Source organism: Streptosporangium pseudovulgare (assembly GCF_014648055.1).
GTDB lineage: Bacteria > Actinomycetota > Actinomycetes > Streptosporangiales > Streptosporangiaceae > Streptosporangium > Streptosporangium pseudovulgare.
Map to the genome: position 1 here is coordinate 235,746 of NZ_BMQJ01000008.1, position 57,213 is coordinate 292,958.

The window sequence follows — 57,213 nt, forward strand, 5'->3', positions numbered from 1 at the left end:
TCTCGCTTTCTGGCCGCCCACGGTCCCCGCCGTAGCCGCCCTTCTTTGATGGGTCGGCTGCGGGAGCCCCGCATGGGCTTGGGGCATCCTCGCAGGGCCCGCATGCATGACGCGCCGCCGTACAACCTGGTTCCCGCCGATGGCGGGTCGGCGGTTGTGGATCGCGGTGATCGCCGGTGAACGGCCTCGACACGGCCCCTGACGTCCATCCGCCGAGCCGTACGACCCGCTCGTGCCGGTGTCCTGCCGCTGCCGAAGGAGCCTCGGAGCGGTTGTGGATCTTTGGGGCCGCTGGGAGGCTGGAGTCGGCCTCCCGAACCGAAAGTAGGTCCCCTTGAGATCTCCGTACCCCCGCACCTCCCCGGCCGGCGATGCCCCGCTACGTCTCTCGTCCGTTCGCGGCGTGCTCGCGGCCCTCGTCGTCGGCACCACGGCGACCCTCCTGCCCGCCGCTCCCGCCGCCGCGGCGGCGCTGCCCGCCTGCCCTCTGATCTTCGGCCACGGCGGCTATCCCAGCGGGGCGAACGGCTCCGACACGTGGAACCGGGACCAGGTCCGCCAGCCCAACCACCCGACCGGCATCCAGCAGCAGAAGAACTGGGGTGCCGCCGGGGTGGAGGCCGACCTGCAGCTCACCAGGGACGGCACCAAGGCGGTCATGTGGCACAACGACTCGACCTGGGGCCTGACCGGGGTGAAGAAACCCGTCAACCAGATTTGGTGGGCCACCGGCGATGACAAACTCCAGGGGCGGCGCATCAACCGGGGTGTGTACGTCGGGGAGACCGTCTACACGTTCCGGGAGTGGCTGAGCGCCATGCGTTCCAGGAACATGATCGCGCTCGTCGAGATCAAGCCGGCGGCCAAGCAGTCCCTGTTCAACGGGGATGCGGCGATCAAGTCCCGGGCCTGGTCGGAGATCCTCGGTCCGATCAAGGAGAACTACGGCGCCCAGGAGATCATGGTCTACTCGCACGACTCCGCGATCTGGGCCGAGCTTCAGAGCCGCGTCAACGCCCAGGGCCTCTCGAACGTTCTCCGTAACAGGCCGGTGTGGACGGACAGCGTCGAATGGGAGGAGCCGCCGCCCGCCTGGACCGGGAACACCGCCAAGTGGCAGAGCGTCCTCGACCAGGGACCGAAGCGCGTGGCCACCACCTTCACCGACGCCTACCGCAAGTGGCTCAAGGGCAAGTGCGCCTGATCAACTCTCACTCCGAGTTCTCTGCGCGCCTCTGATCCCGCATGCTCTTCGCTCCTCCCCGCTCGATCCCGTGAGGTCGCCGCATGCGTGGGCGGATCTCGGCGCCGGTCAGGCGGCGCGGGCGCCCGAGACCGCCGACAGCAGGCGCGCGCCGGCGTTGCGGGCGGCGATGCCGTACCTGGTGGCCGGGATGAGCAGCCGGGAGGCAGGGGAGGCGAAGCGCTGCTTGGGGTTGGTCAACAGGCGGTGCCGGGCCTCGTAGGCACGGAACGCCGCCGCGTGGTCGTCCCGGTGCGTGGCCAGCGCATCGGCCAGGGTCGCGGCACCGGCGATGGCCAGGGTGGATCCGTCGCCGAACAGCGAGACGCAGGAGGCCGCGTCGCCGAGCAGCGCGATCCGCCCGGTTGACCAGCTGTCAAGACGTACCCGGCTGACGGAGTCGAAGAAGAGGTCGTCCGCTTGCCGTACCTGGTCGAGCAGCTCGGGGATGCGCCAGGAACCCCGGGCGAAGGCACCGGCGAGCAGCCGCTTGTGCTGGGTGGTGTCCCGGTGGTCGAAACCGGGCACGGCGGGACTACGGAAGAAGAACCCGACCCCGCCCTGACCACTGCCGGGGTGCAGGGAGACGGCCCGGCCGGGGGTGTTGTGCATGAGCACCTCATGTGGGTCGAGGGCGAGGCCGGGCAGGGGCAGGGTGGCCACGTAGATGCCCAGATGGTCGATGAACCGCTGCTCCGGGCCGAACGCCAGGCGGCGGACCGCCGAGTGCAGTCCGTCGGCGCCGATGACCAGGTCGAAGCGGCGGGGTGCGGCGTTCTCGAAGGTGACGTTCACGCCGCCGGGGTCCTGGTGCAGAGCGGTGACGGTGTCGTCGTAGAGGTAGTCGGCGGCCACTGTTGAGGAGAGGATGCGGGCCAGGTCGGCGCGGGGCAATTCGATGCCGCCGGAGGGCATGGATACGCCGCCGACCCGCTTGCCGTGGTCATCGACGAAGCTCAGCCGGGTCACGCGTGTCGCTGCGGCACGCAGTTTGGGCAGAACCCCCATGCGTTCGACGACCTCACGGGCGGGACCGCGCACATCGACGGGGTTGCCGCTGGAACGCTGTCCTCGGGCGCGTTCCACGATGGCGGGCTCGAACCCGTGGCGGGTGAGCCAGTAGGCGAGAGTGTTCCCGGCTATGCCGGCTCCCGAGATCAACACGCTTCTCATATTTGGACCATAACTGCACTCGATGCAAATTCGCAATGAGTGTCGATAGGCATTCTGTGCGGTATCGTCTGCGGCATGGCTGAGCTCACCCTGCGTGAACGGAAACGGCAGCGCACCCGCCGAGCGATCGTCGATGCCGCCGTGGAGTTGTTCGAGGAGCGCGGCTACGAGGGCACGACTGTCGCCGACATCGCCGAGGCGGCCGAGATCGGCACACGCACCTTCTTCAGCTACTTCGCCAGCAAGGAGGAGGTGCTCTTCCCCGAGAGCGACTCGCGGGTCGCGGCCGCCATCGAGGCCATCGCCGCGCGCGGGCCCGAGGACCGGCCGGCCGACGTGCTGCTGCGCGCGCTGCGCAACGTGAACCATGACAGCGACGAGATGGTGAGCAGGGTGGCCGCGCTCCGGTTGCGGTTCTTCCGGAGCGAACCCGCGGTACGGGGGCGCGGCCTGCAACTCCAGTTCGACGCGCAGCGGGAGATCGCGCGTCACCTGTGCGCGGCCTATGCCGAGGAGCTGGACGAAACCGGGGCGGCGGCTCTAGTGGGGGCGTTCATCGGGGCGGTCACCGGGGCTCTGCAGGTGTTGCTGGAGACGGCGGGCGACGATCCCGCCGTCATGAGCCGCCGCTTGGAGGAGGCGACGGACGCCGCACTGCGGCCCTGGCTCCGCGAACAGGGCAGGCTGCACACATAGGACAGGCCGTATCGCCGAACCGGGGACCTGTCGGGGCGGCACCGACTGACCGTCCTCGGCCCGGCTCACCGGCACGCCGGGAGCCCGGCCTTACCCGCGGCGTGGGGCCCGCAGCCCGCCGTATCATCCCGCGCGACCGAGGCGGGTGGCACTGTCGTACGTCTCGCGGCCATCGAGCAGTTCGCTCCAAAGAGCCTGCGGGCCCAAGGAAGTGGCTACAGAGCCCGCGAGTCCCAGGAGAATGACTACGGCGGGGACTCTGGGCGGCCCGAAAGGGAGAAGCTACGGCGCCCGGCCCTGCGCTCTCCCCCGCCAGTGTGGCCGCAAGGCTACGGCGCTCCTCCCTGAACCGGGCGGAAGGGAGGCTTCAGCGGCGGTGCGGACCGTGGGCCGGCGGAAAGAGAGCAGCTACGGCGAGCACGCCGTACGAACGAAGCAGGCATGGCGCGGAGGTGGGTGGGTGTTCCGGCCGGCTTCAAAACGCCGGAAACCGTCGCGCCCGAGGCCAGGCCGGAGGCCGGAGACCACCGGAGCCCAGCCACAACGCCGGCCGGAACACCCACCCACCGCAGCGCGAACCGCCGACCAGCCCGGCAATCACCGACCAGCCCGGCAACCACCGGCCCGCCCCAACCCAGGCAAACACCCCCAAACGCGAAAAGACTCAGCCTGAACACGCGGAACCCGCCCAAGCCACCCGCAGCGCGAAAGCCCCAGCCTGCGAAAAGGGACCCGCTCCGGGAAAGCCCTACGGTTTCAGGGCCAGGAGGCGGTCGTCGCCTCGGCGGGGAGAGCCGCGGCCGTCCTTGTTGCTGGTGCCGAACCACAGCGACCCGTCCCGTGCCGTGGCGACCGCCCGGAGCCTGCCGTACCGGTTCTCGAAGAGCGGGACGGGCTTGCCGGCGGTGCCGTCCGGGTTCAGGGGGACCCGCCAGAGCCGCTGGCCGCGCAGGGCTCCCACCCAGAGGGACCCGTCGGCGTAGGCCAGGCCGGAGGGGGACGCCTCGGAGGTGGGCCAGGTGACGATCGGGTCCGTGAACCGGGGGCCGCCGCCGGTGCCCTCGACCTCGGGCCAGCCGTAGTTGGCGCCCTTCTTGATGAGGTTGATCTCGTCGAACGAGCTGGACCCGAACTCGCTGGCGTACATCCGCCCGGACCGGTCCCACGCCAGGCCCTCGACGTTGCGGTGGCCGTAGCTCCAGATCACGTTCTGGAACGGGTTGCCGGGCGCGGGCCTGCCGTCCTCGGTCATGCGCAGGATCTTGCCGCCCATGGAGCCGAGGGCCTGCGCCAGCGACTGGTTCCCGGTCTCGCCGGTACTGGCGTACAGGTACCCGTCGGGGCCGAAGGCCAGGCGGCCGCCGTTGTGGATGGCGCCCCGGGGGATGCCGTCGAGGATCACCGTGGGGTCGGCGAGTTCGCGGTCGTAGCGGTAGCGCACGATCCGGTTGTCGCGGGCTGAGGAGAAGTAGACGAAGATCCGGTGGTCGTCGGCGAAGGTCGGGGAGACCGCGACGCCCAGCAGGCCGCCCTCGCCGGAGGGGCTGACGCCGTCGATCCGGCCGACCTCGGTGACCTTGCCCCCCGGGGTGACGCGCAGCAGCCGGGCGGTGTCGCGCTCGGTCACCAGGGCGTCGCCGCCGGGCAGGAACGCGATGCCCCAGGGGACGGCGAGGTTCTCGGCGAGGGTGCGCGGCTCGCCCGCCGGGGCGCCGGTGGCGGGCGGTTCCGGGGAGCCCTGGGCGTCCCGGGTGCTCGGGGAGCCCTGGCCGCCCGGGGTGCTCGGGGCGCTCTGCGAGCCCGGGGCGGACGGGCCGGAGGAGCGTTCGGCCGGGGCCGCCGAGCAGCCGACCGCCAGGGCGGTCCCCGAGGTGACGGCCACGACGAGGGCCGAGCGTGCGAAGCGGATCATGTTTACCTCCTCCGTCAATACCGCTGCATACCCGAAGAGGTTCCGGAGTGATCCCTTGGATAATGCGGGACATGAAGATCTGGGTCCCCTCCCGAGCCGCCGCCGATGTCCTGTGTGATCTGCCCGAGGTGGAGTGCGTCGTCTACGACGGCACCGGTCCCCACCCGGCCGGGGCGGAGGAGGTGGAGGTCTGGATCCCCCCGCTGATGCCGGTGCCGGACGTCGCCGGGCTGCTGGGCCGGATGTCGGGGCTGCGCCTGCTGCAGACCGTCACGGCCGGGGTGGAGGGGTACCGGCCGCACCTGCCCGAGGGCGCGGTGCTGTGCAACGCCCGAGGGGTGCACGACGCCGGGACGGCCGAGTGGGCGGTGGGCGCGATGATCGCGGTGCTGCGGGACTTCCCGGAGTTCGCCGCCGCCCAGCGGCGCGGGGAGTGGGCCTACCGTCACACGGGTGTGCTCGCCGACTCCACGGTGCTGATCGTCGGCTACGGATCGATCGGCGAGGCGCTGGAGCGCAGGCTCGACGGGTTCGAGGTGGACGTGGTCCGGGTGGCGAGGACCGCGAGGGACGGCGTGCACGGTCAGGACGAGCTGCCGGAGCTGCTGCCCCAGGCCGACGTGGTGGTGCTGCTGGTGCCGTCCACGCCCGAGACGGCGGGCCTGGTGGACGCGGCGTTCCTGGCGGCGATGAAGGACGGCGCCGTGCTGGTGAACGCGGCCAGGGGCGGGGTGGTGGACACCGGCGCGCTCGTCGCCGAGCTGCGCCGGGGCCGGATCCGGGCCGCGCTCGACGTCACCGATCCCGAGCCGCTGCCCCCGGGGCACCCGCTGTGGACGGCTCCCGGGGTGTTCGTCACGCCGCACGTCGCGGGCAGCACTCCGGCCTCCGGGCGGCGCACGCTGCGGCTGCTCCGTTCGCAGCTGCTGCGGTATCTGGCGGGGGAGCCGCTGAAGAACGTGATCACCGGCTCGTACTGACCGGGAAAGGAATCCGGCCGTGGCTGCCTCGTGACCTCCGCCGCCTACCGTGGATGGCGCGATCTCGATCGTTACATGGTTATCAGATCGGTGACGACTACGGCGTTGTCACCATCCGCGCCGACCGGGGAGCACAGACTGGTCGTGTGCCGCCCGGTTCGGGCGGAGGACGAAGGATGACGTGGTGACAGCGGCGACGCTGGAGCGGCGGCCAAGGGAACGCCGCGGAGGCAGGACGAGACGACACCGATGGGCAGACGACATTGATCCGCTGGCGTGACCCCCGGGTGCCGCCGGCCGCGGTCGCCGGGCTCGGCGCGGCGGGGCTGGCCGCCGCGCTCGCCGACGGCGCCTCGGCCGCGGTCGCCGGGGCGGTGGCGGGTGTCGCCGCGGCGGCGGTCGCCGTCGTGTCACTGATCATGGCGGTGCTCCGGATCGCCGACCGGCGCGAGGCGCGTGCCTGGCGCTGGCTGGCGGGGGGCGCGGCCACCTGGCTGGCCGGGGCGGGCGTGCGGCCGATCGCGGACGGCACGCCGTTCGCGGTGAGCTTCGCCGACCTGATGGTCCTGGCCGGTACGGCGATGCTCGCCATCGGCACGGGGCTGTGCGCCGTCCGGCCGGCGTACGGGCGGGCGTCGTTGCGTGACGCCTCCGACGCCTACGTGAGCGCCGCCTCGATATTCCTGGTCGGCTGGGTCACCCTGCTCGGACCGGCCTACCACGACTCGGGGGGGCCGGGCGTCTTCGCGGTGAGCCTGGCCTCGCCGGTGCTCTGCCTGGCCTTCACCTGCGCGGTGGGGCCCGCGGTGCTGCCCGCCCGCCGGTCGGCGGGGCCGGTCGGCCTGGCGGCGCTGGGGCTGCTGGCCGCCCTCACCGCCACGGAGACGGCGGGCGCGCTGACCCGGATGACGGGCGACGATCCGTCGCCGTTCGGGCTGTGGCTCGCGCCGGTGGCCTTCCTGCTGTTCGCCGCCGTCCCCTGGTGCCGCCGTACGGCGCGCGCGCCCGACGCCCCGGACCCGGGTGACGACACGGGTGCGGATGCGGACGCGGACGCGGGCGTGGAGGTAGGCGCGGGCGCGCAGGCCGCCTCCTCGCTGATCGCGGCGGTGCCGTTGATCCTGGTGCTCGTGGCGACCGTGGCCCTGGTCCTGCGGCTGCTGGGTGGGGGCGTGGCGGGACCGCCCGCCGTACCGGCGCTGGTGGCGACGTCGGTCGTCGCGGTCCTGGTGGTGCGGCTGTTCGTGATGCTGGCCGACGCCGGCCGGATGCGGCGTCTGATGGATCTCGGCGAGCGGCAGCTGCAGGATCTCGCGGAGAGCACCGGTGACGTGGTTCTTCTGTGCGACCACGCGGGCGTGGTGCGGGAGATCGGGGAGGGGGTGGAGGTCACCTACGGCTACCGCCCCGAGGACATGATCGGCGGTTCGATCTTCGACTACATCCACCCCGAGGACGTCCCGGGCATCCAGATGGCGCTGCGCGCGATGAGCCTCGCGGACGAGCAGGCCGAGGGCGGCGGCACCTGCATGATCGGATGCCGGGTGCGGGCGGCCGACGGCACCTGGCGGCCCACCGAGTCGGTGGCCACCCGGCACTCCCGGGGTGAGAACCTCCTGCTGGTCACGACCCGCGACGTCAGCGGCCAGGAGGCGCTGCGCAACCAGGTGGCGCACCTGACGTTCCACGACGGCGTCACCGGCCTGCCCAACCGCGCCTATTTCGAGGAGCGCACCCGGGAGGTGCTGGCCCGTCCCGGGGTGAACAGCGTCGCCGTGGTGTTCCTGGACCTGGACGGGTTCACCGCGGTCAACGACTCGGTGGGCCACGCCAGCGGCGACTACCTCCTGGGGCAGGCGGCCCGCAGGCTGCGCGCGGCCGTACGGGCCGACGACACCCTGGCGCGCTGGGGCGGCGACGAGTTCGCGGTGCTGCTGGAGGTGGCGGGTGACGCCCAGACGGCGGTGGACCTCGCCGAACGGCTGGTCCGGGCGGTCTCCGCCGAGCCGTTCCGGGTGGCCGACCGCGACATCGCGATGACCGCGAGCGTCGGGGTGGCCTTCGCCGACGAGGAGGTTTCCTCGGCCGACCTGATCCGCAACGCGGACGTGGCGATGGCGCGGGCCAAGGACATCGGCGGGCCGCGGGTGGAGGTGTTCGCCGCGCACATGCACGCCGACGTGGTGCGCCGCCTGGAGCTGGCGGCCGACCTGCAGCGGGCGCTGCTGGAGGACCAGTTCGCGATCGAGTACCAGCCGATGGTGGACCTGGCGACCTCGCGCGTCACCGCGGTGGAGGCGCTGGTGCGCTGGTGGCGGGACGGCGCGTTCGTGCCGCCGGAGCGGTTCCTCGGCCCGGCCGAGGACACCGGGCTGATCGTCCCGCTGGGCGAGTGGATCCTGCGCCGGGCCTGCCGGGAGGTGGCGGCGTGGCGGGCGTCCTCCTGGGACATCGGGCTGTCGCTCAACCTGTCGGCGCGGCAGATCATGGCCCCGCGGTTCGTCGAGACCGTCGAGTCGGCGCTCGCCGAGAGCGGCCTGCCGCCCAGCGCGCTGACGCTGGAGGTCATCGAGGAGATGCTGGTCGAGGACGCCGAGGAGACCCTCACCCGGCTGTCGGAGCTGCGCGAGCTGGGGGTGCGGCTGGCCATCGACGACTTCGGGACGGGCTACGCCTCGCTGGCGCTGCTGCGGCAGCTCCCGGTGGACATGATCAAGGTCGATCCGTCGTTCGTGTCCGGGCTGGGCGCCGACGAGACGCTGACCCTGCTGACCCGCACGATCGTACGGCTCGGCCATGATCTGGGGCTGATCGTGGTGGCGGAGGGCATCGAGCGGCCCGAGCAGCTCGACCTGCTGCGTGAGATGGGCTGCACCCGGGGGCAGGGTTTCCTGGTGGCGCGGCCGATGGACGCCCGGGGGATCGACGAGCTCATGCCCGCGGGTCTGCACAGCGCCGTCTGACGGCCGCGCCGTACGGGGAGGTGTCCCGTACGGCGCGGCCGTCCCATGGGCCTCTCCTGCCCGGAATTTCATCTCGGAGTGTGAGACACCCGTCCCACCAATTTGACTCAGGGCCGCAATGTCGGCCATGGTGGGAGCCATGCATCACCGTGGGATTCTCGTAGTACTTCGCCGGCGCGCGGGCCGATAAGCGAAGCACTTCGTCCTGCGCGCCGCCCCAGACCCGCCGGCAAGGTGGGATGGGGCCTTTTTTATGCCATAACATCCCGCTCAGCCACATGAGGAACGAGCCGATGACCGAGCAGATGACAGGAGCCCAGGCGCTGGTGAGGGCGCTGGAGCACGTCGGGGTCGACACCGTGTTCGGCATCCCGGGCGGCGCGATCCTTCCCGCCTACGATCCCCTTTACGACTCCGCCAAGGTCCGTCACGTGCTCGTACGGCATGAGCAGGGCGCCGGGCACGCCGCCCAGGGGTACGCGCAGGCCACCGGCAAGGTGGGGGTCTGCATGGCCACCAGCGGTCCGGGCGCGACCAACCTGGTCACCCCGATCGCCGACGCCTACATGGACTCGGTCCCGATCGTCGCGATCACCGGTCAGGTGGCCAGCGGCTCCATCGGCACCGACGCGTTCCAGGAAGCCGACATCTCCGGCATCACCATGCCGATCACGAAGCACAACTTCCTGGTCACCGACCCGGCCGACATCGCGCGGACGATCGCCGAGGCGTTCCACATCGCCTCGACCGGCCGCCCCGGACCGGTCCTGGTGGACATCTCCAAGGACGCCCTCACGGCGACGACGGAGTTCCAGTGGCCGCCGGTGATGCAGCTTCCCGGCTACCGCCCGGTGACGCGGCCGCACTCCAAGCAGATCCGCGAGGCGGCGAAGCTGATCGTGGAGGCCAGGCGGCCGGTGCTGTACGTCGGCGGCGGCGTCCACAAGGCCGGCGCGGCGCCGGAGCTGCGGGAGTTCGCCGAGATGACCGGCATCCCGGTGGTCACCACGCTGATGGCGCGCGGCACCTTCCCCGACAGCCACCGCCAGCACCTGGGCATGCCGGGCATGCACGGTTCGGTGCCGGCCGTCGGGGCGCTGCAGCGCTCCGACCTGATCATCGGACTGGGCGTCCGCTTCGACGACCGTGTCACCGGCGAGCTGTCCACCTTCGCGCCGCACGCCAGGGTCGTCCACGCCGACATCGACCCGGCGGAGATCTCCAAGAACCGGCACGCGGACGTCCCGATCGTGGGCGACTGCAAGGAGGTCATCGCCGAGCTGATCGCCGCGGTGGGCAAGGAGGACCGCAGGGGCGACTACGCCGAGTGGTGGACCCAGCTTGACGCCTACCGGACGACGTACCCGCTGGGTTACGAGACGTTCGAGGACGGCTCCCTGGCCCCGCAGTACGTCATGGAGCGGCTGGGCGCGCTCGTCGGCCCGGACGCGATCTACACCGCGGGCGTCGGCCAGCACCAGATGTGGGCGGCGCAGTTCATCGGCTACGAGAACCCCGGCACCTTCATCAACTCCGGCGGCGCCGGCACGATGGGCTTCTCGGTCCCGGCGGCGATGGGCGCCAAGATGGGCCGTCCGGACGCGGTCGTCTGGGCGATCGACGGCGACGGCTGCTTCCAGATGACCAACCAGGAGCTGGCGACCTGCACGATCGAGGGCGTGCCGATCAAGGTGGCGGTCATCAACAACGGCAACCTCGGCATGGTCCGGCAGTGGCAGACGCTCTTCTACAACGAGCGCTACTCCAACACCAACCTGCAGACGGTCCGCCGGATCCCCGACTTCGTGAAGCTCGCCGAGGCCTACGGCTGCGTCGGCCTGCGGTGCGAGCGTCCCGAGGACGTGGACGAGGTCATCGGGAAGGCGATGGAGATCAACGACGTCCCGGTCGTGATCGACTTCGTGGTCCACCAGGACGCCATGGTCTGGCCCATGGTCGCCGCCGGGACCAGCAACGACGACATCAGGTTCGCCCGCGACATGGCGCCCGTCTGGGACGGCGAGGACCAGGTGTGAGCGGCGGGCTGACGGACAGGCACGGCGGCTCGGCGAGACGCCCGGCGAGGAGGAAGGCATGAGCAGGCACACGCTCTCGGTGCTGGTGGAGAACAAGCCCGGCGTTCTGGCGCGCGTCGCCGCGCTGTTCAGCCGCCGCGGGTTCAACATCGACTCGCTGGCGGTCGGCCCGACCGAGCATGAGGACATCTCCCGGATGACCATCGTGGTCAACGTCGAGGAGCTGCCGCTGGAGCAGGTGACCAAGCAGCTCAACAAGCTGGTCAACGTGCTGAAGATCGTGGAGCTCGACCCGGCGCAGGCCGTGCAGCGCGAGCTCACGCTGATCAAGGTGCGGGCCGACGCCGAGACCCGCTCCAGCGTGCTGGAACTGGTCAACCTCTTCCGGGCGCGCTGCGTGGACGTCGCCCCGGACGCGGTGACAATCGAGGTCACCGGCACCCCGGACAAGCTGCAGGCGTTCGTCAGGCTCCTTGAGCCGTTCGGCGTCAAGGAGCTCGTCCAGTCGGGCATGGTGGCCATCGGCCGCGGTGCCCGCTCCATCACCGACCGCTCTCTGCGGGCCCTGGACCGGACCGCGTAAGCCGTACGAGAAACCCGAAAGGTTAAGCAAGTGACTGAGATCTTCTACGACGACCAGGCCGACCTGTCGATCATCCAGGGCCGGCACGTGGCCGTCCTGGGGTACGGCAGCCAGGGTCACGCGCACGCGCTGTCCCTGCGCGACTCCGGCGTCGACGTCCGCGTCGGCCTGCCGGAGGGGTCCAAGAGCCGGGAGCGGGCCGAGGCCGACGGCCTGCGCGTGCTCACGCCCGCCGAGGCCGTCGAGGAAGCCGATCTGATCATGATCCTGGCGCCGGACCACATCCAGCGCCACCTGTACGCCGAGCACGTGGCCCCGAACCTCGTCGAGGGCGACGCGCTCTTCTTCGGCCACGGCTTCAACATCCGCTACGGCCTCATCGAGGCGCCCGAGGGCGTGGACGTCGCGATGGTCGCTCCCAAGGGCCCCGGCCACCTCGTCCGCCGCCAGTACAGCGCCGGCCGCGGCGTGCCGTGCCTCGTCGCGGTGGAGAAGGACGCCAGCGGCAACGCCTGGGACCTCGCGCTGTCCTACGCCAAGGCCATCGGCGGCACCCGCGCCGGCGCGCTGAAGACGACCTTCACCGAGGAGACCGAGACCGACCTCTTCGGCGAGCAGGCGGTCCTCTGCGGCGGCGTCTCCGAGCTGATCAAGGCCGGGTTCGAGACCCTCATCGAGGCCGGCTACCAGCCCGAGGTCGCCTACTTCGAGTGCCTGCACGAGATGAAGCTGATCGTCGACCTGATGTACGAGGGCGGCATCCACAAGATGTACTGGTCGGTCTCCGACACCGCCGAGTACGGCGGCTACTCCCGCGGCCCGCGCGTCGTGACGGAGGAGACCAAGAAGGAGATGAAGCGCATCCTCGACGAGATCCGGTCCGGCGAGTTCGCCCGCGAGCTGGTCGACGAGTTCGACAGCGGCCAGAAGAAGTTCACCGCCTACCGTGAGGACCTGGCCCAGCACCCGATCGAGACCACCGGCGCCAAGCTCCGCCCGATGATGAGCTGGCTGAAGTAGTGGCACGCCCCTCCCGGACCCGCTGTCCGGGAGGGGCGCCCTGTACGGCGACGCCCCCGCGGACGATTCCGCGGGGGCGTCGCCGTCTCCTCCGCTTTCCGGGCCGTCCGCGGGGAGGAACGGAAACCGGCCCGGCCCAGGTGGGAGGAGAGGGGGAAGGGATCCCCGCGGTCTGGGCCGCGGGGACCGGGCCGCCGGGACGGCCCGGTGGGGCCACCCCGGCGGTCACCGGGGTCGTCCGGGCCGGCCCCCGCCGTGAGGGGGAGCGGGCCGGACGCGTCTTTCAGTGTTTTCAGTGTTTTTTGGTGTCTTTTAGTGTCTTTTGGGGTCTTTCAGTGCCGGTCGGCGCCTCGCGGCGCCTTCGGCGTCCCGCGGTGTCTCAGCGGGCGGCGAAGTCCTGGGTCCAGTAGATCTGGCCCTTGGAGTTCTTGGCCGCGCCGACGCCGATGAGGGTGTACTTGCAGTTCATGATGTTGGCCCGGTGACCGGAGCTGTTCATCCAGGAGGTGACCACGGCGGCCGGGGTCGGCTGGCCCATGGCGATGTTCTCCGCCCAGCCTGTTCCGCCGGTGAAGCCCGCCGCGCGGATGCGGTCCATGAAGCTGCGGCCGTCCTGGGAGGTGTGGCTGAAGTAGCCCTTGGCGGCCATGTCGGCGGAGTGGCCGTAGGCGGCGGCGCGGAGCTGCGGGTCGTGCTTGAGCGGCTGGCAGCCGCCCTTCGCGCGCTCCACGTTGGTCAGGCGCAGCACCTCGTTCTCGTCGGCCGTGCCGACCGTGCCCGCGGTGGAGGTGGGGGTGGGCTTGGCGGTGGCCGTCGCGGTCGGGGCGGGGGTCAGGGTCGGCAGCGGCGTGGCCGGCGTGGTGGGCTTCGCCGTCGCGGTGGGGGCGGCGGTCGCCGTCGGGGCCGCCGTCGGAGCCGTCGTCGGAGCCGCGGTGGGCTTGGCGGTGGCGGTGGGGGCGGCCGTCGCGGTGGGGGGCGTGGTCGGCTTGGCCGTCGCGGTGGGGGGTGTCGTGGGGGCGGCCGTGCCCGTGGGCGAGGGGGCGGCGGTCGGCGTCGCGGCGGGGTCGCACGAGAGCCTGGCCGCCTCGGACGTGGCGGTGTGGCCGCGGCTGTCACGGACGACGGTGTAGTAGACGCCCGGCGCGCACCGCAGGGTCATGAGGGCCCGGCCGTTGCGGCCCTTGTAGGCGCCGCTCTTGACGACCGGGTCGGCGCCGGCGACCGCCCGCTTGATCTGGATCCGCACCAGGGCGGTGTCGCGGCAGCCGAGCCGCGTGGCGGACGCGTGGATCTTCCCGGTGGCGGTGACGAGGGGCCGGTCCGCGTGGACATCGCACGCGGACGGCGAGGCCGCCGCGTTCGCGGCGACGGGAGCGCTCAGTGCCGCCAGAGTTCCAAGGCACGCGAGTGCCCCCAGCGGTCTGCGCATGTTGAGTCCTCCAGAGGGTTGAGGCCGGATCGAACCCGTATTCTGGCGGCGGCACAACGCCCCTGTCACGAAATTTCGGACAAAATCTTGAGTTGTCGGTAAACCAAAGTGATCGCTGGTGCGTCTGGGACCGTTCCCGTCTGTCCGAAAATCTGTCCCCTGAGCTGGTCTGCCGCCGCCGTGCGGACACGGCGGCGGCAGAGGCCCGGCGGGCGGAAAAATCTTGCCCGGTTGATCGGCGCCGGACGGGCCGATCGGTCACATCGGGTGGACCGTCAGGTCACACCGGGTGAGATCTCAGGTCGCACCGGGTGGGATCGAGGACCGGTTCCGGGTGGGACCGGGGGGTCAGCACTGGGCGGGCTTCAGCCACGAGCACTCCAGCTCCGAGGCATCCTCGGCCTGCGGCGTCTGCTTGAGCTGTACGACCGCGTCCACCGGCGCGTCACGGCGGAACTGCGCGAGACGGACGGCGATCCTGTCCTCGATGTCCCGGGGAGCGGCGGACAGGTACTGGTTGAGCATGACGGAGAAGACCAGCGGCTCGTTGTCGGCGCTGGTCACGTAGCCCGACAGTGAGGTGACGCCGGTCAGCGAGCCGGTCTTGGCGTGGACGTTCCCGGCGGCGGGCGTGCCGCGCATCCGGCTGCGCAGCGTCCCGCCGACCATGCGGTCGGCCTGACCCGCGATCGGCAGCGCGCCGTACCAGGCGTCGAACCACGGCTTGGCGCGCAGCGCGGCGAGGTAGCGCGTCAGGCCGCCGGGGGTCAGGCCGTCCATCCGCGACAGGCCGGAGCCGTCCCGCAGGTTCAGCGTCGTCATGCCGTTCGCCTTGGCGAAGGAGGTGATCGCGGCGAGCCCGGCGCTCCACGTCCCGGCACCCGAGACCTTGCGCCCGATCGCCTTGGTGAGGATCTCGGCGTGCATGTTGTTGCTGAGCTTCATGAACGGCACCAGCAGCTCGCGGAGCGGCATCGACTCGTGCGAGGCCACGGTGGCGGCGCCCTCCGGGGCCGCCGCCCGGGCCGCGCCGCCCAGCACCCGCACCCCGTGCCGGGCCAGCGACGCGCGGAACAGCGAGGTGGCGTAGGCCGTGGGGTCGTCGACGGTGACCCACTCCTGCTGCTCGTCCGCGACGGTTCCGGTGATCACCACGGTGTTCGTGCCGTGCCGGCGCTCGATGGTGACGTCCGTCTCGGCACCGGTCACCGCGCGGTTCTCGATCTTCAGGTGGTCCGTCTCGGGCGTGGTGGTGACCTTGGGCCGTTTGCCCGAGGCGTCCCCGGGGGCCACCGAGACGATGACGGTGCCGGCGTCGTAGTCGGTGTTGGGGGAGGCGGTCAGCGCCGAGATCTGCGCCGCGTAGTAGTAGGGCTCGTCGTCCCAGGCCCAGTCGGTGCCGAGCCGTACGTCGTCGAACCAGGTGTCGTCGGCGACGAGCCTGCCGGTGACCACCTTGATCCCCGAGGCGGCGACCTTGGCGGCCAGCGCGTCGTAGTCGGCGGCGAGCATGGTCGGGTCGCCGGTCCCCCTGAGGTAGAGGTCCCCGGCCAGGGCCGAGCCCGCCCGGCGGCCGGTGGACAGCACGCTCGTGGTGAAGCGGAAGTCCAGGCCGAGGTTCTCCACAGCGGCGGCGGAGGTCAGCAGCTTGGTGTTGGAGGCGGGGGTGAGGATCTTGCCGGAGTCCAGGGCGTAGAGCTCCTCGCCGGAGGCGGCGCTGCGGACCACCACCCCCGCCCGCGCCGGAGTGAGCCGGGCGTCGCCGAGGATCTGGTCGATGTCCTTGACCAGGTCCGCCACGCCGGGGGCCGGTCCGAGGGCGCCGGCCGGGGCGGCCGAGCCGGTCGTGGCCCAGGTGAGGCCGGTGAGCAGGAGGGCCGAAAGAGAGAGGGTGGTACGTCGCGAGGGCCGCACGGTGTCTCCAGGTGCTAGGCGTCTGCGGAGATCATCGGCACCGGCGGCCTGGCCGACAATACGGAAATATTCGTATCTTTCACCCCTATCGGGCCATCGACCGGTGGGGTTGAATGTGGCAATGGTCACACCGGCCCCCACCCCCCGCCCCGCCGGAGCCGCCGTCGCCGTCACCGTGCCGCGCGGGGTGCGCGTCGGCTACGGGGTCGGATCGGTCTGCACCGCGACGTTCTCCACGGTCCCGGGCCTGCTGCTGCTGTTCTACATGACCAACGTGCTGGCCGTACCCGCCTGGATCGCCGGCGCCGTGGCCTTCCTGCCCAAGCTCTGGGACATGGTCATCAACCCCTGGGTGGGCCAGCGCTCCGACCGCACGGTCTCCCGGCTCGGCCCGCGCCGCCCCTGGATGCTGCTGGGCGCGGTCACCCTGCCGGTGACCTTCGCGCTGACGTTCGCCGGGCCGCCCCTGACCGGCCTGCCCGCCGCGCTGTACGTCACCGTCTGCTACTTCCTCACCGCCACGGCCTACGCCTTCTACGAGGTGCCCTACAAGGCGATGGCCACCGAGATGACCGACGACTACCACGAGCGGTCGTCGCTGCTGCAGTGGAAGATGGTCTTCCTGGGCCTGGCGATCCTGCTGTCCGGGGCCGGCGCGCCGGCCCTCGCCGGGACCGAGGTGACCGGCTACCGGCTCATGGGCCTGGTCATCGGCGCGGTGCTGCTGGCGTCCATGCTCGCCTCCGTCGCCGGTACGGCCCGCGCCCCGCTGGCCGGGCGGGCCGAGGCCGAGCCGTCGCTGCGGGCGCAGTTCGCCGCGGCCCGCTCCAGCCGGCCGTTCCTGATCCTGCTCGCCCTGAGCTGCGCGCAGATGTTCGCCGCGGGCACCCTGCTGGCGGGCGCGCCGTACTTCGCCACCTACGTCCTCGACGCGCCCGGGGCGACCACCACGCTCTTCCTGTGCGTGGTCGGGCCGCTGCTGGTCACCATGCCACTGTGGACGTGGCTGTCGCGGCGCTACGACAAGCGCGGCGCGATGGTGCTGTCGGCGGCGCTGTTCACCGCCGGCACGGCCGCGATGGCGCTCTCCGACCGGTTCGGCACGGGCTACGCGCACGCCTGCGTGCTCGTCGTCGGCGTCGGCTACGCCGGGTTCCAGCTCCTGCAGTTCTCCATGCTCTCGGACGTGATCGTCCACGACGCGGCGGCCACCGGCAGGCGCCGCGCCGGGGTGTTCACCGGTCTGTGGACGGCCTGCGAGACCGTGGTCTTCGCGCTCGGCGCGCTGGTGCTGGGCTGGCTGCTCGGCGCGACGGGATTCGTGGAGTCCTCCGCCTCGGAGGCGGTGGCCCAGCCGGACTCGGCGATCGCCGCCGCCCTGTACGGCGGAGCGCTGATCCCCGCGCTCGCGGCCGGGGTCAGCGTGCTGCTCACGCTGCGCTACCCCATCACCGCCGAGACGATGCGGGCGGTGGACGCCGCCGGTACCGCCGGTGCCTCCGAGGCGTCCGAGGCCGGGGACGGGACGGGGGAGGAGCCCGGGGTCACGGCGCGCGCGGGTGACGAACCGGAGCCGGCCGGGGCGTGACCCGGTTCGGGCGGGCCGGGGTGTGACCCGGTTCGGGCCGGCTGAGGCGTGACCCGGTTCAGGCCGACTGGGGTGTGATCACGAGGAAGCCGCAGTCACCGAAGGACAGCACGTCGCCCGGCCGTACCGGGGCCGACCCGACCAGCCGCCAGTCGTTCAGCCGGGTGCCGTTGAGAGAGCCGAGATCGACGACGATCCAGCCGTCCTCGGCGCGGCGCAGCTCGGCGTGCACCCGTGAGACGGTCAGGTCGGCCAGCACCAGGTCACAGGCCGAGCCCCGGCCCACCACGTAGCGGACACGGTCGTCGCCGGGCAGCGCGAGGCGGGGCAGCCGGGGGCGTCGCCAGGCCGACTCGACCCGGCGGGTGAAGTCGGACGCCGAGGCGACGACGTCGGTCACCATCCGCCGCAGCCGGCCGCGCGGCGGCAGGTCGGCGATCAGGTTCTCCAACTCGCCCTGGCTGCGGGCGCGCAGCGCCATGTCGACCCGGCCGAGGAACGTCTCGTGCGAGAGGCGGCCCTCGACGGCGCGGTCGCGGAGCTCGTTGATGGCGCGGTCGCGGTCCCCATCGGACGCGCGGGACGGGGGAGGCGGCGAGCTCATCCCCCGAGTATCCGCCCCGGTGCCGGAACCTGTCCAGAATATGCGGATCTCTTGCCGTGACCATACTGAGTATGCATACTCAGTATCCATGGCGATCCGACAAGGGCTGCTGGCCCTGCTCAGCCGGGGGCCCCGCTACGGCTACCAGTTGCGGGCGGAGTTCGAGGCGTCGACGGGGGCGACCTGGCCGCTCAACATCGGCCAGGTCTACACGACGCTCTCCCGCCTGGAACGCGACGGCCTGGTGGCCCCCGGCGAGCAGGACGACCAGGGCCGGGTCGTCTACACGATCACCGAGGCCGGTCGGGCCGAGATGGCGCGATGGTTCGGCACCCCCGTCGCCCAGGCCGACCGGCCCCGGGACGAGCTGGTCATCAAGCTCGCGATGGCGGTCACCGCCGGGGCGGACGTGCGTCCGATCATCCAGGCCCAGCGCACCGCGACCATGGGCACCCTCCAGCGGCTCACCCGCGCCAGGCGGGCCAACGCCGAGGACCCGGCCCAGCGGCTGGTGCTCGACTCCATGATCTTCCAGGCCGAGGCCGAGCAGCGCTGGCTCGACCACTGCGAGGCCGTGCTCGCGGCCTCCCCCCAGACGCAGGAGAGACAAGCATGAGTTTTGATCCGGTCGTCCGGCTCGCCGACGTCGGCCGCGTGCACGGCGACGGCCCGGGAGCCGTGACGGCCCTCTCTGAGGTGAACCTCGCGGTCGGGGCCGGGGAGCTGGTGGCGGTGATGGGCCCGTCCGGGTCCGGCAAGTCCACCCTGCTCAACGTCGCGGGCGGCCTCGACCGGCCCACCTCGGGCGACGTGGTCGTCGAGGACGTCTCGCTGACGCGCCTTCCGGCCGGGGAACTCGCCGCGCTGCGCCGCCGGCACGTCGGCTACGTCTTCCAGGACCTCAACCTGATCCCCTCGCTCACCGCCCTGGAGAACGTGACGCTGCCCCGCGAACTGGACGGGATCCGCTTCCGGGACGCCCGCCGCCAGGCGCTGGAGGTGCTCGCCGAGGTCGGCCTCGCCGAGGTCGCCGACCGTTTTCCGGACGAGATCTCCGGCGGCCAGCGCCAGCGGGTGGCGATCGCCCGCGCCCTGGCCGGGGAACGGCGGCTGATCCTGGCCGACGAGCCGACCGGCGCCCTCGACACCCCGACCGGCGACGAGATCCTCCAGCTCCTGCGCGCCCGCTGCGACGCCGGGGCGGCGGTCCTGCTCGTCACCCATGAGCCCCGCTACGCGGCCTGGGCCGACCGCGTGGTCTTCCTGCGCGACGGCCGGGTCGCCGACACCGCCGCCGCGCCGATGGAGAGCGCCCGATGAGCGCCCCGGCGCCGGTCATGACGCGCACCGGGACGGCGGGGGCCGGACGTTCCCGGCCGGCCGCCTTCCTGGCGGCGCTGCGGATCTCCCGGCGGGACGCGCTGCGGGCCCGGGGCCGCAGCGCGCTGATCGTGACAATGGTCGGCCTGCCCGTCCTGGTCATCGTCTTCGCCCTGATCTTCGCCGCGACGGCCGACGTCACCCGGCGGGAGGGCCTCACCGCGCGGATCGGCACCGCCGACCTGCGGATCGTGACACTCGGGCGGCCCGATACCGACGGCCGCGCATCGACGCCCACCTCGCCGGCCGAGGTCATGGGGCTGCTCGGGCCCGGGGCCCGGATCATCCCGGCGAACGAGGGAAGCGCCGACTTCCGGGGCGAGCTCGGCTACGACAACGTGTCCGCGCGCGAGCTGGACCTGCGAGACCCCCTGACGAAGGGGATGTACCGCCTGCTGCGGGGCCGCCTCCCGGCCGCGCCCGGCGAGATCGTGGTGACCCCCGGCGCGGAGGAGCGGGGGGCGCGGTTCGGCACGACACCGGCCGTGACCTTCAAGCTGACCCCGATGCGGGTGGTCGGGGTCGTCGAACACCCGCACCAGACGAAGAGCGCGGAGATCATCGGCCTTCCGGGCACCCTGCTGTTCGACAGGGCCGACGGGCGCGGCACCGGCTGGCTGGCCGACACCCCGAAACCGGTCACCCTCCGGGACATCCGCGGGCTCCGGGCGGCGGACCTGGACGTCGAGGCCCCCGCCACCGTCAAGGACACGAGCGACTATCGCGACACCCGGGACATCGTGGCCGTCGGCCTGATCGTGGTGATGGGTGTGCTGGAGGTGGTGCTGCTGGCCGGTCCGGCGTTCGCGGTGGGGGCGCGGCGGCGTCGGCGGGAGCTGGCGCTGGTCGCGGCCCAGGGCGGTTCGCCGGGGCAGGTGCGGATGGTGCTGCTGGCCGACGGCGTGGTGCTGGGCGGCGGCGCGGCGCTGCTCGGACTGGCACTGGGCGTCGGCCTCGGGGCGCTGTCGGCCGCGCTGGAGGCGGGCCGGCTGATCGGCGGAGTGGGTCCGCTGGACGTCCCCTGGGTGCCGGTGCTGGCCGTCGCCGCGCTGGGGGCGGTCAGCGGGGTGGCGGCGGCCGTGCTGCCCGCCGTACGGGCGGCCCGGCAGGACGTCGCGGCGGTGCTCGCCGGGCGCCGGAGCCCGGCACGGGACCGCGCGGGCCGTCCGATCATCGGTGCGGTCCTGGTCGTCGCGGGAGCCGTGGCCGCCGTGCGCGCCATCGGGTCCGACCGGGTCTGGGTCCTCGCCGCGGAGGTCCTGGCCCTGCTGGGACTGGTCGCGCTGACGCCTTCCATGGTCCGTCTCGCGGCGGTGTCGGCGGCCAAGGTGCTGCCGCTGCCGCTGCGGCTGGCCGCCCGCGACGCGGCCCGCAACCGGGGCCGCACCGCCTCCGCCGTCGCGGCGGTCATGACGGCGGCCGCCGCCTTCACGATGGCGGCCGTCGCATTAGACAGCAACCTCGCCGAACGGCGTGAGGCCTTCCACCCGACGCTTCCGGCCGGGACCGTGCAGATCGACGGCGCGGGCCTCGACGACGCCCGGTGGGCCAGGGCCAGGACGATCGTCGAGCGCGCCCTGCCCGGCGCGCCGCTGATCGAGGCCGTCGCGCTCCGCGACACCCGGGGGGCCGCCGTGGAGCTCTCGGTCGGACACCTCGACGCTACGGACGGCATGTACCCCGGCAACCCCTTCGGCGTGAGCCTGCCGGTGGGGGACGGGCGGCTGCTGGAGTTCGTCCAGGGACGGCGGGACCCGGTCGCGGCGGCGGCGTTCGCCGCGGGCAGGGCCGTGGTGTTCGACCCGCGTCTGGTGCGCGACGGGCGGCTGCGGTTGTCCACCGTGCACTTCGTCAGCCACGACTCATCCGAGGCTCCGAGGGATCTCACCGTTCCCGCGGTCGTGGCGCGGGCCGCCGATCCCCGGCGCGCCGTCGCGGTGCTCCCCGCCTCGGCCCTGCCCGCCCTCGGCCTGAAGCCCGAGGCGCGCGTGCTGTACGCCGCCCCCTCCTCCGTCCGGCTCACCGAGGAGCAGGAGGTCAGGCTGGGGCGGGAACTGACGATCATGGCCGGCCCGGTCGGCGTGGCCTTCATGCGTGACATCGACTCGTACGGCTTCGTCAAGCCGCTGCTGTTCCTGGCGGCGGCGGTCCTGGCGCTGGGCGGCACGCTCGCCGCCACCGGCCTCGCCGCGGCCGACCTGCGCCCCGACCTCGCCACCATGGCCGCCGTCGGCGCGAAACCCGGCACCCGGCGGCTGGTCGTCGCCGGCCAGGCGGGGTTCATCACCGCCCTCGGCGCGCTGGCCGGCGCCCTCGCGGGGATCCCGGCCGGGATCGCGGTGGCCGGGGCGTCGATGCCGTACGGCTACCGCGCCTGGGCGCCCGACTCGTCGTCGTTCCTCGACCGGCTGCCGGCGGTCGAGCTCCCCTGGCTCTTCCTCGCCGCGCTGGTGGTCGGCCTGCCGCTGCTGGCGGCGCTGGTCGCGGGGACGTTCACCCGGGTCCGGGTCACCCTGACCCGCCGGGTCACCTGACCGCGGGCGGCACCCACTCCGCCGGGATCCGGTACGGCGGGCGGCGTCCGACCCTATGATCATCCGGATGATCTTCCGGACCGAGGTCGGACGCCGCCCGTCGTTCACGTTCCCGGCCGCGTTCCGGGCGGCGCTGCGGATCTCCCGGCGGGACGCGCTGCGGGCCCGGGGCCGCAGCGCCCTCATCGTCGCGATGGTCGGCCTGCCCGTCCTCGTCATCACCCTGGCCCTGATCCTCGTCGAGACGGCGGACGTCACCCCGGACGAGGAGCTCACCTCGCGGATCGGCGCCGCCGACCTGCGGATCCGGGCGAGCGACGTGCTACGGCCGGGGCGCCCGCCGGGTGATCCGGCGGCCCTCCTCGGGCCCGGCGCCAGGATCATCCCCTTCAACACGGGCGGTGCCGACCTCTGGGGCACGGGCGGCTACGACCGCGTGGCCGTCCGGGAGCTGGACCTGCGCGACCCGCTGACGAGGGGGACGTACCGCCTGCTGCGGGGCCGCCTCCCGGCCGCGCCCGGCGAGATCGCGGTCACCCCGCGCGTGGCGGAACGGGGATCACCGCCGGGCACGGCACCCGTGGTGACCCGGCGGCGCAGGCCGGTGCGGGTGGTCGGCGTGGTGGAGCACCCGCACCGGCCGGACAGCAGGGAGATCGTGGGCCTCCCGAGCGCTCTCCTTCCCGGAGGGACCGGCACCGGCTGGCTGGCCGACACCCCGGAGCCGATGACCATGGCCGACGTCCGCCGGCTGCGCGAGGCGGGTCTGACGGTCCACGCGCCCGTCATCCCCGGGGGTTCCGAGTATCTGGACGAGTGCTGCTTCGTCTCCGGCATCAACGACCCCGAGGAGGTCGCGGGCATCGCCCTGATCGTGGTGATGGGTGTGCTGGAGGTGACGCTGCTGGCCGGTCCGGCGTTCGCGGTGGGGGCGCGGCGGCGTCGGCGGGAGCTGGCGCTGGTCGCGGCCCAGGGCGGTTCGCCGGGGCAGGTGCGGATGGTGCTGCTGGCCGACGGCGTGGTGCTGGGCGGCGGCGCGGCGCTGCTCGGACTGGCACTGGGCGTCGGCCTCGGGGCGCTGTCGGCCGCGCTGGAGGCGGGCCGGCTGATCGGCCGGGTGGGTCCGCTGGACATCCCCTGGGTGCCGGTGCTGGTCGTCACCGCGCTGGGGGCGGTCGCCGGAATGACGGCCGCGGTGCTGCCCGCCGTACGGGCGGCCCGGCAGGACGTCGCGGCGGTGCTCGCCGGGCGCAGGAGCGGGGCGCGGGGCCGCGCGGGCCACCCGCTGCCGGGCCTGGTGCTGCTGCTCGCCGGGGCCGCGGCGACCGTGCTCGCCATCAGGTTCCGTACGACCTGGGTCCTCATCGCGGCGGTCCCGGCCCAGCTGGGGCTCATCGCCCTGGCGCCGTCGCTGGTCCGGGGCGCGGCGGTGGCGGCCGGGGCGCTGCCGCTGCCGCTGCGGCTGGCCGTCCGCGACGCGGCCCGCAACCGGGGCCGCACCGCCTGGGCCGTCGCGGCGGTCATGACGGCGACGGCGGCCTGCACCGTCGCGGCCGTCATGACCGCCAGTGGCTTCGCCGTCAGGAGCGCCGCCTACCACGCGGCCCTCCCGGAGGGGACCACGACGATCACCGGGCTCTCCCTCGACGACACCCGGTGGGCCAGGGCCAGGGAGGTCGCCGGGCGGAGGACTCCCGGGACGCCGCCGGTCGAGGCCGTCGCGCCCATGGACGTCAGAGGTGCCCACGTCGAGATCGTCACCGAGGTCTCCTCCGGTGGCGCGCCGTACGGCCGCCACTACCACGGAGGACTGCCGGTGGGGGACGGGCGGCTGCTGACGCTCGTCCAGGGCCGCGAGGACCCGGTCGCGGCGGCGGCGTTCGCCGCGGGCAGGGCCGTGGTGTTCGACCCGGACCTGGTACGCGACGGGCGGCTGCGGCTGCGGCTGACCGTCCGGAGGCCCGGCGGCCGTCCGCGCGGGATCCCGGCCGATCCCGCGGTCCCGGCGGTCGTGGCGCGGGCCGCCGACCCCCGGCACGCCGTCGCGGTGCTCCCCGCCTCGGCCCTGCCCGCCCTCGGCCTGAAGCCCGCGGCACGCGTGCTGTACCTCGACCCGGCCGCCCACCGGCTCGGCCCGGCGGAGCGGACCCGGCTGGAGCGGGAGCTGGCCGCCACGGCCGGCCGGGCCGAGGTGACCATCCAGAGCGGTCTCGGGCGGGGCGTCCTGCCGCAGCTCGCGCTCCTCCTCGCCGCGGCGGCGGTCCTGGCGCTGGGCGGCACGCTCGCCGCCACCGGCCTCGCCGCGGCCGACCTGCGCCCCGACCTCGCCACCATGGCCGCCGTCGGCGCGAAACCCGGTACCCGGCGGCTGGTCGTCGCCGGCCAGGCGGGGTTCATCACCGCCCTCGGCGCGCTGGCCGGCGCGCCCCAGGGGGTCGCGATCGGGGTCGCGGCGCTCTGGCCGGTACTGGCCCCGGGCAGGACCATCTCCATGCCGCCGCACCGGGGATGGCTGCCGCCGTTCCCCGCGGAGCCACCGGTCGTCGCCGTTCCCTGGGTCTTCCTGACCGCGCTGGTGGTCGGCCTGCCGCTGCTGGCGGCGCTGGTCGCGGGGACGTTCACCCGGGTCCGGGTCACCCTGACCCGCCGGGTCACCTGACCGCCTGACCTCCCCGGCCGCCCGGGGGGCGGACCGCCGGTGCTTCGCCGTCCGATGCGGCGGGATGCCGGTGCTTCGCCGCCCGGTGCGGCGAGGGTACGCCGCACCGGGCGTCCGGGCTGGTAGGTGTGGTGGTGACGTTCCGATCACCCGATCCCGGCGACGAGCGGGACGGCGAGCGAGACGATGCCCGACAGCGTTCCCGGCGACCCGCCGGACGGCTCGCCGGGTGGCGAGGGCCGGTTCGGCGCCGCCGGCGCCGGTGGACCCGGTACGGCCGGCGCCGGCCGTACCGGGTCCACCGGTACCGGCCGTTCCGGCGCGGCGGCGTTCCCGCGGCGGCGCGTGGACGGTGGCGATCCGGGGCTCCTCCGGCGCGGGCGGGGCGTCCCGCCCGCGCGGAAGGCGGCCTCAGTCGGTCACGTCGGCGCAGACCACGTGGGCGCAGAGCTCGATCATCCGCCGCTCGGTGCGCGCGTCGGCGACCCGCGCCATCAGGATCGGCGCCTCGCTCGCGGCGAGCTGCGGCAGCCGGGCGCGCACCCCGCGGTGGATGTCCCGGACCACGTCCTCGGCCGCCGTCATGTGCACCTTGACGTGCAGCATGATCCCGGGCGCGCCGGAGGAGGTCTTGGCCTCGGAGATCCACACGTGGTGGACGAGCGGGTAGTCGGCGAGGACCTGCGCGATCGCCACCCGCAGCGCGGGCAGGATGGGGTGGCGGCAGCGGCTGTAGCCCGGGTCCACCATCTGCATCGGCCCCGACAGGTGGGGCCGGGGGGCGGGGATCCACGGTTGCGCCGGTGCGGCGGGGACGGCGGCCCGTTGCTGGGGACGGACCGGCGCGGGACGCGACACCGTGGCCATCGCCCCGGTGGCGTACGCCGTCGGGGAGGTGGACGTCAGCGCGGGCGTGGGACCGCTGCGGGTGGAGTCGAGGTATCGCCTGAGGTCCTCGATGGGGACGGCGGCGGCCGCCGGTCCCGCCGCGTCGATCACGATTTCCCGCACACCGGTGACGCGTTGGATGTCGAGGATGGTGTCGGCGTCGCAGGCCGACAGGGAGTGGCTGCCACGGTGCCGCGCGTAGGTGCTCGCCGAGGTGTACCCGAGGAGCACGCGTTCACCGGTCTGCGTCGTGCCGAGCACGACGGAGCGGTCCGGCCGCACGGCGACCAGGAGTCCCCATTCGGCGAGCGCCGCCAGTAGCCGGTGCGGGCCGCCGTGCTGCGCGAGCACGTCGCCGAGAGCGGGGTTCCCGATGCTCATATGAGGAACGATAGGTAGGGGACCACGGCTTATGAGGGTAATCGTGAACTTTTGTGGTGAGCAATACCAAGTTGAATTTTGTACGCATGAGATCGTCCCGGATGGGTAGCGTCAAGACCCCGTCTCGTATGCCGGGACACTCGTGAACACGTTCACAAGCGCCGATAGACTCGAGAGGTCGTGCAGCAGCCTCTCGTCTTAAGGATCCCGCCTGTGAACAAGCCCGTCGTACTGGTCGCAGAGGAACTCTCCGAGGCCGGTCTCGCGGTCCTGGGCGCGGACTTCGACGTCCGCCACGTCGACGGCGCCGACCGCGCACAGTTCCTGCCCGCCCTCGCCGGGGTCGACGCCCTCATCGTGCGCAGCGCCACCCAGGTGGACGCCGAAGCGATCGCCGCCGCGCCGAAGCTCCGGGTCGTCGCCCGCGCCGGCGTCGGACTGGACAACGTCGACGTCGAGGCCGCCACCAAGGCCGGTGTCATGGTCGTCAACGCTCCGACCTCCAACATCACCAGCGCCGCCGAGCACACCGTCGCGCTGATCCTCGCCTCCGCGCGCAACGTCGCCCAGGCGCACTCCGCGCTCAAGGGCGGCGAGTGGAAGCGCTCCAAGTACACCGGCGTGGAGCTCGACGAGAAGGTCGTCGCCATCCTCGGCCTCGGCAAGATCGGCCAGCTCGTCGCCCAGCGCCTGCAGCCGTTCGGGGTCGAGCTGATCGCCTACGACCCCTACCTGCAGCCGGCCCGCGCCGCGCAGATGGGCGTCCGCCTGGTGTCGCTGGAGGAGGCCCTCGCCGAGGCCGACTTCATCACCGTGCACCTGCCCAAGTCCAAGGAGACCATCGGGCTCATCGGCGACAAGGAGCTGCGGGCCGTCAAGCCGACGGTGCGCCTGATCAACGTCGCCCGCGGTGGCATCATCGACGAGAACGCCCTGTACTCGGCCATCAAGGAGGGCCGGGTCGCCGGCGCCGGCATCGACGTCTTCCCCAAGGAGCCGGTCACCGACAGCCCGCTGTTCGAGCTGGACCAGGTCGTCGTCACCCCGCACCTGGGCGCCTCCACCCACGAGGCCCAGGAGAAGGCGGGCACCCAGGTCGCGCGCAGCGTGAAGCTGGCCCTGGCCGGGGAGTTCGTGCCGGACGCCGTCAACGTCCAGGGCGGCGCCGTCGCCGAGGACGTCAAGCCTGGCCTGCCGCTGGCCGAGAAGCTCGGCCGGGTCTTCACCGCGCTGGCCGGTGAGGTCGCCACCCGCCTGGACGTCGAGGTCCGCGGCGAGATCGCCGCGCACGACGTGCGGGTGCTGGAGCTGGCCGCGCTCAAGGGCGTCTTCGCCGACGTGGTGGAGGACTCCGTCACCTACGTCAACGCCCCGCTGCTGGCCAAGGACCGCGGGGTGACCGTCGAACTGGTCACCAGCCCGGAGAGCCCCGACTGGCGCAACGTGGTGACCGTGCGCGGCGTCCTCGCCGACGGCCGTACGGTCTCCGTCTCCGGCACCCTGTCCGGCCCGCGGCAGATCACGAAGATCGTCGAGGTCAACGGCTACCAGATGGAGATCGAGCCGACCGACCACCTGTCGTTCTTCGCCTACAGCGACCGTCCCGGCGTCGTCGGCATCGTCGGCCGCATCCTCGGCGACCACGGCATCAACATCGCCTCGATGCAGGTGTCCCGCGACGTCAAGGGCGGTAAGGCGCTCATCGCGCTGACCGTCGACACCGCGATCCCGGCCGACGTGGTGGACCAGATCGCCGGCGAGATCGGCGCCGACAGCGGCCGCTCGGTCGACCTGGCCGACTAGACCGCCGCGCCGCGGGTCCCCGGCACGGCGGGGGCCCGCGGGCTGACCCGGAGTCCGTACGGCGGGGCGTGCCCACCGTACGGCTCGATTCGCGGAGCCGAGTACGGCTCGATTCGTGGAGTCAGGACCGGTCACCCACCCGCGGCCTGAGACGTCGGCCGCCGTTCACCGCCGTGGGTTTTCGCGGCCGTCTTGAGTTGTCGCAGGTCGGAGCCTCTCGGCGACCCGCTCCTGGCCTTCGCCGCGGTCACTCTTTTTCTCACTATGTGAGAAATATGGACAGCGGGCGAGACGGCGTTCCGGCGGGCGGGTACTGTGACAGGAAATGCGCCAGGTTCTCGTAATCCTTACCTGCCGCGGCGGGGCCTGACGGGCAGGCCGGCACCTCGCCGCGGTGCGATGGCGTTCGCCGGCTTCACCTTCGCGTCGCGGATCCGCGACCCGGATCCGTGGCACCAGGCCCGGTCGGACTCGTGACCGGAGTTCCCTGCCATATTTCCCGCTCGCCCGTGAACGAGACGAGGCTTGTCATGTACGACATGTATCCCTGGAACCGCCCGGAAGAGAACAAGGACGAGGCCGCCGACGCGCTGCAGACCGCGCTGGACCGGCGTGACAACGGCGGAGTCCCCATCCGCTGACCCGGATCGGCGGAGGAGCCGCCGGCCGGGGATCGGGGCCGGCGGTCTCCCACCGCGTCAGGCGCTCTTCGCGCCGTCCTTCTTCGTGTCCTTCGCGGCGTCCTTGCCGGTCGACATGGTGCCGTTCTCGATCGCGAGCTTGACGCCCTCGCGGTCGGGGCGGACGGCCCCGGCGAAGACGCTGCGCCGCCAGGAGCTGAGCTTCTCCTCGCGGACGACGTCGCCGGTGCGCGGGGCGTGGACCATGTAGCCGGGCCGGCTGATCATGCCGACGTGGCCGAGGCCGCTGAAGAAGACGAGGTCGCCGGGCTTGAGGTTGTTCCAGGAGATCTTCTTGTCGAAGGCCGCGTACTGGTCGTAGGTGACCCGGGGGATCTTGATGCCGGCGGCGCCGTAGGCGCGCTGCATCAGGCCGGAGCAGTCGAAGCCGCCGTGGCCGGTGCCGCCCCAGACGTAGGGGGTGCCGCGCTTGGACATCGCCCACTCCACGGCCTTCTTCCAGGCGGGTTCGGGCGTCTTGGCAGGGGCGGCCTGCGCCGGCTTGGTCGTGGACTCGGACTTGGCCGTGGACCCGGGTTCGGCGGTGGCCGAGGGAGCGGGGGCCGGCGTGGGGACGGCGGCCGGGAGCGCCGCGGCGAGTGTGGAGGAGGGGGCGACCACCGGGGAGGGGGTCGGTGTGGCGGCCATGGCGGCGGCGGGGACCGCGAGTGCGGCGGTGCCGACGGCGACGATGGACAGGGCACGGGGGAAAAGCTTGCCGGACAGGACGATTCCTTCCATAAGGCCTGCCGGGTTAGCTGTCGGACTCGGGCGTGGAGGCCGCCCTACGGCGCGAGAACGCGCTGATTCGCCCCAAGGAAGACCCCGTATGCGGGCAGCGGGAAGCACGCTCACTGGAAGCGGAGCCGTGTCTCCCGGCGCCCCGGGTGTTTTCCGGAAGGTGGGTCCCCGGCTCCCCGGGGCCGGACATGGGGGTGGCCCACGGGGATTAGGCGTCGATACGAACGGGAGGACCATAACGAAAGTTCATGAATCGGTCAATACCACGCAAAGTCGGACAAATCGATCAAGTGGCGCATGACACGCCGTTGCGTCCGTACCGTGAGATGGGTGTTCGGCAGCCGAGACGAACCGGTAGGGTGCGTGCATGGATTCGCGCAACATTCGCCTGGCAGTCATCCCTGGTGACGGGATCGGAGTGGAAGTCGTCGCCGAGGGGCTGAAGGTCCTCCAAGCGGTCGGCGCCAAGGCCGAGACCACCACCTACGACCTCGGCGCCAAGCGTTACCACGCGACCGGCGAGGTCCTCACCGACGTGGTCCTGGACGAGCTGCGCGGATACGACGCGATCCTGCTCGGCGCGGTCGGCGACCCCAGCGTGCCCCCGGGCATCCTGGAGCGCGACCTGCTGCTCAAGCTCCGCTTCCGGCTCGACCACTACGTCAACCTCCGCCCGGTCAAGCTCTTCCCCGGCGTGGAGACCCCGCTCGGCGGCGCCCGGCCCGAGGACATCGACATGATCGTCGTCCGCGAGGGCACCGAGGGCCTGTACGCCGGGGCCGGGGGCGTGATGCGCCGGGACACCCCGCAGGAGATCGCCACGCAGGAGTCGCTGAACACCGCGTTCGGCGTCGAGCGCGTCGTCCGCTACGCCTTCGACAAGGCGCGCAACCGCCCTCGCCGGAAGCTCACGCTGGTCCACAAGACCAACGTGCTCACCTACGCCGGAGACCTCTGGTCCCGCACGTTCGACCGGGTCGGTCAGGAGTACCCCGAGGTCCAGACCGACTACTGCCACGTCGACGCGGCCTCGATGTTCTTCGTCACGCAGCCGGAGCGGTTCGACGTGATCGTCACCGACAACCTCTTCGGCGACATCCTCACCGACATCGGCGCCGCCGTCGCCGGCGGCATCGGCCTGGCGGCCAGCGGCAACGTCAACCCCGACCGCACCGCGCCGAGCATGTTCGAGCCGGTCCACGGCAGCGCGCCCGACATCGCGGGCCAGGGCAAGGCCGACCCGACCGCCACGATCCTGTCGGTCGCCATGCTCCTCGACCACCTCGGCCTGGCCGAGGAGGCCGCCCGGGTCGAGCAGGCCGTGGCCGACGACCTCCTGGAGCGGCAGACCGGCTGGACGGCCCGGACCACCCACGAGATCGGCGACGACATCGCCGCCCGAGTAGCCGGCTGAGAGGCCGCCTACCCGATTCACCCACGCGCCCGGCGGCTCTACGAGCCGCCGGGCGCTGCTTTTTGCCCGCGGTGGCACGCCCACTGCCGACTTTGTCCTACATGCAGTAGTTTCCCGGTATCCGGTCCATCGCAGAATGGACTGAGGTGCAGTTCGACTCGAAGAGAAGGATCCCCGCCATGACCACCGCTCAGAAGCTCAGCTTCGACGTGCAGCTATCCGACCACGCTCGCACCGCGGCCGAGCGCGAGCAGGTACTGGCGAACCCCGGATTCGGCCAGGTCTTCACCGACCACATGGTCCGGATCGACTACACCGAGGGCCGGGGCTGGCACGACGCGCGGCTCATGCCGTACGGCCCGCTGACCCTCGACCCGGCGACCGCGGTCTTCCACTACGCCCAGGAGTTCTTCGAGGGGCTGAAGGCGTACCGCCAGGAGGGCGGGTCGATCGTGTCGTTCCGGCCGCAGGCCAACGCCGCCCGGTTCAACCTCTCGGCGGGCCGGATGGCCATGCCCGAGTTGCCGGAGGAGACGTTCGTCGAGTCGCTGGAACTGCTCGTCCAGACCGACCGCGACTGGGTGCCCACCACCCCCGGCCACAGCCTCTACCTGCGCCCCTTCATGATCGCCACGCAGCCGGCGCTCGGGGTGAACCACCCGTCCTCGACCTACTCCTACATGGTGATCGCCTCCCCGGCGGCCTCCTACTTCGGCGGAAGCCGGGCCGTCTCGGTCTGGCTGTCCACCGAGTACACCCGCGCCGCCCCCGGCGGCACCGGGTTCGCCAAGTGCGGCGGCAACTACGCCGCCGCCTTCGTGGCCCAGCGCCAGGCCGTCGCGCAGGGCTGTGACCAGGTGGTCTGGCTCGACGCGAACGAGCACCGCTACGTCGAGGAGATGGGCGGGATGAACCTGTTCTTCGTCTACGGTGACCGCCTCCTCACCCCCGCCCTCACCGGCACCCTCCTGCCCGGCATCACCCGCGACTCGATCCTCACCATGGCCTCCGACCTCGGCCTGACCGCCGAGGAGGGGCGCCTGTCCATCGAGGAGTGGCAGGCCGGCGCGGAGTCCGGCGAGCTCACCGAGGTCTTCGCCTGCGGCACCGCCGCGGTCGTGACCCCGGTCGGCGCGGTCAAGGGCACCGACCGCGCCTGGACGATCGGTGACGGCACCCAGGGCCCGGTCACCACCCGCATCCGCGAGGAACTGGTCGGCATCCAATACGGCACCCGCCCCGACCCCTACCACTGGGTCCACAAGATCTGCTGAGAAAGCGTCCCGGGGTGGGCGGCGCGGCGATTCCCGCGCCGTCCGCTTCGTGTCATTAACCCCCGAGTCGACGCGCCGCGTGAGTCGCAAGGTGGAAAGCCGCGAAGCCGACCGGGACCGCCGAGTCTCTCCGGCGTGAAAGCAGGGACTCGGAGACTTCCGGATACGGTTTTGAGAGCCCGGCCGCCTACCCGCCCGAGTCTCTCGTGCCAGGTCTACCTCCTGACCAGTTTGCCGGTGTCGATGGTCAGATTCCAGGGCGCGGGCAGGTCGAGAGGCTTGCCGAGGGCATCGGTCACCTCGTCGGCATAGCCCTGTGGACTCGGCCGGCTGAGCAGCCTGAAACGGTTCGCGAAAGCGTCTATCACCAGATAGAGCGGAACCCCGGCCAAAGCGCAGTTCCGGGGCTTGGTGACGTGATCGTCGTGACTGCTGCTCGGAGAGACGACCTCGGCGACCAGGAACGTGTCGTCGGCATGCACGTGACAGGGATCCCACAGGCGGGGCTCGGGAGGGACGACGATGACATCCGGCGCGTAGCGATCCGCCCGTGTTCGCAGGAAGATCTGAGCCCTGGGATAGACCTGCCATCCCTTCCCCATCACGAAGGGCATGAGCTCGGCCGTCAGCCGATAGACGGCCTCGGCGTGGGCGATGGTCGACATCTCCCGCACCACGATCCGACCGTTGACGGTCTCGATGCGGTGCTTCTCGAACCGCTCGACGAGCTGCAGATAGAGCTGCTCGAGATCTCCCTCGTGGGTCATCCGGTGGCTGAGCGGTCCGTCTGTGAACGATGTCATGGTTCCGCCGTTCCCTCCGAGCGGGCGCAACGTATCCGGGGCAGCACTGAAAGTAGCGGTTGAGCCGCGCCCCCGCCCGGGATTCGGAGGGATTCTCGTCAGTGTTTTCGAATCAGTTCTTCCTGATCACGGTGAGGCCGTCGGCGATGGGCAGCATGACCGAGGTGACCCGGTCGTCCGCCGTGACCAGGTCGTTGAACTCGCGCATCGCCCGGGTCTCCGCGTCGTCGGCGGTGGGGTCGGCGACCCGCCCGCCCCACAGGGTGTTGTCGGCCAGGATCAGCCCGCCGGGGACGAGCCGCTCCATCAGCAGCCGGTAGTAGACCGGATAGCCCGCCTTGTCGGCGTCGATGAACGCGAGGTCCACGCCCTGCCACGGCGGCAGCTCCGCGAGCCGTTCGGCGGCCGGGCCGAGTCGCAGCTCCACCCGGTCGGCGACACCCGCCTTGTCCCAGTAGCGCCGGGCGACGTCCGTCCACTCCTCGCTGGCGTCGAAGCAGGTCAGCCTGCCGCCGGGGGCGAGCCCGCAGGCGATGCAGATGGAGGAGTAGCCGGTGAAGGTGCCCACCTCCACCACGTTCGCGGCGCGGCTGACCTGAGTGATCATCGTCAGGAAGCGCCCCTGGTCCGGGGAGACGAGCATGTTCGCGCCCTCGCCGGTCAGCTCGCGGGTCTCCATGGCCAGCGCGTCCAGGACGTCGTCGGGGAGCGTGGTGTGCGCCAGCAGGTACTGCCCGATCGCCGGGTCGATGTAAGTCGCCTTCATGGGGGCCATTCTTGCCTCTGTGATTGGCGTCATCCCTCTGATCTGCGCCGACATCGCAAAAACCTTGTCCAGGTCATCTGTGGGTCGTGCTCGTCACGGTAGTTCACAAATCGCGTATCACAATACGCTTGCCACGTTGGGATGCGTGGGCCTACAGTGCCTTCAGGACGAGGGCGGCAACCTTCGGACAACGGTTCATTGAAGGGTGCCAACCGGAGAGAGGCTCGGTGAAAAAGCCGTGCCCCGGGCGGCATGCGACGCAGAGGCGGACCCGGGGCTTACACGAAGAGTGTAGGCCGGGCGACCACCCCCCGACAACCATGCTTCTGGAGTGCCGTGATGAGCTCCCACTTGCCCGAATGGTTCTGCCGGATGTTCTCATCGCCGCGGTTCGCGCCGTACCGGAGTGCAGTGGGCGGGGACGACATGCGTGCATGGGCTTTGTACCGGTGGAACATGGAAGCGTCGGAGGCGTTCTACTCCTCCCTGCACTGCCTTGAGGTGAGCCTGCGTAACGCCGAGCACGCCCGGTTGGTCTCCAGGTTCGGCAGGCCCGACTGGTGGGTCGCGGCACCGTTGCGCGATCACGAACTGATGAAGATCGCTAAAGCTGAGCGCACCCTCCGCGACAAAGGGGTGGCCGATCCCACCGCCGACGCACTGGTCGCCGAGCTGTCCTTCGGGTTCTGGGTGTCGCTTCTGAGTCGCTTCCACGATCGGCGTCTCTGGGTTCCGGTGCTGCATGCGGCTTTCCCGTACTATTCGGGTCCTCGTGAGACGCTTCGGGACAACCTGCAGTCCATGGTTCTGCTGCGTAATCGGGTCATGCACCACGAGCCGATTCACCACCGCCATCTGGAGGCCGACCACACCAAGATCTACCGGCTTCTGGGCTATCTGGAGCCGGAGGTCGTGGTCTGGCTGAAGGGATTCGACAGGGCACCCGAGGTTCTCAAGAGGCGTCCGAACGGGAGGAGCCGATGACGGAATCCCCCGAAGGGCTCGTAGGACATGTGTCACGATCGGAGATCGCCCGGCTCGCCGGCGTGGGACGCTCCGCGGTGGCCAACTGGGAGAGGCGCCATCACGACTTCCCGGCTCCAATGATCGTCGACGGGGCCGAGGTCTTCGGCGTGGCGGCGGTGGTGGCGTGGCTCGATCGCCGGTCGGTCGGGAAGAAGGCGCTAGGGGAGCAGGAACCTCCAGGGACCACTTACGGAATGCGGTTCCGGCGCGCGCTCGACGCCATGGCCCATACCGATCAGGCCGCCGGTCCGTCCGCACCTGCCGGGAGCCCGTCGTCTCTTCCAGAGGGGAGGCGCGAAGCCGTGGCCCGCCCGGATCCCGAATCCGCTGTTCCGCGGCCTCCGAAACCGGCCCACCGGGCCTTCGGCGAGCAGGAAGGCGCCGAAGCCAGGCTCTGGACGGCGGTGCGCAGGTTCCTGTCTTCTGATTTCGCGCACGCCGACCGGAGCCTCGTCCTGGGTCTGGTCTATCTGCGCGCCGTGCACTCGGATGACTGGGAAGGCGTCTGCAAAGCACCGGAGGCCATTGTCAGGCGACTGGAGACTGTCATTCGAGGTCCTTTCCGGGACTTCCGGCATCGCCTGGACAGGCGACGCGAGCATCTTCTCGCGGAGGTCGTGCAGGCTGTGGACCAAGCCGTCTCCGTCCACGGAGGCGCACAGATCTTCGATTTTCTCCTTGAAGCGCTCGCCTTCGCGGACGGGCGCCGTGGTGGGGAGTTCTACACTCCGCGGTCCGTGGTTTCAGTCCTGGTGAACACGGTTGCGCCGCGCCCCGGGGAGCGGATTCACGATCCGTGTTGCCGTTCAGGGGAACTGCTGGCGAGCGCGGCCGCCCACGCGCGACGAGACGGCGGCCGGCCCCTGCTCGTGGACGGGTTCACATGGACCGCGGATCTCAGCGAGATCGCCAGGATGAACCTGATGTTGCACGGAGTGGCTGGAAGCGTCAGGCCATCAACGGAGAAGGTGGTGAACGGATGGCTCGACACGTCGAAAAAGTTCGACGTGATCGTCACCAATCCGCCCTTCAACATGAGCCTGGACCATGACGCCGTTGACGGGCGAGCCTGGATGTACGATGCGCCGCCATCCAACAACGCGAACTTCGCGTGGCTGCAGTACGTCGTTCAGTCACTGGCGCCCGGAGGCCGTGCCGCGGTTCTCATGGCATACGCCGCGGTGGCGTCGGAGAACCCAAGAGAGCGGTTCATCCGTACTCGTCTCGTCGAAGACGGCCGGGTGGAGGCGGTGATCGCTCTGCCACCGCAACTTTTCCCCAACACCGGCATCCCCGTCACCGTCTGGCTGCTCGGGCGGCCTCGGGAACCGAGAGGGGAGGTCCTGTTCATCGATGCCTCTGGGCTCGGGAGACCGGTCGGCCGTACGCGCCGTATCCTGACCGACGAGGATGTCACGTCGATTGCCGAAGCCGTCGGTGAATGGCGTGACGCCGGGCGCGGATACGCGGGAAGAACGGGATTCGCCAGGTCTGTGAAATTGGACGAAGTGCGGGCGCTGAACCATGTTCTCAATCCCCGGTCCTACGTCTCCTCCCCACCCGAGACCGCGGAGGAACCGGATGGCGGCATGCTGAACGAGTTGCGGCGCCAGCTGGACGAGCTTCACGCCAGGGCCGCCGACGCGGACGCCGCCGTCACCCGCGAACTGAGGAAACTCGGACTGTGAGATCGCTGATCGGTGAGCTTCCCGAGGGATGGCGGCAGGCCCCGCTCGGAAGTCTTTGTGACCTCGTCACCGGCCCGGGTATCCCGGCGCAGGTGTTCGGCGGTGATGTGCCGGTGGTGAAACCTCGGAACATCGGAGACGGAAGGCTGATCGGTCCCGTCGACCGGGTGCCCACAGATGTCGCGGCCGGCCTGTTCCGTTACCGGCTGGCCGCCGGGGACGTGCTGTGCGTACGGACGGGAAATCCCGGACGTCACGCCCTCGTGACCACGGAGCACGAAGAATGGCTCTTCGGCACGGGGCTGATCAGGCTCCGTCCCGGTGGTGAGGTCCTGCCGCCCTATCTCAACCACTATCTCGGCCATCCGCTGGTCGGGAACTGGTTTGAGCGCAACACCACGGGCTCGGCCGTTCCCAGCATCAGTGGCAGGGCCCTGGGCGCGCTTCCTGTCGCGGTTCCGCCACTCGACGTCCAGGCGGCGATAGGGGGCGTCCTCGAAGCGCTGAACGAGAAGATCGCCGTACATGACCTGATCAGCCGGACGACCGCTGAGCTGCGGGACGCCCTCCTCGTGCGTCTGCTCAAAGGTGGGTAGACACGCGCCGTACCGGATCGTGAGATGTATGTGTCAGATGGTGGTGGAGTACGGGTAGACTCCGAGGCACCATGTTCTACGGTCTGCTCATTATCGGCAGGCGCGCCGGCTGAAAAGGGACAACGCCGGCGCGCAGACCTCTCACGTCCGTGAGGGGTCTTTTTGTTTTCCGGGCTCCGTGGACCTTCGGGAGCCGGACGGCACGCGACGGATCGCCCGAACCCGCCCAAGGAGATTCGAATGACCGACGATCGGTTCCACGTGTACGACACGACGCTCCGTGACGGAGCCCAGCAGGAGGGCCTGAACCTCACGGTGGCCGACAAGCTGGCCATCGCTCGTCACCTGGACGACCTGGGCGTCGGTTTCATCGAGGGCGGCTGGCCCGGCGCCAACCCCAAGGACACCGAATTCTTCAGGCGCGCTCGAACAGAGCTGGACCTGAAGCACGCGCGGCTCGCCGCGTTCGGCGCGACCCGCCGGGCGGGCGTGAAGGCGGCCGACGACCCGTTGGTGGCCGCGCTGCGCGAATCCGGCGCGCCGGTCGTGACCCTTGTCGCCAAGAGCCACGACCGGCACGTGGAGCTGGCTCTCCGCACGACCCTTGAGGAGAACCTCGCGATGATCCGCGACACGGTCTCCCACCTTCGTGCGGAGGGCCAGAGGGTCTTCCTCGACGCCGAGCACTTCTTCGACGGCTACCGGTCCAACCCGGCCTACGCGCTGGAGGTCGTGCGCACCGCGGCCGAGGCGGGCGCCTCGGTGATCGCGCTGTGCGACACCAACGGCGGCATGCTGCCCGACGAGCTGGCCGAGGTCGTCCAGGCGGCGGTGGGGACCTCCGCCCGGATCGGCATCCACTGCCACGACGACACCGGTTGCGCGGTGGCCAACACCCTCGCCGCGGTCAGGGCGGGCGCCACCCACGTGCAGGGCTGCGCCAACGGGTACGGCGAACGCTCCGGCAACGCCAACCTGTTCACCGTCGTGGCCAACCTGCAGCTCAAGCGGGGCTTCGACCTCGTCCCGGCGGAGTCGCTGTCGGAGATGACGAGGATCGCGCACGCGATCACCGAGGTGACCAACGTCACCCCGAACTCCCACGCCCCCTACGTGGGCGTCTCGGCCTTCGCGCACAAGGCCGGGCTGCACGCCAGCGCGATCAAGGTGGACCCCAACCTCTACCAGCACATCGACCCGGCCCAGGTGGGCAACGACATGCGGATGCTCGTCTCCGACATGGCCGGCCGCGCCTCCGTGGAGCTCAAGGGCCGCGAGCTGGGCTACGAACTGTCCGCGGAGACCTCGCGCGAGCTGGTGGACCGCGTCAAGGACCTGGAGGCGAAGGGCTACACCTTCGAGGCGGCCGACGCCTCCTTCGAACTGCTGCTCCGCGACACCGTGGCGGGCCGCCGGACGCGCCACTTCACGGTCGAGTCCTGGCGGGTGATCGTCGAGCGGACCCGCGGGGCCGAACTGGTCAGCGAGGCCACGGTCAAGCTGCACGCCAAGGGCGAGCGGATCGTCTCCACCGGCGAGGGCAACGGCCCGGTCAACGCGCTGGACAAGGCGGTCCGGCTGGGGCTGGAGCGGCTCTATCCCGAGCTGGCCGAGCTGGAGCTCACCGACTTCAAGGTCCGCATCCTGGAGGGCACGTACGGCACCGGTGCGGTCACCCGCGTGCTGATCACCACCAGTGACGCGGACGGCGAGTGGTCCACCGTGGGCGTCGACGAGAACATCATCGAGGCCTCCTGGCAGGCCCTGGAGCAGGCCGTCACCTACGGGCTGTTCCGGGCGGGCCACGCCGCCGGCTGACCGGCGTCCGCCGGGCCGCCGCCTCCCGCCGCGGCCCGGCCCTCCCACGGACGCGGCCGGACCCCTGCCGGAGGCGTACGGCGAGGCCGCCGAAGGCGCGGATCCGGGGCACGGTCCCGCGGGCCGTACCCCGGCCGGAGGCTCAGCGCAGGTCGGACCCGGAGACCCGGAAGCTCACCGCGCCCTCGGAGGTCCCCACGGTCACCTTGGAACCGGAGCAGGAGACCGAGGGCTTGTCGGCTCCCGGCACCACGACGGTGAGCACCGGGTCCGCCGACGCGGGGGAGACGACCGCCGGGGCGGGCTGCTTGTTGAGGTAGGCGGTGGAGACCCAGCCCTGGTAGGGGTTCCGCTGCCCGCGGATCACCTTTCCGCTCACCGGCTTGCACGAGGGCATCGAGACCTGCGCCAGCGTGGCCTTCCAGCCCGCCTTGTCCTTGACCACGACGCGGCCGCCGGAGGCGGAGACGACGGACAGCTCCGAGGCGAGATGCCAGGTGGTGGAGACCCTGGAGCCCTTGGGCACCGTGTCCAGCACGGCCATCACGTCGCGTCCGTGGTTGACCAGCACCGAGCGGGTCCTCGGCACGCCGTAGGCCCGGTCGGTCAGCCGGTAGCTCTGCCGGTCCTCGCCGATGGACGACCTGCTCAGGGCGGTGGCCGTCCTCCCGCGGAACGGCCGTCCCACCACGGCCGGGGTGTTGTGCGCCTGCGGCGACATCGTCCAGCGGCGGTAGGTGTTCTCCTCGTAGGAGTGGAAGCCCACGTCCACCAGGACGTCGCGGCCCTGGGCGTAGTAGGTCACGCCCAGGTGGTCCTCGTGCCCGTGGTACTTCAGGCCGGGGCCGAAGCGGATGGAGTAGAACGCCGACTCGGGCTTGTCCCAGTCGGTGCGCCCGTAGACGTAGCCGTTGCCGAACACCTTGACCTTCGCCTTGGGGTGGTCGTAGCCGACCGGCCGCACGTCCGCGCCGCCGTCGCCGATCGGGACCATGAACCCGTTCGGCTGGGTGGAGTGGGCGATGAAGGTCTCCAGCCCCTCCCACCGCTTACCGATCTCGGCGGGGACCTTGAGGCCGCACGCCTTGATGTTGTCCATCGCGACCCTGAGCCGCTCGTGGACGTAGACCGCGTAGCGCGGCGCCTGCTCGCGCAGCACTCCCTGGGAGTCGACGTCCAGCTTCACCGTCTCGTTCAGGCGCCGCAGGGCGAGGCCGGACCACTTCGGGCGCTTGTAGCGGCACCCGATGCCCAGCAGTGCGATGTCCTGGTCGATGCCGTGGTTGTGGCCCTTCTCGTACAGGCGGGGGTCGGACAGCACCGCGGCGTGCTCGGCCAGGCTCTTCGACAGCCAGGACTCCTGGACGTGCTTGCTGAGGCAGACCAGGGCGGGGGCGCGCAACGCGACGGGGTGCTCCTGCCAGGCGTACGGGCTGGCCTTCGGGCCGCCACGGCGCGGGTTGTCGGCCACCCAGTCCTTGGCGATCTCGGTGGCGCGGGTCAGGTAGGACTTCTCCCCGCTGGTCTCGTACTCGGCCACCAGCCGCCCCATCCAGCGCAGCGAGTGGAAGACCATGCTCCAGGAGCGGTTGCGGTAGGGGTCGGTGCGCCAGTTGACGTCCTTGCCGACCTTGACCGGCGGCAGGTCCAGGAACTCGATCTCGCCGTTCATGATGTCCGGCGCGGTCGGAGTGGCCGGGAGCCAGTCGCCCTGGCATTCGGAGGTGCGTTCCACCGCGGCCTGCGCCGGGCCGGTCGCCGTGCCGTAGCTCGTGAGGAGGACGGCGGAGAGGATGAGTGCTCTGGTGCGGCGGCGCACGCCTGTTCCTTCCGGGGCTGACGACGAGGGCGGATCATGCTGTCCGAATCCCACCAAACCGGTCAAGTTGGAAGGAGGGCTTTCAGGAGATCGTTAGCAACTAGATGCGCGCGGCGGGTTTGACGGCTGGTTGGGCGGCGGCTTCGGCGTCGTGCCGGTCGTGCCGGTCGTGCCGGTCGTGCCGGTCGTGCCGGTCGTGCCGGTCGTGCCGGTCGTGCCCGGTCGGCCGCCCCGCCCGCCGGCCCCGCCGTGCTCACCGCCCGCCCCGCCCGCCGGCCCCGCCGTGCTCACCGCCCGCCCCGCCCGCGGGTCGCGTCGCCGCCTGGTTCATGCTGGGCGCATGCGACTCGCCGACATCGTGATCCCCGAGACCCCCGCCGCCCGCGCCGCGCTGGAGGTCGCCACCGAGTACTGCTCGCCCGCCCTGCTGAACCACTCCGTCCGCGCCTACCTGTGGGCGGCGGCCTACGGGGCGATGAACGGCATCGCCTTCGACGCCGAGCTGCTGTACGTCTCGGCGATGCTGCACGACATCGGCCTGGTCCAGGAGTTCGACAGCCACACCGTGCCGTTCGAGGAGGCCGGCGGCCACGTCGCCTGGGTCTTCGGCGCCGGGGCGGGGTGGCCCGTGGCGCGGCGGAGGCGCGCCGCCGAGGTGATCGTGCGCCACATGTGGGACGAGGTGGACGTCGAGGCCGATCCCGAGGGCCACCTGCTGGAGCTGTCGACCGGCCTGGACATCTCCGGGCGGCGGCCGGAGGCGTTCCCCGCCGAGCTGCGCGCCGAGGTGCTCGGCCGCCATCCCCGGCTGGGCATCGGCGAGGAGTTCACCGCCTGCATCAAGGACCAGGCCGCCCGTAAGCCGGACAGCCTGGCCGGGGGCTTCGTCCGCAACGGCATCGCCGGGCGGATCGCGGCGAACCCGCTGGACCGCTGAGGACTCCCGGCCGCCGACCAGGAAGGGCCGGGGTCCTCAGGACTCCCGGCCGCCGGCCCGGGAGAGCCGGAACGCTCAGGACTCCTGGCCGCCCGGGCCGGTGCTCTGGACGACCTCGAACGACCACAGCTCCGCCGCGGTGGCGGCCGGCGACTGCCCGTGCCCGTGACCGGCGCCCTCCCCGTGCCCGTGCCCCTGACCGGCCTCCTGTCCCTGCTCCTGCCCGTGGCCGTGACCGGCGCCGCCGCCCTCCCCGTGGCCCCGCTGGAACGCCCGGCTCTCGGTCCAGCGCCTGAAGTCGTCCTCGGAGCGCCAGCGGGTGTAGACCATGTAGCGGTCGGTGCCCTCGACCGGGCGGAGCAGCTCGAACCACTCGAACCCGTCGGCTGACTCGACCATCCCGGCGCGCGAGGAGAACCGGCGTTCCAGCTCCTGGCGCATCTCCGCCGGCACCGTCAGGACGTTTATCTTCACGACCGACACATCTTCTCCCTGGCGTTCGAGGCGTTGGCTGTGCCGGCCACTCTACGACCGGCGTCTCTCAGGCGACGGTCCGGCGGGGGCGTGGCGGCTCGGCCAGGCTCACCTTGGCCACGGCCGGGACGTGCTCGGTCTCCAGCACCTGGCGCATCCGCGGGACGGCCACCCCGCCGATCTGCTCGCAGATCGCGCTCATCGGGGTGGTCTCGTCGGCCGTCAGGCGCAGCCGTACGGCGGGGCGGGCGCTCGTGCCCGTCATGGTGGCGGAGACGTCGTGGATGGCCGGGTGCGCGCCGACCTCGGCCGCCATCGCCTCGGTCACCGTGTCCGCGCGGACGTCGGTGGCGCCGCCCGGACCGCGTTCCAGGCGGATGCCACGCAGTCTGCCGCTGCGCCCCTGGACGATCAGCCAGCGCAGGCCGTACAGGGCGAGTACCACCGCGGCGAGGGAGAGCGCCCCCCAGCTCCACGGGGCGGTGCGGGCGAACCCGGCGCGCGTTGCGGGGCTGATCAGCGGTTCCGTGGCGGACGCCCAGCTCTGCGGGAGCAGCCGGGTGCCGCGGACGAGCGCGTAGACGCCGGCGGCGGTCAGCAGCAGCCCGATGATCAGCAGTCCCAGCCGGTTGCCCCGCGCGGTCTTCCTGTCCACCTCGGGCTCACCTCCCTCGCAGCCGCACGTTCACCGGATGGTCGTGCACGGGGGAGAGCTCCTCGATCCGCGCGTGTACGGCCTGCCGTACGGCCTCGGGAAGCCCGGACGTGTCGCGCAGCGTGGTGCGGGCGGTCACCTGCGCGGTCCTGCCGACCAGCCGCACCCGGGCGTGCTCGACGCCCGGCACCCGGTTCGCCGCGTGGGCCAGGGCGCCGGTGAACCCGCGGGGGCGCATGCCGACGATCAGATCCGGGTCGCCGGTCCTGACCGGGACCGTCCTGGACCGGCCGGGGATGAGCGCGAACAGGACGAGCAGCAGGCCCAGCGCGGTGAGCAGGGTCGCGGCCCCCAGCGCCTGCGGGGACCGCCACGGCGTCGAGGCGGCCCAGGCGAACATCCGGTCGTACGGCACGACGCGCACCGGGCTGCCGAGCAGCGCGGAGATCACCTCCGTCGCGACCAGGCCGCCGATGACGAGCATCAGGGCGGCCGTTATGACGGCGGGGACCACCCGGCGCGGGCGGAAGGCCCGGACGGCCGCCCGGTCGGCGGCCCGGTTCCGCGGGACCGGGCCGGACGCGGACGGGCCGGCCGTCGGGGCCTGTTCCGGAGTTCCCGCGCCGGGTGCGGTAGTCGGTGTCCGTTCCGGGACCTCCGCGCCGGGTGCGGTAGTCGGTGTCCGCTCCGGGACCTCCGCGCCGGGTGTGGCAGTCGGTGTCCGTTCCGGGACTTCCGCACCGGGTGCGGTCGTCGGTTCCTGTTCCGGGACTTCCGCGCCGGGCGCGGCCGGCGTGCCCGGGGGAGGGAACCCGGTGGGTGTTCCCCCGGAGGGCTCCGGTGGGACGGAGGGTGTGCCCCCGGGGGCCGGGTCGGGCGGCCCCGGGGCGGAGGGGGTGGTCATGACGTGTCATCTCCCCGGGAAGGCACGAGGTCGGTCACGCCGATGTCGATGTGGCCGACGGCGAGACCGGTGAGGTCGTGGACGCGGCGGGCGACGTGCCGCCGGATCTCCTCGGCGACGTGCCGCAGCGGGACGGGGTAGTCCACCGACACGTCCAGCTCCAGGAAGGCGAGCTCGTCGTGCACGACGGCCTGGGTGCCACCCGGGGCCAGCGCGCCGCGCTCGCGGACCCGGTGCACGTGCGGCACCTCCCCGGCGGCCTGGGCGGCGATGCGCGCCACCACCCGCTCGGGGATGTCGGTTCTTCCCCGCAGCTCGGGCGGCACGGCCGCCGGGGCGGGCCCGGCAGGGGCCGGCTCCCGCGCGGGGACGCCGCCCGGTTCCGGGGGGCCGTCCGCCGGGGCGGGCGGCGCGGACCCGGCCGGAGCGGTCATCTGTGCCCCTTGGACAGCTTGGACAGGTCCACCGCGTCGCCGTCGACGAGGCGGCCGATGATCACCCCGACGGCGCCCAGGACCAGCACCAGCAGAAACGCGCCCAGTCCGCCGAAGGCCGCCGCGAAGCCCAGGGCCACGCCGGCGACCAGGCCGATGAGCGACCAGATGGGAAACCCGTTCACCGTATACCTCCGATGTGGACGTTCACCGGGCGGCCGCCCACCAGCGGGGCGAGGGCGGCGCGCACGTCTTCGGCGATCTCCGGCAGCGGCCGTCCCGGCTGGACGACGATGGAGACCTCGACCTGGTCGTCCCGTACGGCCACGCCGGGCACCTTCTCTCCCGGCAGGTAGGTCGCCACCGCGCCGAACGGGCCGCCGGACAGCCCCGCGACGCCGGGGCAGTGCCGTACGGCGTCGGCGACCTCGTGGGCCAGCTCGCTCACTGGACGCGCGCCTCCTGCCCGCTCTCCTGCCCGCTCTCCGGCCGTTCCGGCTCGGGCAGGTGGACGTCGTCGACCCGGATGTTGACCTCGGTGACCTCCAGGCCGGTCATGCGCTCGACCGCCGAGATCACGTTGCGGCGCACCGAGCCGGCCAGGTCGGGGATGGCCACGCCGTACTCGACCACGAGGTCGATGTCGACGGCGGCCTGCCGCTCGCCCACCTCCACGGCCACGCCCTGGGTGACGTTCCGGTCGCCGCCGCCGACCATGCCCCGGACCGCGCCGAGGGCGCGCGCGCCGCCGGCGCCCATGGCGTGGACGCCCTCCAGCTCGCGGGCCGCCATGCCGGCGATCTTCGCGACGACGCCGCTGTCGATGCTCGTGGTCCCCTTGGGCGTGATCAGGTCCCCGCCGGATCCCGGGTTGTCGGTCCGCGTCCGCGACGGCGGGGCGCCTTCGCCCCTCGGCCTGTTCGCCGTGCTCGCTTCGGTCACGTCGACTCCCTCCCCCTCGGGGGAAGACCGCCTGCTCCCCCGACTATTGCCTATAAAGGGTGGTACCCCTCATAACAATAGAAATCCGGAGATAATGATTCTTGGGCGGATAATGGAAATTCGTGATTCATTGATTGCCGTGACTTTCCGGGGAAATGCCGGGCGGGATTCCCGGTGATCGCGCCGGGGTCCCGGCAGGCCCTCCGGTGGCCGTCCGGAGGCCGGGGAGCGGTGGCGGTCCCGGGCGGCCCGCGGGCGCGACTAGCCTTGTCCTGTGCGTATCGCGAGGTTCTCCACAGGTGAAGGTGTCGGATTCGGGGTGGTCGAGGGCGGCCCCGGCGAGGAGTTCGTCTCCGCGATCTCCGGGCACCCGTTCGGCCCGATCCAGTTCACCGGCGAGCGCCACCCGCTCTCGCAGGTCCGGCTGCTCTCGCCGATGCTGCCCAGCAAGGTCGTGGCGATCGGCAAGAACTACGCCGACCACGCCCGCGAGATGGGCGGCGAGGTCCCCGAGGAACCGCTGATCTTCCTGAAGCCGTCCACCTCGGTGATCGGCCACGGGGAGGCCATCGCCTACCCCGTCGGGCTGTCCCGGCGGGTCGACTACGAGGGAGAGCTGGCCGTGGTCATCGGCAGGCTCTGCCGCGACGTGCCCGCCGAGCGGGCCCGCGAGGTCATCTTCGGCTACACCTGCGCCAACGACGTCACCGCTCGCGACCTGCAGAAGAAGGACGTCCAGTTCACCCGGGCCAAGGGCTTCGACACGTTCTGCCCGCTCGGCCCGTGGATCCAGACCGTGCTCGACCCGGACGACCTCGCCATCACCACGACGGTGAACGGCGAGCTCCGGCAGAGCTCGCGCACCTCCAAGCTCATGCACGACATCCCGGCGCTGATCGCTCACGTCAGCGCGGTCATGACCCTGATCCCCGGCGACGTCATCCTCACCGGGACCCCCGAGGGTGTGGGACCGCTGGACGTCGGCGACGAGGTCAGCGTCGGCATCGAAGGAATCGGCACTCTCACCAACCGGGTGGTCTCCCGTGATTAGGGTTCGTTTCGCTCCCTCGCCCACCGGCATGTTCCATGTCGGCGGCGCCCGCTCGGCGCTGTTCAACTGGGCGCTGGCCGAGCAGTCCGGCGGCAGGTTCGTCCTGCGCATCGAGGACACCGACGCCGCGCGCAACCGGCCGGAGTGGACCGAGGGCATCATCTCGGCGCTGGCCTGGATCGGCATCCACGAAGACAGCCCGTTCTTCGAGGGCCCCTACTTCCAGTCGTCCTACGAGGAGCAGCACCGCGAGGCGGTGGCCAAGCTCGTCGCCGCCGGCCGCGCCTACCGCTGCACCTGCACCCGCGACGACGTCAAGGCCCGCACCGGCTCCGAGCACCGCGGCTACGACGGCTTCTGCCGCGAGCGGGGCCTCGCCGAGGGCGCGGTCCGCTTCCGCACCCCCGACGAGGGCGTGACGGTCGTCGACGACCTCGTGCGCGGCAGGGTCGAGTTCCCCAACGACGCGATGGAGGACTTCGTCGTCGCCCGCGCCGACGGCTCGCCGCTGTTCGCGCTGGCCAACGTGGTCGACGACATCGAGATGCGGATCAGCCACGTGGTCCGCGCCGAGGAGCACCTGTCCAACACGCCCAAGCAGCAGCTGCTGTGGGAGGCGCTCGGCGTGACCCCGCCCGTCTGGGCGCACCTGCCGGTCATCGTCAACGAGAAGCGCCAGAAGCTCTCCAAGCGCCGCGACAAGGTCGCCCTGGAGTCCTACCGCGACGAGGGCTACCTGCCGGAGGCGATGGTCAACTACCTCATGCTGCTCGGCTGGGGTCCCGGCGGCGACCGGGAGATCATGCCCTGGTCGGAGATGGTGCCGCTGTTCCGCCTGGAGGACGTCAACCCCTCCTCGGCGTTCTTCGACGAGAAGAAGCTGCGCGCCTTCAACGGCGAGTACATCCGGGCGCTGCCGCTCGACGACTTCATCGCCCGCTGCGAGCCGTGGCTCGCGCCCGGCTGGGACCGTGAGGTCTTCGCCGGGATCGCCGGTCTCGCCCAGACCCGCCTCGCGGTGCTGTCGGAGATCACGGCGAACGTCGACTTCCTCTTCCTGGACGAGCCCGTCTTCGACCAGGCGTCGTGGGACAAGGGGATGAAGACCTCCGCCCGGGAGATCCTCACCGGTTATCTCGCCCGGCTGGAGAAGTCCGACTTCGACCCCGAGTCGCTCAAGACCGCGCTGGAGGAGGTCGGTGCCGAGCACGGCCTCAAGCTCGGCAAGGCCCAGGCCCCGGTCCGCGTGGCGATCACCGGCCGGACCGTCGGCCTGCCGCTGTTCGAGTCGATCGAGGCACTGGGCCGCGAGCGCTCCGTCGCCCGCCTCCGCGCCGCCCTCACCCGCCTGGAGGGCTGAACCCCTCGTTCCCGGGCTCCGGGGAGGAGCGCCTTCCGGGGTTTTTCGGAAAGGACCTCTCCCGGGCCCCCGGGAAGCACGGCGGGTGCCCGGACGCGACCCCGCGTCCGGGCGCCCGCCGTACACGAGGGAGGCTCACGCCGGGGCGATCGGCTCCTGGAGTTCGGTCACCCACCCCTGCGGATCGTCGGGGCATTCGAGGTAGAGCTCCCGGGCGTAGCCGATCGAGCGGTGACCGCTCGCCTCGATCCAGTGGGTCAGCGTCTGGGTCGTGGGCATGACGTCGTCCATCGGGCCGCGGTGCACGATGGTGGCGGCCCGCTCGATCGCGGGCAGGCCCACGACCGTCAGGCCGTGACCGTCCGCGGGGTCGGCCGCGACCGGCATGGCGGCGTGGACGAGGACGGCCTCGCCGCCCGGGACGTCCTCGTAGTAGGCGATGCCCGGCCCCGCCGGGGCCACGCCCGCCCGCTCCAGCCTGCGGCACAGCTCGTCGAAGAGCGGCCCGACCACCGGGCCGATGTCCTCGGGCTGGTAGCTCGCGGCGGTGCCGCTCAGCTCGGCCACCCGTACGGCCGGAATGCGCTTGACCACCACGTCGTCGGTGTTCATGCGTCCCTCACTTTCGATCGTCCGGAGCCTCGCCTCGATCTGGGCCAGCCGGGCCGCGGTGGCCGCCAGGGCCGCCTCCAGCTCCGCCCGCCGCAGCCGCAGCATGCCGCGCAGTTCCTCGGTGCTCACCGGCTCGTCCACGATCGCCCGCACCTGCTGGAGGGTGAACCCGAGGTCCTTCAGGGCGATGACGCGGTTGAGCCGGGCGAGCTGGCCGGCCTCGTAGAAGCGGTAGCCGCTGGACGGGTCGATGCGGGCAGGGCGCAGCAGCCCGACGGCGTCGTAGTGGCGCAGCATGCGGACCGAGACGCGGCCGTGTCTGGCGAAGGCTCCGATGGTGAACATGGTCCTCCCACTCCAGGGCCTCACATGGTGTCAGGGTCAAGCCTCCCCGATCTCCGGCTCCGGGGCGGACCCGGTGCCGGAGGGGACGCCCGTTCCGCCCGCGGCGGCGCCGGGCGCGAGGCCCGGCGCCGCCGGTGGGTCAGTGGAGACGGTCGAACAGGGTGATCCACTGGTCCGGGTGGACGTGGGCGACGACGCTGTCCGGGTCGAGGCCGGCCCCGGCGAAGGCGGCGTCGACCTCGGCGGCGGGATGGCGGCGGCGCAGCGAGGCGCGCAGGGTGCCGCCGAGCCCGCTGAAGCCGAGCTCGACCAGGTCGCGGTAGGCGCCCATGGCCTCCGGCGGCAGCAGGCCGGTGGGCCTGCGCCGGATGCGCAGGATCGCCGAGTCGACCCCGGGGACCGGGCGGAACGCGGCGCGGTCGATCACGCCGTGCAGGTGCCAGGTGTGGCGGGGCCAGCTCACCACGGTGAGCATGCTCCACCTGCCGTAGTCGCCGGTGCGTTTGCGGGCGTACTCCAGCTGGGTGACGAGCGTGGCCGAGGTGAGGTTCCGGGCTCGCAGGCACCAGTCGACGATGCGCGCGGTCACCGCGTAGGGGATGTTGCCCACGACGGCGAACGGCTCGGCGGGTGCCCCGGCGGCGATGAAGTCGCCGCGGACGACCTCGATGCGGTCGTCGTCGCGGGTGCGTGCGGCCAGCCTCCCGGCCAGCAGCGGATCGATCTCGTAGGCGATGACCTTTCTGCAACGGTCGGCCAGGGCACGGGTGAGGGGGCCTTCTCCCGCGCCGGGTTCGAGGACGAGGTCCCCGGGCTCCGGCGCGGCGGCGGCGACGACGCGGTCGATCTCGCGCGGGTCGGTCATGAAGTTCTGCGAGAGGACGCGCCTGGCCTGGTCGCGGCCGGTTCTCCCGCCGCCGCCGGTCCTGACCTTCTTCTGGGTGTGTGAGTGGTTTCCGTGTGCGAATGAACGCGCCACAGCGTTCCGCCCCTTCGGGGTCCGAGAGATGGATCGGGTCTCGGAAAGCCCTGGGCGCACGCGTGCGGACGCGCGTCGTCGTGAGATGCGGAGCGCGCGTCCTAGCGGGCCAGGGCCCGGGTGGCGCGAGGCCGCTTGACCAGGCCCACCCGGAGGTGGGCGAAGCACAGTGCGTGGTTCATGAATCCAGGTTAGGGAGGGCCGCAACCGGTTTTCCGGCGGGAGATCCGGCGGCGCCGAGCACTGTGACGAGGGCGGCGGCGAGGGCGGTGCCCGCCGCCATGGCCAGCCAGACGCCGGTGACGCCGAGCGCCGCGCCCAGCGCGTGGGCCAGGACGAGCTGTACGGCGAAGCCCGCCAGGGTGGCGGCCAGCACCCGGCCCCCGCGCCCGCTCGCCTGCAGCGTCCCGCCCGCGGCGATCAGCGCGCCGAACGGGACGAGGTAGAGCGTCATCCACCGCAGGAAGTCCACGGTCCCGGCGGCCACCGCCGCGTCGGAGGTGAACAGCCCGGCCGCGGGCACGGCGACGGCGTTGAGCACGGCCGCCACGATCCCGCCCGCGGCCAGGCCGAGGAACGGCGCGGGACCCGCCCGGCCGGACCGGGCCGTCTGGATCATCGCGGCCTGCCGGAGCGCGTAGAAGGCCATCACCCCGGCCAGCATGATCTTGGTGCCGGTGCCGTACGCGGCCAGCGGTGTGACCCCGAACCCGCCGACCAGCTCCACCATGAGCATGCCGACCAGCGACCGGGCCAGGAAGTCCCCGGACATGGGCAGGCCGGTGCGGACGATCTCCCCGACGTTCCCGGTCCCGCCTGTCTTCACGACCCGCACGATCTCCCCGGCGTCCCCGGCGTCCCCGGCGTCCCCGGTCGCGCCCGTCCTCACGACCCGCACGGTGTCCGCGTCGTCCGGACGGCGCGCCCGTGCCGGCCGTCCGGAGGTCGCGTGGCGGGAGAGCCGCCGGGAGAGGAGGGTCAGCGCGACGCCGAGGGCCACGGCGCGGGCGGCGACGGTCGCCGCCGCAGCCCCCTGGACGCCCATGCCGAGGCCGTAGACGAACAACGGGTCCAGGGCGATCACCAGTGCGTTGCACAGCAGCGCGGTGCGCATCGGGGTGGCGGTGTCACCGAGGCCCTTGAAGATCCCGTCGGTGAGCGTCTGGGCGTAGAAGACCGGCAGGCCGCCCAGGGAGACCAGGAAGAAGCCGGCGGTCAGCCGGGCCGTCCCGGGGTCCTCGGTGAACAGCCGGGCCAGCGGCTCGCGCAGCAGCACGCCGGGGACCGCCACCGCCAGGCTCACCGCCCCGCCCAGCAGCCAGGCCGTACGGACGACCGGCCCGAGCGGCTCCCGGCCGTCGCGCCTGCCGACCGCGACGGTGGTCCCGGTGGAGACGGCGAGCACGACGCCGAGGGCGAGGTTCTCGGCGGCCGTCGCGATCGTCACCGTCGCGACGGCCGGACCGCCCAGGGGGGAGACCCAGAGCAGGTCGATCAGGCCGACCGCGACCACCGCGGTCAGCAGCTCCACGTAGACGGGCAGGGCGAGGCGGAGCAGCTTCATCTGTACCTCTTTTCGAGCTATCTCGTTTAGAGGTATAGCGTTACGATGCGCCCATGGCAAGCGGTGATCTGACCCTGTCGATCCTCGGCCTGCTCGGGCGGGGGCCGATGCACGGCTACGAGCTCAAGGCCCGCATCCACGGGCTGAGCGGCCACCTCCGCCCGGTCAGCGACGGCGCGCTGTACCCGGCGATCGCCCGCCTGGAGAAGAAGGGGTTCGTCGAGCGGCACGAGGAGGAGGGGGCGGGCGCGGCCCGCCGCCAGGTCCTCACGCTGACCGAGGCCGGCCGCCGCGAGCTCCTGCGGCGGCTCCGCGAGCCCGCCGACCTCGACATCAGCGACCAGACGCGGTTCTTCGGCCTGCTCGCCTTCCTGTCCCAGCTCCGCGACCGCGAGGCGCAGGCCCGGGTGCTGCGCCGCCGCCTCGCCTTCCTGGAGACGCCCGCCAGCTTCTTCTACGAGGACGGCAGGCCGCTGCGGGCAGAGGAGGTCGGCGACCCGTTCCACCGGGGCATGCTCGTGGTCGCCCGGGCGATCAGCGTGGCGGAGAGGGAATGGCTCAGGGAGGCCGTCGCGGAGCTGGAGTCCGCGCCCGCCGGAGCCCGCCCGGAGTGACCCGGGCGGGCGTGGGCGTGTCCCGGAGCGGCCCCGGTACGGCCCGCCCGGCTGGAGGAGCTACGGGGCCGTACCGGGGTGGAAGAGCCGCTACGCCAGGCCTCGGCGCTCCAGCAGGGGCTCGATGCGCGGGTCGCGGCCGCGGAAGGCGCGGAAGGCCTCCATCGCGTCCTTGGCGCCGCCGACCGACAGCAGCGCCGAGCGGAAGTGGTCGCCGTTGGCGCGCACCAGGCCGCCGTTCTCCTTGAACCACTCGACGCTGTCGGCGTCCAGCACCTCGCTCCAGATGTAGGAGTAGTAGCCGGCGCTGTAGCCGCCCACGCCGCCCGCGAAGACGTGCGCGAAGTAGTTGGTCCGGTAGCGCGGCAGGACCAGCTCGAAGGCGATGCCGGCCCGCTCCAGGGCCGCGGCCTCGAACGCCTCGGCGTCCTCGACGGTCTCGCCCGGGGCGAGCTTGTGCCAGGCCCAGTCGAGCAGGGTCGCGGCGAGATACTCGACGGTGGCGAAGCCCTGGTTGAACTTCTCCGCGGCCTGCATCTTCTCCACCAGCTCCGCCGGCACCGGCTCGCCGGTCTCGTGGTGCCTGGCGAAGTTGGCGAGGATCGACGGCCAGGTCGCCCACATCTCGTTCACCTGCGAGGGGTACTCCACGAAGTCGCGCGGCACCTCGGTACCGGAGACGCGGGGGAAGCGCACGTCGGAGAACAGGCCGTGCAGAGCGTGCCCGAACTCGTGGAAGGCGGTGTTGACCTCGTCGAAGGTCAGCAGCGTCGGGCCCTCGGCCGGCTTGGTGATGTTGAGGTTGTTCATCACCACGGGCAGCTCGCCGAACAGGTGCGACTGGTCCACGAGGTTGTTCATCCAGGCGCCGCCGCGCTTGGTGGGCCGGGCGTAGGGGTCGAACACGAACAGGCCCAGCTCCGAGCCGTCGGCGTCGGACACCTCGAACACCCGGACGTCGGGGTGGTAGCCCCGCAGGTCGTCCCGCTCGGCGAAACGCAGGCCGTACAGCTCGCCCGCGGCGTGGAAGACGCCGTCACGCAGCACCCGGTCCAACTCGAAGTAGGGGCGCAGCTCGGAGCTGTCGAAGTCGTATCGGGCCTTGCGCACCTTCTCGGCGTAGAACGACCAGTCCCACGGCTCGATGGGGAAGCCGGCCTGCTCGCTCAGCGCCTCGGCCTCGCGGCGGGCGTTGGCCACCGCAGGGCCGACCAGCTTGCCGAGCATCTCCTCCACGGCGTCGGTGGTCTTGGCCGTCTGGTCGGCGACGCTGTAGGCGGCGTGGTTCGGGTAGCCGAGCAGGACGGCCCGCTCGGCGCGCAGCGCCGCCATCTTCGCCGCGATCCCGAAGTTCTCCGGGGCCCGGCCGGTCGACAGCTCGTACAGCCTGCGGCGGGTCTCCCGGTCGGTCAACTCGGCCAGCGCGGGCTGGTTGGTGAAGTTGAGCAGCGGCAGGACGTACTTCCCGTCCTTCTCGATCGCCCTGAGCGCGGTCTCGGAGAGGCCGTCGAGCTCCTTGGCGTCCTCGGTGACCAGCGCCGAGGCGGTGGTGGCGGCCAGCAGGTTCTGGGAGAAGGCGGTGCCGAGCGTGGACAGCTCCTCGTTCAGCTCCCGGAGCCGCTCCTGCTCGGCCTCCGACAGTTCGGCGCCGGCCCGGACGAAGTCCACGCGGTACTTCTCCAGCAGCCACGCCTCCTCCGGGTCGTCGGTGACGACCCGCTTGAGCCGGGCGTACAGGGCGCGGTTGAGGTGGATGGCGTCGCCGTGCTTGGTCAGCCGGGGGGCGACCTCCGTCTCGATCTCCCGGATGGCGTCCGTCGCGTGCGAGGAGGCGAGGCTGAAGAAGACGATCGCCGTCCGCTTCAGGACCTGACCGGAGCGCTCCAGAGCCTCGACGGTGTTGGCGAAGGTCGGCGCGGCGGGGTCGGCGACGATCGTGTCCACCTCGCGAAGCTGCTCGGCCATGCCGTGCTCGAAGGCGGGCAGGTAGTGCTCCTCCTTGATCTCGGCGAACGGCGGGAGCTTGTAGGGCAGGGTGCTTGGGGCGAAGAAGGGGTTCTCAGCCACGGCGCGGGCTCCTCATGTGGGGTTCTGTTCTGCCCCAGCAGCGTTACACACCAGGGCGTCGGAGGCCACGCCGGTGTCACACGACCGGACGCCGATCGGGCGCCTGATCGGGCGCGGACCAATCGTTTTGGTCTCCGCGCCCAACCTGGGCTATTCTTTCGGAGTCGCAAGCGAGCACCGCAAGGAGCTCAACCGCGGTGGGGTATGGTGTAATTGGCAACACGACTGATTCTGGTTCAGTTATTCTAGGTTCGAGTCCTGGTACCCCAGCTGCGTCTTCTTCTCGAAGACGCCGCGGATTTGGTTCCCCCCGAATCCGACGACAGTGTCTCGGTCCCGTCGTCTAGTGGCCTAGGACGCCGCCCTCTCAAGGCGGTAACGCCGGTTCGAATCCGGTCGGGACTACCAGCACTGTCACCTCTGCAAGGCTCCGTCGTCTAGTGGCCTAGGACGCCGCCCTCTCAAGGCGGTAGCGCCGGTTCGAATCCGGTCGGGGCTACATCGGTGAAACCCCCGGAAGCAATGGCTTCCGGGGGTTTTCTGTCTCTCCGCACCTTTTGCGGCGCCGCTCCCCGCTCAGGTGTCCTCCTTGTCCGGGTGGTCCCGTTGGCCAATAATTAGAGAGTGATGCTATCCAATGGAGGGCGCGTGATCGTTCCATCGGCGGGTCTCCTCACCGTCGCGCTGGCACCGGTGCTCGCCGTACAGGGAATGCGGATCCGGCGCGGGATACCCCGGCTCCCGGAGGCCGCGGGGCCGCGCACCGGTGTGGCCGGCGGGGCGGGCGGGGCGAGCGTGGTGCCGTCCGCGGGGGTCTCCGAGTCGCCGGGGGCCGGGGGAGCCGCGGGCGCCCCGTCCGGCGGGCCTCACGGCTCCGGCGGGTCGAACGGGTCCGGTGGGTCGGATGGGATCGACCGGTCGGACGGGTCCGGCGGGGCGGCGGGGCCGGTGTTCCGGCTGGCCGTGCTGGGGGAGTCCACCGCGGCGGGCGTGGGCGTCGCCACCCACGACGAGGGCCTGGCCGGCTTCCTGGCCCGGGAGGCGGCCGCGCGCACCGGCCGCCCGGTGCGCTGGCAGGTGGCCGCCAGGAGCGGTGTCAACACCCGCACCACCACCGCCGAGCTGGTCCCGCTGCTGGAACCCGCCGACGTCGTGGTGGTCGCTCTGGGGGTGAACGAGCTGCTGGAGCTCAACCGGCCGCGCAGGTTCCGGGGCGAGCTGCGGGAGCTGGTGGCGGCGGTGCGCCGGAGACTGCCCGGGGTGCCGATCGTGGTGGCCGGCATGCCGCCGGTCGGGAGGTTCCCCGCGCTGCCCCAGCCGCTGCGCGCCGTACTGGGCCTGCGGGCGCGGGCACTGGACCACGTCATGCGCGACGTGGCGCGCGGCGCCGAGGGGGTCGTCCACGCCACCGCGGAGGTGCCCATCGAGACGGCCGGGTTCTTCGCCTCCGACGGGTTCCACCCGTCGGCGACCGGCTACCGGCACTGGGCCGAGGCGCTGGCCTGCGCCCTGCCGGACCCACCGGGTCCGGCAGGTCCGCCGGTCGCGGGCTGAGGGGCGCGCCGTCCGCCGCGCCGCCGTACGGCACGGCCGACCGGCCGCCGGGATCCCCGGCGGCCGGCCATGGCGCTCAGCCGCTCAGTTGTGCGCCGAGCGGGCCTTGAACAGGGCCCGCTTGGCGGCCTTGCCGACCTGCTTGTCCGGGTGGGCCTGCTCGATCGCCTCCAGCAGCTCCTCCAGGTGCGGGTGCGGCACCTTCCAGATGACGTCCAGGAGACCGACCAGGCTCGACGCCGTGCCGATGTCGTCGAGGCTGCTGACGAACTCCGGCCGGCCGAGACCGGCGGAGATGGTCAGCATGTCGAGGATCAGCCAGTGGGTGTCGGCCTGGGTGGGCGGGGGCGCGTCGTCCACGCCGAGCTGGGCCAGGTGGGTGGCCGCGTAGGGGTGCAGGGACGGCTCGCCCAGGGCGTCCTTCCAGGCGGGCACCGCCACCTCGCCGAGCGAGCCGACCATGCTGGCCGCCTGCACCCGGATCAGGGCGTCGGCGTCGTCCTCGGCGGCGGCCTCCAGCAGCTCACCGGCGGCCTTGGCGGGCTCGCGCAGCTCCATCCAGGCGGCGAACTCGGCGTCCGCCTCCTCCTCGGGCAGCTCCGCGCTGAAGGACAGCAGGTCGAAGGCGGTCATCGCGTCGATGGCGGGCCGGGCGTCCAGCTCGATGTCGGCGTCGTCGGCCAGGTGGACCACGCCCTCCATGCCGAGCGGGGTCAGCCGTACCTGGTCGTGCTCGACCTCGGTCATGCCGTACCCGGCGAGCCAGTCGAGGACGGGGTTGAGCGGGTCGCCGTACTTGGCGGTGGCCGCGGCCCACGCCTCGGCGCCGCGCTCGTCGTACTCGGCGGCGGCCTCGGTCAGTTCGGCGCGCAGCTCGGGAAGCGGCCTGGAACCGCTCGCCAGGAGCACCCGGACCAGCAGCGCCCGGGTCAGCCCGGACAGGGCGATCGTGGCGTCCTCGTCGTCCAGCTCGGGGTCGCCGTAGTCGACCGAGTGCAGGCCGGCCATCCAGACGTCCAGGGCGTCGTCGTCGTCCTCGAACGGCCAGTCGGCGGCGTCGGGGTCGGCGCCGACGGTGTCCTCGCCCTCGGGCTGGAGGAAGTCCAGGTCGATGGCGAGGTTCCAGATGTTCCAGAGCGCGGGCACGCGGTCCGACAGCGGCCGGCCGTCATCTGAGGGGAGGGGCAGGCCCAGGGCGGCCATGGCCTCGGCGATCTCGGCGTCGGTGAGCAGGCTGGTCTCGCCCACCCGCCGCTCGGAGCCGACCCAGAGCGCGAGGTCGCGCGCCTTGCCGATCAGCGGCGCCTTCCGTACGGCCTCGGCCAGCTCCGCGTCGGGCCGCAGGCGGATCGTCGGCAGCTCGGCGAGATCGTCGGCGAACGGCTCGAAGTCGCCCAGCCCCTCGATCTCCTCCTCGTCCTCCTCGTCGTAGCCCTCGTCGTCCTGCTCGGCGACGAGGTCCTCCATCGCGTCGACGAAGTCGTCCTCCAGACGGTCGAGCTCGGCCAGCAGGTCGCGGAGCGAGGAGGAGCCCTTGGCCAGCCGGCCGGTCTCCGACAGGAACGTCAGGTAGGCCCGCAGCGCGGGCACCATGCCGTCCGCCGCGGCGTCGGGGTCCTCCACGACCTGGGGCATCCGTTCGAGGAGCACCTTGCGCAGATCGGCACGCTTCCATCGGCTGACGTCGTCGGAGGCGGTCAGCCGGTGCCACAGGGCGACGGGACCGACCAGGTTGGAATCGGTGCCGGGCGCGTTCTCGCGCACCCAGAGGATGAAGTCCTGGAGCAGGGGACGCAGTTCCGCCGCGGCCGCCTCGATGCGATCTGTCACGCACCCAGACTAGGGGTCCGCAAGGGTGCTCGCCTCCTCATATCGCACCCGTCACCCGGCTCGTCGCGCCTTCGATCGGCGGCCCCGGCCGGTCCGCCGTACCGCGGGCCGGGCCGGGGCGGCGGCGTGCCGCGGTACGGCGGGCCGGCCGCCCCGGCGGCCCCCTCGGCCGACTCCTCGGCCGGTCCCTCAGTTGGCCCGGCGCATCGCCTCGGTGATCCGCTCGGCGGCGCTCACCACCGGCGCCGCGTGCAGGCGGCCCGGAGTGCGGGTGAGGCGCTCGATCGGCCCGGAGACCGAGATGGCGGCGATCACCTTTCCGGCGGTGCCGCGGATCGGCGCCGACACGCTGGCCACGCCCTGCTCGCGCTCACCGACGCTGTGGGACCAGCCCCTGCGCCGCACGCTCGCCAGTGTCGCCGCGGTGAACTTCGCGCCGCGCAGCCCCCGGTGCAGCCGGTCGGGCTCCTCCCACGCCAG

Annotated in this window: 47 protein-coding genes, 3 tRNA genes and 1 riboswitch (1 of these 51 cut by a window edge); of the genes, 27 read left to right on the forward strand and 23 right to left on the reverse strand. The window is 72.0% G+C overall.

Annotated elements, in window-relative coordinates; translation table 11 throughout:
- The first annotated feature begins 403 nt into the window (after positions 1–403).
- On the forward strand, positions 404–1,204 hold the full coding sequence (locus IEZ10_RS17905) for a glycerophosphodiester phosphodiesterase family protein (protein ID WP_189247647.1): 801 nt from the start codon (positions 404–406) through the stop codon (positions 1,202–1,204).
- Positions 1,205–1,312: 108 nt separating this feature from the next.
- Here IEZ10_RS17905 and IEZ10_RS17910 read toward each other — a convergent pair whose 3' ends face one another.
- Positions 1,313–2,416, reverse strand: a complete 1,104-nt coding sequence (locus IEZ10_RS17910) for an FAD-dependent monooxygenase (protein WP_189247648.1) — start codon at positions 2,414–2,416, stop codon at positions 1,313–1,315.
- Positions 2,417–2,491: 75 nt separating this feature from the next.
- Between IEZ10_RS17910 and IEZ10_RS17915 the strand changes: the two genes are divergently transcribed.
- A complete protein-coding gene (locus IEZ10_RS17915) occupies positions 2,492–3,112 on the forward strand; it encodes a TetR/AcrR family transcriptional regulator (RefSeq protein ID WP_189247649.1) in 621 nt (206 codons plus the stop codon).
- 748 nt (positions 3,113–3,860) lie between these two features.
- Here the strand turns inward: IEZ10_RS17915 and IEZ10_RS17920 are convergent.
- Positions 3,861–5,024, reverse strand: coding sequence for a PQQ-dependent sugar dehydrogenase (locus IEZ10_RS17920; protein ID WP_229811378.1), 1,164 nt, complete (start codon positions 5,022–5,024; stop codon positions 3,861–3,863).
- Between the two features lie 71 nt (positions 5,025–5,095).
- Here IEZ10_RS17920 and IEZ10_RS17925 point away from each other — a divergent pair, with 71 nt between their 5' ends.
- The 5 genes from IEZ10_RS17925 to ilvC all read left to right on the forward strand — a co-directional run bounded on the left by IEZ10_RS17925 (position 5,096) and on the right by ilvC (position 12,606).
- Positions 5,096–6,004: a 2-hydroxyacid dehydrogenase gene (locus tag IEZ10_RS17925; protein ID WP_189247650.1), complete on the forward strand. Its 909-nt coding sequence runs from the start codon at positions 5,096–5,098 to the stop codon at positions 6,002–6,004.
- 263 nt (positions 6,005–6,267) lie between these two features.
- The gene (locus IEZ10_RS17930) at positions 6,268–8,967 is read left to right on the forward strand and encodes a putative bifunctional diguanylate cyclase/phosphodiesterase (protein ID WP_229811379.1); all 2,700 of its coding nucleotides are present in this window, start codon (positions 6,268–6,270) and stop codon (positions 8,965–8,967) included.
- A gap of 278 nt (positions 8,968–9,245) precedes the next feature.
- Positions 9,246–11,003 carry an acetolactate synthase large subunit gene (locus IEZ10_RS17935; RefSeq protein ID WP_268246332.1) on the forward strand — a complete coding sequence of 586 codons (1,758 nt, stop codon included), beginning with the start codon at positions 9,246–9,248 and terminating at the stop codon, positions 11,001–11,003.
- A 58-nt stretch (positions 11,004–11,061) separates the two neighbouring features.
- Positions 11,062–11,586 carry an acetolactate synthase small subunit gene (gene ilvN, locus IEZ10_RS17940; protein ID WP_179824903.1) on the forward strand — a complete coding sequence of 175 codons (525 nt, stop codon included), beginning with the start codon at positions 11,062–11,064 and terminating at the stop codon, positions 11,584–11,586.
- Positions 11,587–11,625: 39 nt separating this feature from the next.
- Positions 11,626–12,606, forward strand: coding sequence for a ketol-acid reductoisomerase (gene ilvC, locus IEZ10_RS17945; RefSeq protein ID WP_189247743.1), 981 nt, complete (start codon positions 11,626–11,628; stop codon positions 12,604–12,606).
- A gap of 379 nt (positions 12,607–12,985) precedes the next feature.
- On the opposite strand, the gene IEZ10_RS17950 is transcribed toward ilvC, so the two are convergent.
- A complete protein-coding gene (locus IEZ10_RS17950; protein ID WP_229811380.1) occupies positions 12,986–14,035 on the reverse strand; it encodes a CAP domain-containing protein in 1,050 nt (349 codons plus the stop codon).
- Between the two features lie 348 nt (positions 14,036–14,383).
- The gene (dacB, locus tag IEZ10_RS17955) at positions 14,384–15,949 is read right to left on the reverse strand and encodes a D-alanyl-D-alanine carboxypeptidase/D-alanyl-D-alanine endopeptidase (protein ID WP_189247651.1); all 1,566 of its coding nucleotides are present in this window, start codon (positions 15,947–15,949) and stop codon (positions 14,384–14,386) included.
- Positions 15,950–16,070: 121 nt separating this feature from the next.
- On the opposite strand from dacB, the gene IEZ10_RS17960 reads away from it, so the two are divergent.
- Positions 16,071–17,537 carry an MFS transporter gene (locus IEZ10_RS17960; protein ID WP_189247652.1) on the forward strand — a complete coding sequence of 489 codons (1,467 nt, stop codon included), beginning with the start codon at positions 16,071–16,073 and terminating at the stop codon, positions 17,535–17,537.
- A gap of 58 nt (positions 17,538–17,595) precedes the next feature.
- Here the strand turns inward: IEZ10_RS17960 and IEZ10_RS17965 are convergent, their stop codons facing one another.
- Entirely contained in the window at positions 17,596–18,141 is a 546-nt protein-coding gene (locus tag IEZ10_RS17965; RefSeq protein ID WP_189247653.1) for an FHA domain-containing protein, read from the reverse strand.
- A gap of 88 nt (positions 18,142–18,229) precedes the next feature.
- Here IEZ10_RS17965 and IEZ10_RS17970 point away from each other — a divergent pair, with 88 nt between their 5' ends.
- The 4 genes from IEZ10_RS17970 to IEZ10_RS17985 all read left to right on the forward strand — a co-directional run bounded on the left by IEZ10_RS17970 (position 18,230) and on the right by IEZ10_RS17985 (position 24,714).
- On the forward strand, positions 18,230–18,757 hold the full coding sequence (locus IEZ10_RS17970; RefSeq protein WP_189247654.1) for a PadR family transcriptional regulator: 528 nt from the start codon (positions 18,230–18,232) through the stop codon (positions 18,755–18,757).
- Positions 18,754–19,461, forward strand: coding sequence for an ABC transporter ATP-binding protein (locus IEZ10_RS17975; protein WP_189247655.1), 708 nt, complete (start codon positions 18,754–18,756; stop codon positions 19,459–19,461). The genes IEZ10_RS17970 and IEZ10_RS17975 overlap by 4 nt, the downstream gene beginning before the upstream one ends.
- The gene (locus IEZ10_RS17980; protein WP_229811381.1) at positions 19,458–22,055 is read left to right on the forward strand and encodes an FtsX-like permease family protein; all 2,598 of its coding nucleotides are present in this window, start codon (positions 19,458–19,460) and stop codon (positions 22,053–22,055) included. The genes IEZ10_RS17975 and IEZ10_RS17980 overlap by 4 nt, the downstream gene beginning before the upstream one ends.
- A 67-nt stretch (positions 22,056–22,122) precedes the next feature.
- Complete coding sequence (locus IEZ10_RS17985) at positions 22,123–24,714, forward strand: FtsX-like permease family protein (RefSeq protein WP_189247656.1); 2,592 nt, start codon at positions 22,123–22,125, stop codon at positions 24,712–24,714.
- A gap of 411 nt (positions 24,715–25,125) precedes the next feature.
- Here the strand turns inward: IEZ10_RS17985 and IEZ10_RS17990 are convergent, their stop codons facing one another.
- On the reverse strand, positions 25,126–25,983 hold the full coding sequence (locus IEZ10_RS17990) for a hypothetical protein (RefSeq protein WP_179824886.1): 858 nt from the start codon (positions 25,981–25,983) through the stop codon (positions 25,126–25,128).
- A 213-nt stretch (positions 25,984–26,196) separates the two neighbouring features.
- Between IEZ10_RS17990 and serA the strand changes: the two genes are divergently transcribed.
- Positions 26,197–27,786: a phosphoglycerate dehydrogenase gene (gene serA, locus IEZ10_RS17995; protein ID WP_189247657.1), complete on the forward strand. Its 1,590-nt coding sequence runs from the start codon at positions 26,197–26,199 to the stop codon at positions 27,784–27,786.
- 698 nt (positions 27,787–28,484) lie between these two features.
- On the opposite strand, the gene IEZ10_RS18000 is transcribed toward serA, so the two are convergent.
- Positions 28,485–29,207, reverse strand: a complete 723-nt coding sequence (locus tag IEZ10_RS18000) for a C40 family peptidase (RefSeq protein WP_189247658.1) — start codon at positions 29,205–29,207, stop codon at positions 28,485–28,487.
- Positions 29,195–29,432, reverse strand: a riboswitch (cyclic di-AMP (ydaO/yuaA leader). It overlaps the preceding gene by 13 nt.
- Positions 29,433–29,574: 142 nt before the next feature.
- Between IEZ10_RS18000 and IEZ10_RS18005 the strand changes: the two genes are divergently transcribed.
- Both IEZ10_RS18005 and IEZ10_RS18010 read left to right on the forward strand, forming a co-directional pair.
- Complete coding sequence (locus IEZ10_RS18005) at positions 29,575–30,621, forward strand: 3-isopropylmalate dehydrogenase (RefSeq protein ID WP_189247659.1); 1,047 nt, start codon at positions 29,575–29,577, stop codon at positions 30,619–30,621.
- A gap of 179 nt (positions 30,622–30,800) precedes the next feature.
- Positions 30,801–31,895 (forward strand): branched-chain amino acid aminotransferase, encoded by a 1,095-nt coding sequence (locus IEZ10_RS18010; protein ID WP_189247660.1) that lies wholly within the window; start codon positions 30,801–30,803, stop codon positions 31,893–31,895.
- Positions 31,896–32,110: 215 nt separating this feature from the next.
- On the opposite strand, the gene IEZ10_RS18015 is transcribed toward IEZ10_RS18010, so the two are convergent.
- Entirely contained in the window at positions 32,111–32,698 is a 588-nt protein-coding gene (locus tag IEZ10_RS18015) for a Uma2 family endonuclease (RefSeq protein ID WP_189247661.1), read from the reverse strand.
- 112 nt (positions 32,699–32,810) lie between these two features.
- Positions 32,811–33,464, reverse strand: a complete 654-nt coding sequence (locus IEZ10_RS18020) for an O-methyltransferase (RefSeq protein ID WP_189247662.1) — start codon at positions 33,462–33,464, stop codon at positions 32,811–32,813.
- 339 nt (positions 33,465–33,803) lie between these two features.
- Between IEZ10_RS18020 and IEZ10_RS18025 the strand changes: the two genes are divergently transcribed.
- From IEZ10_RS18025 to cimA, 4 genes are all read left to right on the forward strand, one after another.
- Positions 33,804–34,448: a hypothetical protein gene (locus tag IEZ10_RS18025; RefSeq protein WP_189247663.1), complete on the forward strand. Its 645-nt coding sequence runs from the start codon at positions 33,804–33,806 to the stop codon at positions 34,446–34,448.
- 77 nt (positions 34,449–34,525) lie between these two features.
- Positions 34,526–36,178: an N-6 DNA methylase gene (locus IEZ10_RS18030; RefSeq protein WP_189247664.1), complete on the forward strand. Its 1,653-nt coding sequence runs from the start codon at positions 34,526–34,528 to the stop codon at positions 36,176–36,178.
- Positions 36,175–36,774, forward strand: a complete 600-nt coding sequence (locus IEZ10_RS18035) for a restriction endonuclease subunit S (protein WP_189247665.1) — start codon at positions 36,175–36,177, stop codon at positions 36,772–36,774. The genes IEZ10_RS18030 and IEZ10_RS18035 overlap by 4 nt, the downstream gene beginning before the upstream one ends.
- Positions 36,775–37,014: 240 nt before the next feature.
- A complete protein-coding gene (cimA, locus tag IEZ10_RS18040) occupies positions 37,015–38,592 on the forward strand; it encodes a citramalate synthase (RefSeq protein WP_189247666.1) in 1,578 nt (525 codons plus the stop codon).
- 142 nt (positions 38,593–38,734) lie between these two features.
- Here cimA and IEZ10_RS18045 read toward each other — a convergent pair whose 3' ends face one another.
- Entirely contained in the window at positions 38,735–40,411 is a 1,677-nt protein-coding gene (locus tag IEZ10_RS18045; RefSeq protein ID WP_189247667.1) for a heparinase II/III domain-containing protein, read from the reverse strand.
- 340 nt (positions 40,412–40,751) lie between these two features.
- Between IEZ10_RS18045 and IEZ10_RS18050 the strand changes: the two genes are divergently transcribed.
- Complete coding sequence (locus IEZ10_RS18050; RefSeq protein ID WP_189247668.1) at positions 40,752–41,348, forward strand: HD domain-containing protein; 597 nt, start codon at positions 40,752–40,754, stop codon at positions 41,346–41,348.
- A 75-nt stretch (positions 41,349–41,423) separates the two neighbouring features.
- On the opposite strand, the gene IEZ10_RS18055 is transcribed toward IEZ10_RS18050, so the two are convergent.
- The 7 genes from IEZ10_RS18055 to IEZ10_RS18085 form a co-directional block, all read right to left on the reverse strand.
- A complete protein-coding gene (locus tag IEZ10_RS18055; RefSeq protein ID WP_189247669.1) occupies positions 41,424–41,831 on the reverse strand; it encodes an antibiotic biosynthesis monooxygenase family protein in 408 nt (135 codons plus the stop codon).
- 58 nt (positions 41,832–41,889) lie between these two features.
- Positions 41,890–42,477 carry a hypothetical protein gene (locus IEZ10_RS18060; RefSeq protein WP_189247670.1) on the reverse strand — a complete coding sequence of 196 codons (588 nt, stop codon included), beginning with the start codon at positions 42,475–42,477 and terminating at the stop codon, positions 41,890–41,892.
- A gap of 7 nt (positions 42,478–42,484) precedes the next feature.
- Positions 42,485–42,961 (reverse strand): DUF6286 domain-containing protein, encoded by a 477-nt coding sequence (locus IEZ10_RS18065; protein ID WP_189247671.1) that lies wholly within the window; start codon positions 42,959–42,961, stop codon positions 42,485–42,487.
- 416 nt (positions 42,962–43,377) lie between these two features.
- Positions 43,378–43,815 carry an Asp23/Gls24 family envelope stress response protein gene (locus IEZ10_RS18070; RefSeq protein ID WP_189247672.1) on the reverse strand — a complete coding sequence of 146 codons (438 nt, stop codon included), beginning with the start codon at positions 43,813–43,815 and terminating at the stop codon, positions 43,378–43,380.
- Positions 43,812–44,000: a hypothetical protein gene (locus tag IEZ10_RS18075; RefSeq protein ID WP_189247750.1), complete on the reverse strand. Its 189-nt coding sequence runs from the start codon at positions 43,998–44,000 to the stop codon at positions 43,812–43,814. Before IEZ10_RS18075 ends, IEZ10_RS18070 begins: the two co-directional genes overlap by 4 nt.
- Complete coding sequence (locus tag IEZ10_RS18080; RefSeq protein WP_179824859.1) at positions 43,997–44,263, reverse strand: Asp23/Gls24 family envelope stress response protein; 267 nt, start codon at positions 44,261–44,263, stop codon at positions 43,997–43,999. The genes IEZ10_RS18075 and IEZ10_RS18080 overlap by 4 nt, the downstream gene beginning before the upstream one ends.
- On the reverse strand, positions 44,260–44,757 hold the full coding sequence (locus tag IEZ10_RS18085) for an Asp23/Gls24 family envelope stress response protein (protein WP_189247673.1): 498 nt from the start codon (positions 44,755–44,757) through the stop codon (positions 44,260–44,262). The genes IEZ10_RS18080 and IEZ10_RS18085 overlap by 4 nt, the downstream gene beginning before the upstream one ends.
- A 274-nt stretch (positions 44,758–45,031) precedes the next feature.
- Here IEZ10_RS18085 and IEZ10_RS18090 point away from each other — a divergent pair, with 274 nt between their 5' ends.
- Both IEZ10_RS18090 and gltX read left to right on the forward strand, forming a co-directional pair.
- A complete protein-coding gene (locus tag IEZ10_RS18090; protein WP_189247674.1) occupies positions 45,032–45,808 on the forward strand; it encodes a fumarylacetoacetate hydrolase family protein in 777 nt (258 codons plus the stop codon).
- Positions 45,809–45,836: 28 nt separating this feature from the next.
- Positions 45,837–47,168: a glutamate--tRNA ligase gene (gene gltX, locus IEZ10_RS18095; protein ID WP_229811393.1), complete on the forward strand. Its 1,332-nt coding sequence runs from the start codon at positions 45,837–45,839 to the stop codon at positions 47,166–47,168.
- Positions 47,169–47,303: 135 nt separating this feature from the next.
- Here the strand turns inward: gltX and IEZ10_RS18100 are convergent, their stop codons facing one another.
- The 3 genes from IEZ10_RS18100 to IEZ10_RS18110 form a co-directional block, all read right to left on the reverse strand.
- A complete protein-coding gene (locus IEZ10_RS18100; protein ID WP_189247676.1) occupies positions 47,304–48,125 on the reverse strand; it encodes a MerR family transcriptional regulator in 822 nt (273 codons plus the stop codon).
- Positions 48,126–48,264: 139 nt separating this feature from the next.
- Positions 48,265–48,990, reverse strand: coding sequence for an ErmE/ErmH/ErmO/ErmR family 23S rRNA (adenine(2058)-N(6))-methyltransferase (gene erm, locus IEZ10_RS18105; RefSeq protein WP_373287406.1), 726 nt, complete (start codon positions 48,988–48,990; stop codon positions 48,265–48,267).
- A 292-nt stretch (positions 48,991–49,282) separates the two neighbouring features.
- Positions 49,283–50,668, reverse strand: a complete 1,386-nt coding sequence (locus IEZ10_RS18110; protein WP_189247678.1) for an MATE family efflux transporter — start codon at positions 50,666–50,668, stop codon at positions 49,283–49,285.
- Between the two features lie 53 nt (positions 50,669–50,721).
- On the opposite strand from IEZ10_RS18110, the gene IEZ10_RS18115 reads away from it, so the two are divergent.
- Positions 50,722–51,282, forward strand: coding sequence for a PadR family transcriptional regulator (locus tag IEZ10_RS18115; protein WP_189247679.1), 561 nt, complete (start codon positions 50,722–50,724; stop codon positions 51,280–51,282).
- A gap of 90 nt (positions 51,283–51,372) precedes the next feature.
- Here IEZ10_RS18115 and IEZ10_RS18120 read toward each other — a convergent pair whose 3' ends face one another.
- Positions 51,373–53,349, reverse strand: coding sequence for a M3 family metallopeptidase (locus IEZ10_RS18120; RefSeq protein WP_189247680.1), 1,977 nt, complete (start codon positions 53,347–53,349; stop codon positions 51,373–51,375).
- A gap of 198 nt (positions 53,350–53,547) precedes the next feature.
- On the opposite strand from IEZ10_RS18120, the gene IEZ10_RS18125 reads away from it, so the two are divergent.
- The 4 genes from IEZ10_RS18125 to IEZ10_RS18140 all read left to right on the forward strand — a co-directional run bounded on the left by IEZ10_RS18125 (position 53,548) and on the right by IEZ10_RS18140 (position 54,903).
- Positions 53,548–53,619 (forward strand) — tRNA-Gln (locus IEZ10_RS18125).
- 62 nt (positions 53,620–53,681) lie between these two features.
- A tRNA-Glu gene (locus IEZ10_RS18130) sits at positions 53,682–53,757 on the forward strand.
- Between the two features lie 18 nt (positions 53,758–53,775).
- Positions 53,776–53,848: transfer RNA gene (locus IEZ10_RS18135), tRNA-Glu, on the forward strand.
- 149 nt (positions 53,849–53,997) lie between these two features.
- Positions 53,998–54,903, forward strand: a complete 906-nt coding sequence (locus IEZ10_RS18140; RefSeq protein WP_189247681.1) for an SGNH/GDSL hydrolase family protein — start codon at positions 53,998–54,000, stop codon at positions 54,901–54,903.
- An 84-nt stretch (positions 54,904–54,987) separates the two neighbouring features.
- Here IEZ10_RS18140 and IEZ10_RS18145 read toward each other — a convergent pair whose 3' ends face one another.
- Positions 54,988–56,733, reverse strand: coding sequence for a hypothetical protein (locus tag IEZ10_RS18145; RefSeq protein ID WP_189247682.1), 1,746 nt, complete (start codon positions 56,731–56,733; stop codon positions 54,988–54,990).
- A gap of 189 nt (positions 56,734–56,922) precedes the next feature.
- On the reverse strand, positions 56,923–57,213 hold the end of the coding sequence (locus IEZ10_RS18150) for an IclR family transcriptional regulator (RefSeq protein WP_179824839.1). The gene runs 426 nt beyond the window's last position; only the last 291 of its 717 coding nucleotides appear in the window; the start codon falls outside the window, past its right edge — the gene reads right to left on this strand; its stop codon occupies positions 56,923–56,925.

Bases quoted from the DNA above. Each gene is read 5' to 3' on its own strand.
- IEZ10_RS18100 (WP_189247676.1), bottom strand. From the start codon at position 48,125: ATGTTCACCATCGGAGCCTTCGCCAGACACGGCCGCGTCTCGGTCCGC.
- gltX (WP_229811393.1), top strand. From the start codon at position 45,837: ATGTTCCATGTCGGCGGCGCCCGCTCGGCGCTGTTCAACTGGGCGCTG.
- IEZ10_RS17925 (WP_189247650.1), top strand. From the start codon at position 5,096: ATGAAGATCTGGGTCCCCTCCCGAGCCGCCGCCGATGTCCTGTGTGAT.
- IEZ10_RS18000 (WP_189247658.1), bottom strand. From the start codon at position 29,207: ATGGAAGGAATCGTCCTGTCCGGCAAGCTTTTCCCCCGTGCCCTGTCC.
- IEZ10_RS18115 (WP_189247679.1), top strand. From the start codon at position 50,722: ATGGCAAGCGGTGATCTGACCCTGTCGATCCTCGGCCTGCTCGGGCGG.
- IEZ10_RS17950 (WP_229811380.1), bottom strand. From the start codon at position 14,035: ATGCGCAGACCGCTGGGGGCACTCGCGTGCCTTGGAACTCTGGCGGCA.
- IEZ10_RS18005 (WP_189247659.1), top strand. From the start codon at position 29,575: ATGGATTCGCGCAACATTCGCCTGGCAGTCATCCCTGGTGACGGGATC.
- IEZ10_RS17980 (WP_229811381.1), top strand. From the start codon at position 19,458: ATGAGCGCCCCGGCGCCGGTCATGACGCGCACCGGGACGGCGGGGGCC.
- IEZ10_RS18070 (WP_189247672.1), bottom strand. From the start codon at position 43,815: ATGACCGCTCCGGCCGGGTCCGCGCCGCCCGCCCCGGCGGACGGCCCC.
- IEZ10_RS18065 (WP_189247671.1), bottom strand. From the start codon at position 42,961: ATGCTCGTCATCGGCGGCCTGGTCGCGACGGAGGTGATCTCCGCGCTG.
- ilvN (WP_179824903.1), top strand. From the start codon at position 11,062: ATGAGCAGGCACACGCTCTCGGTGCTGGTGGAGAACAAGCCCGGCGTT.
- IEZ10_RS17990 (WP_179824886.1), bottom strand. From the start codon at position 25,983: ATGAGCATCGGGAACCCCGCTCTCGGCGACGTGCTCGCGCAGCACGGC.
- IEZ10_RS18050 (WP_189247668.1), top strand. From the start codon at position 40,752: ATGCGACTCGCCGACATCGTGATCCCCGAGACCCCCGCCGCCCGCGCC.
- IEZ10_RS17985 (WP_189247656.1), top strand. From the start codon at position 22,123: ATGATCTTCCGGACCGAGGTCGGACGCCGCCCGTCGTTCACGTTCCCG.
- IEZ10_RS17910 (WP_189247648.1), bottom strand. From the start codon at position 2,416: ATGAGAAGCGTGTTGATCTCGGGAGCCGGCATAGCCGGGAACACTCTC.
- IEZ10_RS18015 (WP_189247661.1), bottom strand. From the start codon at position 32,698: ATGACATCGTTCACAGACGGACCGCTCAGCCACCGGATGACCCACGAG.
- IEZ10_RS17975 (WP_189247655.1), top strand. From the start codon at position 18,754: ATGAGTTTTGATCCGGTCGTCCGGCTCGCCGACGTCGGCCGCGTGCAC.
- IEZ10_RS17965 (WP_189247653.1), bottom strand. From the start codon at position 18,141: ATGAGCTCGCCGCCTCCCCCGTCCCGCGCGTCCGATGGGGACCGCGAC.
- IEZ10_RS17920 (WP_229811378.1), bottom strand. From the start codon at position 5,024: ATGATCCGCTTCGCACGCTCGGCCCTCGTCGTGGCCGTCACCTCGGGG.
- IEZ10_RS18110 (WP_189247678.1), bottom strand. From the start codon at position 50,668: ATGAAGCTGCTCCGCCTCGCCCTGCCCGTCTACGTGGAGCTGCTGACC.
- IEZ10_RS17970 (WP_189247654.1), top strand. From the start codon at position 18,230: ATGGCGATCCGACAAGGGCTGCTGGCCCTGCTCAGCCGGGGGCCCCGC.
- IEZ10_RS17960 (WP_189247652.1), top strand. From the start codon at position 16,071: ATGGTCACACCGGCCCCCACCCCCCGCCCCGCCGGAGCCGCCGTCGCC.
- IEZ10_RS18025 (WP_189247663.1), top strand. From the start codon at position 33,804: ATGAGCTCCCACTTGCCCGAATGGTTCTGCCGGATGTTCTCATCGCCG.
- IEZ10_RS17915 (WP_189247649.1), top strand. From the start codon at position 2,492: ATGGCTGAGCTCACCCTGCGTGAACGGAAACGGCAGCGCACCCGCCGA.
- IEZ10_RS17935 (WP_268246332.1), top strand. From the start codon at position 9,246: ATGAGGAACGAGCCGATGACCGAGCAGATGACAGGAGCCCAGGCGCTG.
- IEZ10_RS18020 (WP_189247662.1), bottom strand. From the start codon at position 33,464: ATGAAGGCGACTTACATCGACCCGGCGATCGGGCAGTACCTGCTGGCG.
- IEZ10_RS18010 (WP_189247660.1), top strand. From the start codon at position 30,801: ATGACCACCGCTCAGAAGCTCAGCTTCGACGTGCAGCTATCCGACCAC.
- erm (WP_373287406.1), bottom strand. From the start codon at position 48,990: ATGACCGACCCGCGCGAGATCGACCGCGTCGTCGCCGCCGCCGCGCCG.
- cimA (WP_189247666.1), top strand. From the start codon at position 37,015: ATGACCGACGATCGGTTCCACGTGTACGACACGACGCTCCGTGACGGA.